This window comes from Pseudomonas sp. GM60 (assembly GCF_000282415.1).
In the GTDB taxonomy this organism is placed as follows: domain Bacteria; phylum Pseudomonadota; class Gammaproteobacteria; order Pseudomonadales; family Pseudomonadaceae; genus Aquipseudomonas; species Aquipseudomonas migulae.
The window spans coordinates 1-51,154 of the sequence record NZ_AKJI01000022.1; the positions used below are offsets into that span (position 1 = coordinate 1).

A 51,154-nucleotide genomic window follows, 5' to 3' on the forward strand; every position below is an offset into this window, starting at 1 on the left:
AGGGGCAAGAGCCCTTGGTTACTTGGGGCTCTTCCAAGTGACTCGCCGTAAGGGCGAAACCATTAGCAGCCGTTACCGCAGCAACGGATATGCCCCCCTCAAAAAACCAGCGCACAAAAAAAACGGCCAACCCGCAAAGCGGATCAGCCGTCATCTCAACCAATCAAGCAAACAACAGCAATCAAGCGCTCAGCGAATAAATCAACGCCGAAATAGCCACCAAACCAACCGCCGTCACAAACACATTGGACGCTTGACCACGGAAACGGGCCATCGCCGGCACCTTGCGGATCGCATACATCGGCATCAGGAACAGAATTGCCGCAATGATCGGGCCACCGAGGGTCTCGATCATCCTCAGGATGCTCGGATTCAGCGTCGCCACAATCCAGCACACCACCAGCATGAACGCCGCGGTCATACGGTCCAGCGTCTTCGGTGCCGGACGCTTGCCACTCTTCACGATCAGGCCTTTCAGACCTTCACTGGCACCGATGTAATGCCCGAGGAACGACTTGGAAATCGCCACAAACGCAATCAACGGCGCCGCAAACTCGATGGTCGGGTTGCTGAAATGGTTGGCCAGGTACGACAGGATCGACAGGTTCTGCGCCTTCGCTTCCGCCAGTTGCGCCGGCGACAGGGTCAGCACGCAGCTGAACACGAAGAACAGCACCATCACCACCATCAACACATGGGCGCGGGACAGGATCTGCGAGCTGCGCTCTTCGGCGTGCTCGCCGTAGCGACGCTTCTGGTCCACCGCGAACGCCGAGATGATCGGCGAGTGGTTGAACGAGAAGACCATCACCGGAATCGCCAGCCACAAGGTGTGCAGAAGCGCCGACGGCTCAGGCAGCGTCGATGCCGTGGTGAGGATGCCACCGTTCCAGTGCGGAATCAGGAACACCGCCAGAAACAGCAACGCCACGATAAACGGATACACCATCAGGCTCATCGCCTTGACGATCACCTGCTCGCCGCAACGCACCACCGCCAGCAGGCCGAGGATCAGCACGAACGACAGCACGGCGCGCGGTGGCGGCATGATGTGCAGTTGATGCTCAAGGAAACTGCCCACCGTGTTGGTCAGGGCCACGCTGTAGATCAGCAGGATCGGGAAGATCGCGAAGAAGTACAGCAAGGTGATCAGCGCACCGGCCTTGATGCCGAAATGCTCTTCCACCACTTCTGTGATGTCCGCGCCTTCGCGACCGGACAACACGAAGCGGGTCAGGCCACGGTGCGCGTAAAACGTCATGGGGAACGCCAGCAGCGCCAGGACCACCAACGGCCAGAAACCGCCCAGACCCGCGTTGATCGGCAAAAACAGGGTACCGGCCCCGATGGCCGTGCCAAAAAGGCCGAGCATCCAGGTGGTGTCATGACGATTCCAGCCCTCAAGGCTGACAGGGTTCGCCGCTACATAGCGTTCGTTGACGCTATTGGCCTGATCATTCATCCGGTGGGATCTCCACATTCCGGTCAGTTGCTACCCGGCCAGGACGAGTCGGAAAAATCCGACAGGCAGCGCCCTGGCCGAAACAGGGGCGCGATTCTCCGGGATTAATGAACAGAAGCAAAGACTTAGCTGAGGAATGGTTGTGCGGATCAGATAAAAAGTGGGCAACACCTCCCCTGTAGGAGCGAGCCTGCTCGCGATGGTCTATCCGGCACCGCTTCGCGAGCAAGCTCGCTCCTACAGAGACATGCGGTCTTCTGGAGACTTGCGGGATGTGCGCTTCATCGCCAAAAGTACCTTCAGCTTGATAAAGGTCATTCATCATGTATTTTAAGTAAACCTGCATTCCTTCCGGAGACCTTCCATGCCACTGGTTCGCATCGACATCAAAAAGCATCAGGACCCCACCCACGCCAAACGCATCGGGCAGTTGATCTACGCCGCCATGCACAGCGCCATCGGCGTGCCGGAAAACGATAATTTCCAGATCCTCGCCGAACACGACGAGCAGCACTTCATCTTTGACCCGCAATACCTGGGGATCAATCGCAGCGACAAGCTGGTGGTGATTCAGATCACCCTGAGCGAAGGCCGCACCGTCGAGCAGAAAAAACTGCTCTATAAAACCATCGCCGAGAGCCTTAACGCTGAACTGGCGGTGCGCCTCGAGGACGTTTTCATTAATCTGGTCGAAGTGAAAAAAGAGAACTGGTCGTTCGGCAACGGAATTGCCCAGTACGCCCTCTGATTGCCATCCTTTATCTTTGTGAGCCGCCAATGCCCCGTGTTTCCCGCAAACAAGCCGAACTCAACCGCGAGATTATCGTCGAGGCCGCCACGCGGCTGTTTCGCGAACGGGGCGTGCATGGCATCAGCGTCATCGACGTCATGGCGGCAGCGGGTCTGACCCATGGCGGTTTCTATGGGCATTTCGAGTCCAAGGAAGCCCTGGCCCAGGAGGCCAGTAGCCGCGCATTCCAGCAATCGGCAGACCGCTGGAAAGACTGGATCGCCGCCAATGAAGACAAGAACGCCGCCCGTCAGGCCTTGATCAAACCCTACCTGTCAGCAGCCAGCCGCGATAATCCGGGCGACAGCTGCCCGGTGACGGCGTTTGCCGGTGACATGTGCCACGAAGCCGCCGAAAGCGGCCTGCGCCAAACGTTCATGGACGGTCTCGACTCGTTGCTCGGCACGTTCGCCCCCCTGATGGATACCGGCGATGACGCCCGCGATCGACAGCAGGCGCTGATGCAGTTCTCCTTGATGGTCGGCGCCCTGACGCTGGCCCGTGCTACCCGTGGCGAACCGTTGTCCGATGAGATTCTGGACGCGGCGCGCAGCTTTTTGACGGCGCCATAACCTCTCCCTCCTGTTCCGCTATGATCTTCTGGTAGCGCTGCGACCTTGATCGTTGCCAATGCACGTTGAAGCCAGCAATCTCTAGGGATTTTCAAGTCACAGGAGCCCAGCATGCCCGCAACCGTTCTGGTACTGGTTGAAACAATCAATGATTACTTGCCGATTCTGGAGCATCAGGGGTTTCACCTGATTCTGGCACCGACCCCCGCCGAGCGCGCCGAGGCCATTGCCACCCACGGCGCCCGGATCGATGCGGTCCTGACCCGCGGCCCGTTAGGTTTGTACGCTGACGAAATAGCCGCGCTGCCGGCGCTGAAGATCATCTGCGTGATCGGTGCCGGCTACGAACACGTCGACCTGCAAGCCGCCGCCGACCGGGGCCTGACCGTCACCAACGGCGCTGGCGTCAACGCTTCTTCGGTCGCCGACCATGCGATGGCGATGCTGCTCTCGCTGGTCCGTGATATCCCGCGCTGCGACGCCGCCGTAAGACGGGGCGAGTGGCCGAAGATCATGCGCCCTTCCCTCGCCGGCAAACGCCTGGGCATCCTCGGCCTCGGCGCGGTCGGCATGGCCATCTCCAGGCGCGCGGCCAACGGTTTCGACATGACGGTCAGCTACCACAACCGCCAACATCGCAGCGATGTGCCGTACAGCTTCTGTTCGACGCCGACCGAACTGGCCCGCGTCTCGGACTTCCTGGTGGTGGCCACGCCCGGCGGAATCGGCACCAGAAACCTGATCAATCGCCCGGTGCTGGACGCGTTGGGGCCCAACGGTTTTCTCGTCAACATCGCTCGGGCCAGTGTCGTGGTAACCGCCGATCTGATCGGCGCACTGGAACAGCGACGCATTGCCGGCGCGGCACTGGATGTCTTCGACCACGAACCTCAGGTGCCGGAGGCCTTGAAAGCCTTGAGCAACGTCATCCTCACGCCGCACGTCGCGGGACTGTCTCCGGAAGCGACCCAGGGCACGGTCGAACTGGTCGGGCGCAACCTGATGGCGTTCTTTTCCGGCGAACCGGTGCTCACCCCCATCGCCCTGCCGACCAATGCGAATCAGGCAGCGCTGTGACAAAATTCAAACAGGTGTATCAAAAGCAATGATTGCCCGGCAACACGCTCACCTATAAGGGCTGATCGTGGTTGTCGGTGCCGGGTGTGCACATTAGATTAGCCAATAGTCTCAGGCCTCCAGAATAAGCAGAAGGGATAAGCATGGCGCTTACTGACCAGTCCACCCGTATCCGCTCCGGCGAAGAACTCGATGCCAGCCTGATCGATCCGTACCTCAAGGCCCACATTCCGGGCCTCAGCGGTTTGCCGCAAATCAGCCAGTTTCCCGGCGGTGCGTCGAACCTCACCTACCTGCTGGAATACCCCGAGCAGGAATTTGTCCTGCGCCGGCCACCGTTTGGCCACAAAGCCAAATCCGCCCATGACATGGGTCGCGAATTTCGCATCCTCAATCAACTGCGCGACGGTTTTCCGTACTGCCCCAAAGCCTACGTGCACTGCACCGACGAATCGGTGATCGGTGCCGAGTTCTATGTGATGGAACGGGTCAACGGGATCATCCTGCGCTCCGAACTGCCGCCGGAACTGGGCCTGGATTCGGCGAAAACCGAAGCCCTGTGCAAGAGCTTCATCGACAAGTTCGTTGAACTGCACCAGGTCGACTACAAGGCCTATGGCCTCGGTGATCTGGGCAAACCCGAAGGTTATGTGGCGCGGCAGATCAAAGGCTGGAGCGACCGCTACGAAAAAGCCCTGACCCCGGACGCCCCGCAATGGGACGTGGTCAAAGCCTGGCTCAACGACAAAATGCCGGCCGATCACCCGACCTCAAGCATCGTGCACAACGACTACCGCTTCGACAATGTGATCCTCGACCCGAACAATCCGATGCAGATCATCGGCGTGCTCGATTGGGAGCTCACCACCCTCGGCGATCCGCTGATGGATTTGGGCAACACCCTCGCCTACTGGATCGAAGCCGGCGACCCGGCCCCGGTGCAAATGATGCGCCGCCAGCCAAGCCACGCACCGGGCATGCTGACCCGCCGCGAATTCGTCGATTACTACGCCCAGCGTTCGGGCATCCAGATCGACAACTTCGACTTCTACTACACCTACGGCCTGTTCCGTCTTGCCGGCATCGTGCAGCAGATCTACTACCGCTTCTTCCATGGTCAGACCCAGGACAAACGCTTCGCGCAGTTCATTCACATGAACAAACTGCTGGAGCAGATGAGTTTGCAGGTCATCCAGAAATCCAGCCTCTGATACAACACACCACTTGTAGGAGCCAGCGATGCGGCGACCCGACTTGCCGGCGAATTGGACACTGCGGTGTATCTGTAATACCGCGTAATCGTTCTTCGTCGGCAAGTCGGGTCGCCGCATCGCTGGCTCCCACGGTACAAATGTCAGGCCTATAACAAGGAACTCCCATGTCCAAGACTCAATTGTTCGACCTCGACGGCAAGATCGCTTTCGTCTCCGGCGCCAGCCGCGGTATCGGTGAAGCCATCGCCAAACTCCTGGCCCAGCAAGGCGCCCACGTTATCGTCTCGAGTCGCAAACTCGAAGGCTGCCAGCACGTCGCCGATGCCATCATCGCTGCGGGCGGCAAAGCCACCGCCGTCGCGTGCCACATTGGTGAAATGGAACAGATCAGCCAAGTCTTCGCCGGCATCCGCGAACAGTTCGGCCGCCTGGACATCCTGGTCAACAACGCCGCGACCAACCCGCAATTCTGCAACGTGCTGGACACCGACCTCAGCGCCTTCCAGAAAACCGTCGACGTCAACATCCGCGGTTACTTCTTCATGTCCGTGGAAGCCGGCAAACTGATGCGCGACAACGGTGGTGGCAGCATCATCAACGTGGCATCGATCAACGGCATCTCGCCGGGGATTTTCCAGGGCATCTACTCGGTGACCAAGGCAGCCGTGATCAACATGACCAAGGTGTTTGCCAAGGAATGTGCGCAGTTCGGGATTCGCTGCAACGCCCTGCTGCCGGGCCTGACCGACACCAAGTTTGCATCGGCGCTGGTGAAGAACGAGGCCATCTTGAACACCGCTCTGCAGCAGATTCCGCTCAAGCGTGTGGCGGACCCAAGCGAAATGGCCGGTGCGGTGCTTTATCTGGCCAGTGATGCATCGAGCTACACCACCGGCGTTTCGCTGAACGTGGATGGTGGCTTCCTGTCCTGATCCCGCGCTGACCCCCGCTCGCTCAGGATCCCCCCTTGTAGGAGCGAGCCTGCTCGCGATGGACTGAAGAACACCGCGTTTTCCAGTAAATACGCGTATTCGTCACGTCCATCGCGAGCAGGCTCGCTCCTACAAGTATTTACTGCGTGACGCACTGGGTGGTGGTAGTGACCCGAGTCACCTCCCCTTCAGCCCTCACGTCACCCATGACGTCGGTTTTATCCATGGTCTGACAGGTGCGTACAGGCGGTGGAGGTGGTGCGGCAGGTGGAGGTGGCGGCGGACTGGCACAGCCACCGAGAATGACGACACAGAATGCAAACGGTGTGAAAACGCGTTTCCCAAGACTTTTCATAGGATGACCCGCGGAAAGTGATCGACAAGTTTGTGACAACAAAACCTTGCCAAAAAGTTCATGGGGCGATCATGGAAAAGCCGATTTTGTGGGTTTTCACCTTCAGTCAGTAGTCAAAACCGACAAGAATTAGCTCACGGGATCGGGTCGATGCAGTGTGTTGCTTTCCAGTTCGTAGCGCAGCTCCTCAATGAGCGCTGCAACCGCTTCGCGGGTATTGAGGGTTGTCACGTTTAACCCGCTGACCACCAGGTCCACCTGCCCCGACACCGGATGGTAAAGCTTCACCGTCAACGAATGATCGCCGGTGATCGTGCACTCACAGGCCAGGGGAGAAAAGCTGCGTTCCAGTTGCAGCCGCAGTTGCGCCAGGTGAATCATTGCGATTGACCCTCGTGGCAAGGTACTGCAAGGGGGATGCGCTTGTGCGGCATGACTGATCCTTAGGCGACTTGAAAAGGCGCGTGCGGATATTTCTCGGACCCCGCTCGCACACTCTCAGCCTAAGAGCCGTGACACCCTGTCAAAACATGAATTTGCACTACCTCAACTAGTGCATTTGCACCTTAACGTTGCCCCCTGGACCGCCCCGAGCCAGAGAACAATCCACGCTCTCGCGCCCAGACGATCGCCTCGCTGCGACTGTGCACATCAAGCTTGGAATACACGGTAGAAACGTGATTACGCACTGTATTGGGCGCAAGCTTCAGGCGTGCGGCGATTTCCTTGTCGGCCAGGCCTTCGCAGATCAGCTCCAGCACATCGCGCTCCCGAGCCGTCAGGTCGGTAAACGACACACTGGACAATTTCGGCGAATTGACGCTTTTCACATTGGCGAGTTTTTCGATCAGAGTGCGGCTGAACCAGGACGCGTCTTGCATCACTTCTTCGATGGCCGCCACCAACTCCAGTTCGGTGCGTTTGCGCTCGGTAATGTCCATCAACACCAGCAGATAACAAGGGTTGTCCTGAATGTTCACGGTGTCGGCGCAAATCGCGCAATCGATCAGTTGAGCGTCTTTTTTACGGATACGCACATCGATGCGATCCAGGCGACCGGTTTTCTCCAGCGCCGCAAACAGCCGAGTACGGGCGCCTTGGTCGTGGATGAAATCGATTTGCGCGAGGGTCTTGCCCAATACGTCTTCGCTGGGGTACGCGAGCGTATCGAGGAAGGCTTCGTTGACGTCGATCACCACCTGATCGTCAACGCCGCACACGAGGGTGGGCACCGGGGTCAATCGAAAGGCCTTGGCGAAACGTTCCTCGCTCTGGCGCAGGGCAACTTCAGCCTTGTGCCGTGGCTCCATGTCGACGAAAGAAAACAGCATGCAGTCTTCGTCGTTCAGCTCCAGCGGCTGGCCTGCGACGATGACCTGTTTGCTGCTGCCATCAGCCAACTTCAGCTCGGCCTGCATTTGGGGAATGGTGGTGTGTTCGCGCAAACGCTCGATCGCCAGGTCTTTCTTCTCGGCGCCTTCAAGGATGTCCAGCTCATAGGTCGAAACACCGATGACTTGATCGCGGGCATACCCGGTCATTTCCAGAAAGCCCGAATTGACCTTGATGTAGCGCAAATCGCTGAGGCGGCAGATCACCGCCGGGGCCGGGTTGGCGTTGAAGGTCTTTTCAAAACGCTGCTCGGCGCTGGCCCACTCGGTGACATCGTCCATGATCAGCACCAGCGACTCCGGCTCCCCGGCACTGTCGGCCAGGACCATGCTGCGCACGTTGTGGACCCAGGTGCGCTCCTCGTCGGCGGTCGGCGTCACCTCCACCAACACATCGCTGAAGGTCTCGCCCCGGGCAACCCGGTTGATCGGGTAATTGTCGACCGCCACCGGGTGGTTATTGCGATAGCGCAACGCGAAACGCCGGGCATACTCCCTGGCGTTCGCGCCCAGCTCGCTGATCCGGCTGACGCCGTGCATGGCCAGCGCAGCATCATTGGCCCACACAATGGTCTGGTCGAGCTCCAGCAGAATCACCCCGTCGGACAAACCGGCAATGATCTGCTGCAACTGGCGGCGATTGGTTTCGGTGGTCAGGACGTCCTGGCTCATTGGATCTCCACAATGGCGGCCGCGCCAACGTGTGGCGCTCTGTGAAGATTACGACCGCGAGGGGTGGGGATCGTGCGGCAAACATCCGAATCTGTAGGAGCGAAGCTTGCTCGCGAAGGGGCCATCGACTTCACTATCACAGTCGATTGAACGGGCGCCTTCGCGAGCAAGCTTCGCTCCTACATGGGCTTACGCGAATTTCTGACGTTTATGCCGCGAGCTGCCCCCCTGCAATCGCCGCCGAAGCCGCCAGCATCGCCCGCAACAACACCGCACACCCGGCCGCCAGGTCATCCGGTGCGGCGTTTTCGATTTCGTTGTGGCTGATGCCGCCTTCGCACGGGACGAAGATCATCCCGGCCGGGCCGAGCTCCGCGAGGAAGATTGCGTCGTGCCCTGCTCCGCTGACGATGTCCATGTGCGACAAGCCGAGACCTTGCGCGGCACCGCGTACCGCTTCGACGCAGCCCTTGTCGAAGTACAGCGGCGGGAAGTCGGCGGTGGGGGTCAGTTCGAACGTCAGGCCGTGTTCTTCGCAGGTGGTTTCGATCACTTCACGGACTTCAGCGATCATCGAGTCCAGCCTCGCCGGTTCCAGGTGACGGAAATCGAGGGTCATGCGCACTTCACCAGGGATGACGTTGCGTGAGCCGGGATAGGCTTGCAGACAACCGACAGTGCCACACGCGTGGGGTTGATGGCCGAGGGCGGCGCGGTTGACCGCACCGACGATCACGGCGGCGCCGACCAGTGCATCCTTGCGCAGGTGCATCGGAGTCGGGCCGGCGTGGGCTTCGACGCCGCGCAGTTTCAGGTCGAACCATTTCTGCCCGAGTGCGCCCATCACCACGCCGATGGTTTTGTGTTCGTCCTCGAGGATCGGGCCTTGCTCGATGTGGGCTTCGAAATACGCGCCGACTGCGTGACCGCTGACTTTGCGTGGCCCGGCATAGCCGATGGCGTTCAGCGCTTCACCGACGGTAATGCCTTCGGCGTCGACCTTGGCGAGGGTTTCTTCGAGGGTGAATTTTTCCGCAAACACGCCAGAGCCCATCATGCACGGGGCGAAACGCGAGCCTTCTTCGTTGGTCCAGACCACCACTTCCAGCGGCGCTTCGGTTTCCACGCCCAGGTCGTTGAGGGTTCGCAGCACTTCGACCCCGGCCAGTACGCCGAAGCAGCCGTCGAACTTGCCGCCGGTGGGTTGGGTATCGATGTGACTGCCGGTCATCACTGGCGGCAGGTTCGGGTTGCGGCCGGGGCGGCGGGCGAAGATGTTGCCGACGGCATCGATGCTGACGGTGCACCCCGCCTCCTCGCACCACCTGACGAAAATGTCCCGGGCCTGGCGATCGAGGTCGGTCAGGGCCAGGCGACACACGCCGCCCTTGACCGTGGCGCCGAGTTTGGCCAGGTCCATGAGCGACTGCCACAGGCGGTCGCGGTTGATGTGCTGATGGGTGGATTGCAGAACGTCTGTGGCCGCGTTCATGGTGATCTCCTCAGGCAGTTGTTATAGGTTTTTCAGGCAATTCTTTGGTGTTTGTGGCGCCGCCTTCGCGGGCAAGCCTCGCTCCTACAGGTTTGCGTATTCCTTGTAGGAGCGAAGCTTGCTCGCGAAGAGGCCAGTGTTCACACCGTAGATTTCGCGATGGACGGGCTTGGCCGCATCGAGCACAACCCGTAATAAATCAACCCGCCCAGCGCCGAGCCAGTGAACCAGCCATAACTGTAAAACCAGCTGAACGCATCGCTGCCCAACGACAGCAGCGTCAGCACCACCGGCACGCCGAACGCGATAAATCCATACCAGTTCCACGCCGGGTACACGTCATCGCGATACAACCCGGCCAGGTCCAGTTGCTGTTTCTTGATCAGGAAATAGTCCACCACCATGATCCCGGCGATGGGCCCAAGCAGGCTCGAATAACCCAGCAGCCAGTTCGAATAGACCGTTTCCAGGCTCAAGTCCGAGACAATCAGCCCAAGCTTCTTCAGCAGCTCATGGCCCATCAGCAACAATCCCACCAGACCGGTCAGCAACACCGCTTTGGTGCGGTTGATCACCTTCGGCGCGATGTTCTGGAAGTCGTTGGTCGGCGACACGATGTTGGCCGCGGTGTTGGTGGACAGCGTGGCAATGATGATCAACGCCATGGCCAGCGCGACCCAGACCGGGCTCTGGATATGGCCGATCAACGTCACGGGATCGGAGACGGTCACGCCCACCAGTTTCACCGACGCGGCAGTCATCACCACGCCCAGCGAGGCGAACAGGAACATGGTCAGCGGCAAGCCGATGATCTGCCCGACAATCTGGTCTTTCTGGCTCTTCGCATAGCGGCTGAAGTCGGGAATATTCAGCGATAACGTCGCCCAGAACCCGACCATCGCGGTCAGCCCGGCGGCGAAATAGCTGACCACACTGGCGCCTTCCGGACGCTTGGCCGGGATCGCCAGCAACTCGGTCATCGACACGTTCGGCATCGCCCACACCAGCAGACCGACACCCACCAGCACCAGCAGCGGCGCGGACAGCGTTTCAAGCCATTTGATCGAGTCGGCGCCGCGAATCACCACCCACAGGTTCAGCGCCCAGAAGACCATGAAACCGATGACTTCGCCGGTGCCACCGAGGGACTTCCAGCCCTCGAACACCGAGCCCAGAAACAGGTGAATCGCCAGCCCGCCAAACATCGTCTGGATGCCGAACCAGCCACACGCCACCAGCGCACGGATCAGGCAGGGAATATTGGAACCGAGGATGCCGAAGGACGAACGCAACAACACCGGAAACGGAATGCCGTACTTAGTGCCGGGAAACGCATTCAGGGTCAGCGGGATCAACACGATGATGTTGGCGAGCAGAATCGCCACCAGCGCCTCGCCCACCGTCAGGCCGAAATACGCGGTCAGCACACCGCCAAGGGTGTAGGTCGGCACGCAGATCGCCATGCCGACCCACAGCGCGGTGATGTGCCATTTGTTCCAGGTTCGTTCGCGCACCTTGGTCGGTGCCATGTCGTGGTTGTATCGGGGACTGTCGAGGACATCGCTGCCGGCTTCGAGCTCGAACAAGCCGTCGCGTTCGGTCACTTGCGATCTGATCTGTTGCATGGCCGCTCCACTGTTCTTTGAATTATTTTTTGCTCATCGGGGGCTGGCGGCATCAATAAACGTGCCGGGCACTCCGAATGCGCATCGGGCAGTTCCATAAAAACTTTGCAACTAACTGATGTTGATCAGTTTTATATCTATCCCCAGTGAGTACTCGGCGACGTGTCTGTTCTCTCAGGCTAAAGGCCAGGCAAGTTGTCCGAACCGTCAGGACTCAATCTGGTGCGTCGATCTTTTTTTCAAAGTTGCGCATCAACCATAGACCATTCTCAAGCGGCTGATTTCACATAAGAAATCTCGTCTATTTTTGGAACCTGTCAAGTGCGTCAAAATGGTGAGATGCCTCACCATTTTGGTGATTAATCGTTTTAGTTATTATTTATCAATAACTTAAAACGGTTATATGCTTATAAAAAATATTCTTGCTCAATCCTTGAACTCATACTAGCTTCTAATCCTGACAGCGTTGACAGGAATACGACCGTTGACGCCAGCTGCATATAAAACAGTTAGAACTGACACCAGTCAGTCATTGCCTGCGAGGAACTCGGAATGTCTCTGTTGATCCGTGGCGCCACCGTTATTACCCATGATGAAAGTTATCGCGCCGACGTCTATTGCGCCGACGGCGTGATCAAAGCCATCGGTGACAATCTTGATGTTCCGGCGGGCGCCGAAGTGCTCGACGGCAGCGGCCAATACCTGATGCCCGGCGGCATCGACCCACACACGCACATGCAACTGCCCTTCATGGGCACCGTGGCCAGTGAAGACTTTTTCAGTGGCACGGCGGCGGGACTTGCCGGTGGCACCACGTCGATCATCGACTTCGTGATTCCCAACCCGCAGCAGTCGTTGATGGAAGCGTTTCATCAGTGGCGCGGCTGGGCGGAAAAATCAGCGTCGGACTATGGCTTCCACGTGGCGATCACCTGGTGGAGCGAGCAGGTCCGTGAGGAAATGGCCGAGCTGGTCAGCCATCACGGGGTCAACAGCTTCAAGCATTTCATGGCCTACAAGAACGCGATCATGGCGGCCGATGACACCCTCGTGGCGAGTTTCGAGCGCTGCCTGGAATTGGGCGCCGTGCCGACCGTGCATGCGGAAAACGGCGAACTGGTTTATCACCTGCAACGCAAGTTGATGGCCCAAGGCATTACCGGCCCTGAAGCGCATCCGCTGTCGCGCCCTTCGCAAGTCGAAGGTGAAGCGGCGAGCCGGGCGATTCGTATCGCCGAAACCCTTGGCACGCCGCTGTACCTGGTTCACGTGTCGACCAAGGAAGCCCTCGACGAAATCACCTACGCCCGCAGCAAGGGCCAGCCAGTCTACGGTGAAGTGCTGGCCGGGCATTTGCTGCTGGATGACAGCGTCTACCAGCATCCGGACTGGCAGACCGCCGCCGGTTATGTGATGAGCCCGCCCTTCCGTCCTCGCGGCCATCAGGAAGCGCTTTGGCATGGCTTGCAGTCCGGCAACCTGCACACCACCGCCACCGACCACTGCTGTTTCTGCGCCGAGCAAAAAGCCGCGGGACGTGACGACTTCAGCAAGATCCCGAATGGCACCGCCGGTATCGAAGACCGCATGGCCGTGCTGTGGGATGAAGGGGTGAACACCGGGCGTTTTTCGATGCAGCACTTTGTGGCGCTCACCTCCACCAACACCGCGAAGATCTTCAACCTCTACCCGCGTAAAGGTGCGATTCGCGTGGGTGCCGATGCGGATCTGGTGCTGTGGGATCCCGAGGGCACGCGCACGATTTCGGCGAAGACGCATCACCAGCAGGTCGACTTCAACATCTTCGAAGGCAAGACCGTGCGCGGTGTGCCGAGCCATACGATCAGCCAGGGTCGGGTGGTCTGGGCGGACGGAGATTTGCGCGCCGAGCGTGGAGCCGGGCGTTATGTCGAACGGCCGGCGTATCCGGCGGTGTTTGATTTGCTGAGCAAGCGGGCGGAGTTGAATCAGCCTGTAGCAGTGAAACGCTGAGATCGAGGCCTTCGGCCTTCGCGGGCAAGCCTCGCTCCTACGGTGGATCGCATTTCAAACTGTAGGAGCGAGGCTTGCCCGCGAAGAGGCCCGCCCAGGCGACAAAAAACCAATGCCCATCAGAGGCAGTTACCTCAAATAACCGTGAGGCCAACACCGTGATCAAGACCCTGACCCACCTCCCGCATCCCGTTGAGAATGCGGCCGCCCTCGCCGGCCACTTCACTGATCTGGCGCCGCCGCTCAACGACCGCCAGGCGCACCTGGAAGCCTCGCGCTGCCTGTATTGCTACGACGCGCCGTGCGTGAACGCCTGTCCGAGCGACATCGACATTCCCTCGTTCATCCGCAATATCCATCAGGACAACGTGCAAGGCGCGGCGCAGAAAATCCTCTCGGCGAACATCCTCGGCGGCAGTTGCGCCCGGGTCTGTCCGACCGAAATCCTCTGCCAGCAAGCGTGTGTGCGCAACAACGACCATGAATGCGCGCCCGTCTTGATCGGCCTGTTGCAACGCTACGCCGTGGACAATGCGCACTTTAGCGAACACCCCTTCCCGCGCGCCGCCGCAACCGGTAAACGCATCGCGGTGGTAGGGGCCGGTCCGGCGGGTTTGTCCTGCGCTCATCGCAGTGCCATGCACGGGCATGACGTGGTGATTTTCGAAGCACGGGAAAAGGCTGGTGGCCTCAACGAATACGGAATCGCCAAGTACAAACTGGTGGACGATTACGCACAGAAGGAGCTCGATTTCCTGTTGCAGATCGGTGGCATCGAAATCCGTCACGGGCAGAAACTCGGTGAAAACCTGACCTTGAGCGACCTGCATCAGCAATTCGACGCGGTGTTCCTCGGCCTCGGTCTCAATGCCAGCAAACAGCTTGGACTGAATCACGAGGACGCACCCGGCCTGCTCGCCGCCACCGAATACATCCGCGAGTTACGCCAGGCCGATGACCTGACACAACTGCCTTTGGCCGACCATTGCATCGTCCTCGGCGCAGGCAACACCGCCATCGACATGGCCGTGCAAATGGCCCGCCTCGGCGCGCATGACGTGAATCTGGTGTATCGCCGCGGTGTCGAGGACATGGGTGCCACCCACCATGAACAGGACATCGCCAAAGCCAATCAGGTGCGCTTGCTGACGTGGGCGCAACCCGAAGAAGTGTTGCTCGATGATCAGGGCCACGTGCGCGGCATGCGCTTCGCCCGCACACAGTTGGTGGAAGGTCGCCTGCAAACCACCGGCGAAACCTTCGAACTGGTCGCCGATGCGATCTTCAAAGCCATCGGCCAGGCCTTCGACTCAAGCGCCCTCAGCGACCCGCTGGCCCGTGAACTCAAGCGTCAGGGCGATCGGATTGCCGTCGATGAACAGCTGCGCACCAGCATCCCCGGCGTGTATGCCGGCGGCGACTGCACCAGCCTCGATCAGGACCTCACCGTGCAAGCCGTGCAGCACGGCAAGCTGGCTGCCGAGGCGATCAACGCTCAATTGATGCTCAACGTGGAGGCTGCGTAAATGGCCGATCTTTCGATTGTCTTCGCCGGCATCAAATCCCCCAACCCGTTCTGGCTGGCCTCTGCGCCGCCGACTGACAAGGCCTACAACGTGGTCCGCGCCTTTGAGGCCGGCTGGGGTGGCGTGGTCTGGAAAACCCTGGGTGAAGACCCGGCGGCGGTCAACGTGTCGTCGCGCTACTCGGCGCATTTCGGCGCCAACCGTGAAGTGCTGGGCTTCAATAACATCGAGCTGATCACCGACCGCTCGCTGGAGATCAACCTGCGGGAAATCACCCAGGTGAAAAAGGATTGGCCGGACCGCGCCTTGATCGTGTCGCTGATGGTGCCCTGCGTCGAAGAATCCTGGAAACACATCCTGCCGCTGGTGGAAGCCACCGGCGCCGACGGCATCGAGCTGAACTTCGGCTGCCCTCACGGCATGCCGGAACGGGGCATGGGCGCGGCCGTCGGTCAGGTGCCGGAGTATGTCGAGCAGGTCACCCGCTGGTGCAAGACGTATTGCTCGCTGCCGGTAATCGTCAAGCTCACGCCGAACATCACCGACATCCGCGTCGCCGCCCGCGCGGCCCATCGCGGCGGTGCCGATGCGGTGTCGCTGATCAACACGATCAACTCGATCACCAGCGTTAACCTGGAACGCATGGTCGCCAATCCCATCGTCGGCAGCCAAAGCACTCACGGCGGTTATTGCGGCTCGGCGGTGAAGCCGATTGCGTTGAACATGGTCGCCGAAATTGCACGCGACCCGCAGACTAAAGGCTTGCCGATCTCCGGTATTGGCGGCATCGGCAACTGGCGCGACGCGGCGGAATTCATCGCGCTGGGCAGCGGCTCGGTGCAGGTGTGCACGGCGGCGATGCTGCATGGTTTCCGGATTGTCGAGGACATGAAGGACGGTTTGTCACGCTGGATGGACAGTCAGGGTTACGCCAGCGTGTCGGAATTTTCCGGGCGCGCGGTGGGCAATACCACGGACTGGAAGTACCTGGACATCAACTATCAGGTGATCGCGAAAATTGACCAGGAGGCGTGTATCGGTTGCGGTCGCTGCCATATCGCTTGCGAAGACACCTCGCACCAGGCGGTGGCCAGCCTCAGGCAGGCGGATGGGACGCACAAATATGAAGTGATCGATGACGAGTGTGTGGGCTGCAATTTGTGCCAGATCACTTGCCCGGTGCAGGACTGCATCGAGATGGTGCCGATGGAGAACGGCAAGCCGTTTCTGGATTGGAATCATGATCCGAGGAATCCGTACCATGTAGCCGTCTGAAATCTGCTGCGCCTGATCTGACGCCTTCGCGGGCAAGCCTCGCTCCTACAGGTACCGCGCGGTACCTGTAGGAGCGAGGCTTGCCCGCGAAGAGGCCATCAGCAACACCCGAGATATCAGGGCTCCAACCCGATCCCCCGCAAAATCACACTCGTCACCGTCTGCACCGCCCGCTCGAACTGCATGTCCGACAGCGGCTGGTGATCGTTCAGAATATTCACCTGATGATCAAAGTCGGCGTAATGCTGAGTCGACGCCCAGATCATGTACAGCAGGCTGGAAGGCTCCACCGGCAGGATACGTTTGTCGTCCACCCACTGGCGAATTTTCGCTTCTTTCATCTTGGCCCAGTCGTACAGGCTGGCGTCGAGTTTCTCACCCAGCGTCGGCGCGCCGTGGATGATTTCGTTGGCCCAGACTTTCGAACCGTAAGGCCGGCTGCGCGAGTGGTTCATCTTGGCGCGGATGTAGCTGCTGAGCACCACGCGCGGGTCATCGAACATCTCGAAGCACAGCGCATCCTGCTTCCACACTTCCAGCAAATCGAACAGCACGGCGCTGTAGAGCTCGGTCTTGGTGCTGAAGTAGTAATGCAGATTGGAGCGCGGCAGTTGCACTTCAGCGGCGATGTCGGCCATGGCGGTGCCGCCGAAACCTTTTTCGGCAAAGACCTTTTCGGCCCCGAGCAGAATTTTTTCGACGTTACTGCGGCGAATCTCGATCTTGTGATTGCCCATGAGGGCTCCCTGACAACAGCGTTGCTCAAGACTAGCATCCGCTCTACATCGCGGCGACAGCGGAAAACGAAACTTCGTACACCCACCCGCCGACGCTCACAGTTAAACTGTCGCCCTTCTTCGAACCTGCCTCTGAGGTATCCACGATGCTTTTCAAGAAAACCCTGACCGCCGCCGCCCTGCTCGGCTCACTGCTCGCCGCTTCGTCGGTGTTTGCCCATGCCCATCTGAAAAGCCAGACGCCGGCTGCCGACAGCACCGTCAGTGCACCGTCGGATTTGCGCCTGGTGTTCTCCGAAGGTGTCGAAGCGGCATTCACCAAAGTCACGATCAGCAAGGACGGCGCCAATGTTGAGGTGAAAAGCCTGGCCACCGAAGGCAGCGATAAAAAGACCCTGGTCGTGACCCCGGCTGCGCCACTGGCGGCGGGCGCCTACAAAGTCGAATGGCATGCGGTGTCGGTCGATACCCACAAAAGCGAAGGCGCCTACAGCTTCAAGGTTGGCCAGTAATTCATGACGAGCGCGATGGTGCTGTGCCGCTTCCTGCATTTCACCGTGGTGCTGATGCTGTTCGGGGTCTGGGTATTCAGGCCGCTGCTGTTGGGTCATGAGGCGTTGCTGGACAAAACGCTGGCGCGAGTCAGCCGCTGGCTCGCCTCGGTCGCATTGGTCAGCGGCATCGCCTGGCTGCTGCTGATCACCGTCAGCATGGCCGGTGCGTGGGAGGCGGCGTTCGATCCATCGACCTTGCGCCTGGTGCTGGGCAATACGTTTTTCGGCCAGGTCTGGCGCTGGCATCTGCTGCTCAATGGTTTGCTGATGGTTGTGCTGCTGACACCGCTTCACGCCAGCCTGCCCTTGCGCCTGGTCCTCGGCGGCCTGCTGCTGGCGACGTTGGCGCCGGTCGGTCACGGCGCGATGCTCGATGGCCTCAGCGGCCAGTTGCTGATCCTCAATCAAATCATTCACCTGACCTGCGTCGGCGCCTGGCTCGGTGGGTTGTTGCTGCTGGTGATGATCCTGCTGCAACCGGCTGGCCATGCTGTCCGCGAAATACTGCAACGCTTCAGCGGTGTCGGTTATGCGCTGGTGGCGGGATTGGTGATCACCGGGCTGATCAATGTGCGGGTGTTGAGCGGGCAGTTCTGGCCGACCCCGTTGCTGTCCGGGTTTGCGTTGATTCTGCTGATCAAGGTGCTGCTGGTAGGTGCGATGCTGGGGTTGGCGCTGTTCAATCGGCAGCGGATCAAGGAGTGCGAGCAGCGCATGGCGACGCTCAAAACCAGCGTGATTATGGAGTGGCTGCTGGGCATTGGCGCGGTGGCGGCAGTCTCCCTCCTGGGCACCATGCCCCCGATGATTACCGGATAAAACACGCCCCCTGTAGGAGCCGGCTTGCCGGCGATGGCGTACTTGAAATCGCCATCGCCGGCAAGCCGGCTCCTACAGGGATCGTGTAAAGCCATTCAAGTCATCGTATAACTTCTGATTGACATACCCTGAAACACTCGCAAATAATCGCCCTGATGTTGTACGACGACGTATGACAAAAATAAAAACAACAAATACCCAGGGAACGTCACAGTGAGCAAACTCGCCCGCAATTCCTCCATCCGCACCTCTCGCCCTGTCTTCGCACGCCGGCATACCCTGAGCCTGATCGGTTGCAGCAGCCTGGCCGTACTCGCCATGCCTGTGATCGGCCACGCCGAAGGTTTCGTCGATGACGCCAAGGCCACGCTGAACCTGCGCAACTTCTACATCAACCGCAACTTCACCAACCCGACCTACCCACAAGGCAAGGCCGAAGAGTGGACGCAAAACTTCATCCTCGACGCCAAGTCAGGATTCACCCCAGGCCCGGTCGGTTTTGGTGTGGATGTGCTGGGCCTGTACTCGCAGAAGCTCGATGGCGGCAAAGGCACCGGCGGTACGCAACTGCTGCCGATCCACGATGACGGCCGCCCTGCCGACAACTTCGGCCGGATGGGGGTGGCGCTCAAAGGCAAAATCTCGAAAACCGAATTGAAGGTCGGCGAATGGATGCCGATACTGCCAATCCTGCGCTCGGATGACGGCCGCTCCCTGCCGCAAACCTTCCGCGGTGGCCAGGTGACCTCTACCGAGATCAGCGGTCTGACGCTCTACGGCGGCCAGTTCCGCCAGAACAGCCCGCGCAACGATGCGAGCATGGAAGACATGTCCATGAACGGCAAAGCGGCGTTCACCTCGGACCGTTTCAACTTCGGTGGTGGTGAATACCTGTTCAACGAGAAGCGCACGCAGGTCGGCGTCTGGTACGCAGAACTCAGCGACATTTATCAGCAGCAGTATTTCAACCTGAGCCACAGCCAACCCATCGGCGACTGGACCCTCGGCGCCAACCTCGGCTTCTTCAACGGCAAGGAAGATGGCAGTGCCCTGGCCGGTGACCTGGACAACAAAACCACGTTCGCCATGCTGTCTGCCAAATACGGCGGCAACACCTTTTACGTCGGCCTGCAAAAGCTCACCGGCGACAATGCCTGGATGCGCGTCAACGGCACCAGCGGCGGCACCCTGGCCAACGACAGCTACAACTCCAGCTACGACAACGCCAGGGAAAAATCCTGGCAACTGCGTCATGACTACAACTTCGTCGCCTTGGGCATTCCCGGCCTGACGATGATGAACCGCTACATCAGCGGCGATAACGTGCACACCGGCGCTATCACCGACGGCAAGGAATGGGGCCGCGAATCGGAACTGGCCTACACCATACAGAGCGGCGTGCTGAAGAACCTCAACGTAAAATGGCGCAACGCGAGCATTCGCAAAGACTTCAGCAACAACGAGTTCGATGAAAACCGCATTATCATCAATTACCCGATTTCGTTGCTGTAATACGCGTCCCGACTGATCCATACCCTGTAGGAGCCAGCTTGCTGGCGATGGGTTCACAAGCGACGCGATTATCCAGTTATTACGCGTGATCGTTAACGTCCATCGCCGGCAAGCCGGCTCCTACAGGGGATAGTGGTTAACCCTCCGTCTTTTTTGACCAAAGTTGCGTTGACAAGACCCGGAAACCCTAACGATACTTCGGCACAGTCGTACGACAACCTACAACGAACTCAACAACAATAATTTCGCGCCCAGGAACTTCCATGACCACCACTTCCCAAGCCCCTTTCAATCGCCTGCTGCTGACCGGTGCCGCCGGTGGCCTCGGTAAAGTGCTGCGCGAACGCCTGCGCCCTTACGCCAAAGTCATTCGCCTGTCGGACATCGCCGACATCGCCCCCGCCATTGATGACCGCGAAGAAGTCGTGACCTGCGACCTCGCGGACAAGCAAGCCGTGCATCACCTGGTCGAAGGCGTGGACGCGATCCTGCACTTCGGCGGCGTGTCGACAGAGCATTCGTTCGAAGACATCCTCGGCGCCAACATTTGCGGCGTGTTCCACATCTACGAAGCGGCGCGCCGTCATGGCGTCAAGCGGGTGATTTTCGCCAGTTCCAACCACGTCATCGGTTTCTACAAACAGGATGAAGTGATTGACGGCCGATCCCCTCGCCGCCCGGACAGCTACTACGGTTTGTCCAAGTCCTACGGCGAAGACATGGCCAGCTTCTACTTCGATCGCTACGGCATCGAGACCGTCAGCATCCGTATCGGCTCCTCGTTCCCGGAACCGCTAAACCGTCGAATGATGAGCACCTGGCTGAGCTTCGGCGACCTGACCCAACTGATCGAACGCTCCCTGTACGCGCCGAACGTCGGCCACACCGTGGTCTATGGCGCTTCCGACAACAAGAATCTCTGGTGGGACAACCGCTACGCCACCGCGCTGGGTTATGCACCGCAGGACACCTCTGAAGTGTTCCGTGCAAAAATCGACGCCCAGCCGATGCCGGCCGCTGATGACCCGGCGATGGTTTACCAGGGTGGCGCGTTTGTCGCGTCCGGTCCGTTCGGCGATTGAGTCAGCGCTGTTCACTTGATCCCCACAACAAAAACCCAGGGAATGAGTTGCCATGCAAGCCGAATTGATTGTCGATGCCCGCAACACGGTCGGTGAAAGCCCGGTCTGGGTCCCGGAAGAAAACGCCCTGTACTGGGTCGATATTCCCGCCGGGGGCCTGCAACGCTGGAGCGCCGAAACCGGGCATGTCGAGGCCTGGACGGCGCCGGAGATGCTCGCCTGCATCGCGCGTCACCGCGATGGCAGCTGGGTCGCCGGGATGGAAAGCGGATTCTTCCGCCTCCAGCCGCACAATGACGGCAGCCTCGACAGCGAACTGCTGGCCCACGTCGATCACCCGCGCACCGACATGCGCCTCAACGATGGTCGCTGCGACCGTCAGGGGCGTTTCTGGGCCGGCAGCATGGTGTTGAACATGGGCGCCAACGCGGCCGACGGAGCGCTGTATCGCTACGCCGACGGCCAGCGCGGGCCGCTCGACGCGCTACTTTCAGGATTCATCGTCCCCAACGGCCTGGGCTTCAGCCCGGACGGGCGCACGATGTACCTGTCTGACTCGCATCCCCTGGCCCAGCAAATCTGGGCCTTCGATTACGACATTGACAGCGGCACACCGACAAACCGTCGGCTGTTCGTCGACATGAATCACTTCTGCGGTCGCCCCGATGGCGCTGCCGTGGATGCCGAAGGCTGCTATTGGATTTGTGCCAACGATGCCGGGCTGATTCACCGTTTCACCCCCGACGGACGCCTGGACCGCTCCCTCACCGTACCGGTGAAAAAACCGACCATGTGCGCCTTTGGTGGCAGTCGACTGGACACCCTGTTCGTGACCTCGATCCGCCCCGGCGACGACCATGACGAACAGTCACTGGCGGGCGGTGTGTTTGCCCTTGATCCCGGGGTAAAAGGCTTGCCCGAACCCCTTTTCAGCCACTGACCGAATTCGCCAGACAACGCTGTACCTGTAGGAGCCAGGCTTGCCGGCGAAGGCGATCTCAAACACGCCTTCGCCGGCAAGCCTGGCTCCTACGGATAGTCCACGCATTCATTGATTTCGCGGGTCACCATGACGCCAACACTGCTCGAACTCGAAGACGAATTCACCCACCTTACCCTCGCCCCCGAAACTGGTGGCAGCATCGTCAACTGGACCGTCAACAGTTCGGGTCAGCCGCTGTTGCGCCACAGTGACGCGCACGCGCTGAACACCGGTCTGCCGGGCAAGCTCGGCTGTTTTCCGCTGGTGCCATGGTCCAACCGAATTTCCGACGGTGGTTTCGATCGCCCGGACGGCTGGCTCGCGCTCGAGCCCAACAGCCTCACCGATCCCCTGCCGATTCACGGCAGCGCCTGGCAACAACCGTGGCAGGTGGTTTCGCAGACCCGCGATGAAGTCGTCCTGCAACTCGACAGCACCAGGCCGTTCGCCTATCGCGCCCGGCAGCGTTTTCATTTGAGCCAGGGCAAACTGAGCATTGAGTTGCACGTCACGCATCTGGCCGAACGCGCCGCGTGGCATGGTTTGGGGCTGCATCCGTACTTGCCGCGTACCGCCGGCACTCGGTTACAGGCCAAGGCTGAGCAGGTGTGGTGGTGCGACGCCTCGAAACTGCCGACCCGACTCGGTCCTTTGCCTGCCGAGTGGGATTTTCGCCAGCTCAAGGACCTGCCCGACACGCTGGTCGACAACGGTTTCTGCCAATGGGATGGCCATTGCCTGATCCAGCAACCCGACCTCGGTTATGAACTGGAATGCCAGGCCAGCGGCAGCGATTACTACCTGCTCTACTGCCCGGTGGACCTGGGGTTTTTCTGCATCGAACCGGTGAGCCATCCAGTCAATGCGCACCACTTGCCCGGTCGGCCGGGACTGGTGTTGCTCGAACAAGGTCAATCCGCCGAGCTGGGTTTCAGCCTGCAATACCGCGCCTACCCCAACAGCTGACTCAGCACCGCACGTAACTTGCCGGGTTTCACCGGCTTGTTCAGCAACGGCGCATCCAGTCGCTGCAAGGAGCGGCGGCACTGATCGGTGCGGTCGGCGGTGATGATCACCGCCGGAATCGTCTGGCTGAAATGCTCGCGCAAATGCCGGACCACCTCACACCCCACCACCCCATGATCGAGGTGGTAATCCGCCAGAATCAGCTCCGGCGCGTGACCCTGCAACGCGGCCAGCGCCGAGGCTTCGTCGGTGGCGGTGACCACTTCGCAACCCCATTGGCCGAGCAGCGCGCTCATGCTTTGCAGAATGCTGACCTCGTTGTCCAGCACCAGCAAACGCCGGCCTGGCAGCGGATTGCCCGTGCCCGGCTGCGGCGCCGCGAGGCTGATGGGTAACGGAACCTCACGGGAAATCGGCACCTCAATGCTGAACATCGAGCCGCGTCCCGGCAGCGAATGCACCTGGACCCGGTAGTCGAGAATCTTGGCGATGCGCTCGACGATCGCCAACCCCAGCCCCACACCTTTGCGGTCGGCGGCGCGGCCGACGTCCAGTTGATTGAACTCAAGGAAGATCGAGTCGAGGCGATCCGCCGGGATCCCGCGCCCGGTGTCCCAGACTTCCAGACGCAGCCTGTCACCACGACGCCGGGCACCGAGCAGGATGCTGCCCTCGTCGGTATAGCGACAGGCGTTGCTGAGGAAATTGCGCAGGATGCGCGTCATCAGGCGCAGGTCGGTGCGAATGGCGTAATCGCCCATGTGCACACGCAAGCGCAGCCCGGCCGCGTCGGCCACTGACTGGAATTCCGACACCAGCGGCCCGAGCAATTCATCGAGGCGGTACAACGCGACATCCGGTTTGACTGCCGCTTGATCGAGCCGGGAGATGTCCAGCAAATCGGTGAGCAAATCCTCCGCCCCTTCCAGGGCCTGATGCGTGCGTTCGACCAGCACCTGCTCGACGTCCGGCAGTTTGCGCTCACGCAGGGTCGAAATCAGCAAACGCGCGGCGTTGAGCGGTTGCAGCAGGTCATGACTGGCGGCGGCGAGGTATTTGTCCTTGCTGCGATTGGCGGCCTCGGCGGCATCACGGGCATCGCGCAAGGCTTCGGCGATCTGTTTACGCTGGGTGATCTGTTGCTGCAGGTTGCGGTTGGCTTCGAGCAATTCGTCGGTGCGCGCGGTGACGCGTTGCTCCAGTTCGTCATTGAGCTGTTGCAACCGTTGCTGGGCCTGTTTGCGCTCGGTGATGTCGGCGACAAACCCCTCCACCAGTTGTTCCTTATCGGGCCTGAGCAACAGGTTCATCAGCACATCGACGCTGCTGCCGTCCTGGCGACGCAACTGGGTTTCGTAGCCATGCAGGCTGCCTTGATGCCGAAGGATCTCGCCGATGTTTTCCAGCTCCTGCTCACCGCCGACGAACAGCTGGCTGGCCAGGTCTGCCTTGGAAAACATCACGTCTTGCGGGCCCTGATAGCCGAGCATGCGTGCCAGCGCCGTGTTGGCTGCCCGCATGCCGCCGTCGAGGCTGGCCTGGAAAATCCCGTAGACCGCGTGCTCGAACAGCCACTTGTAGCGATTGCGCTCGGTTTCCAGGTCCTCCAGGCGGGCGGCCAGTTCCGGGTAATGGCTCTTGCGCGCCGAATGGCTGCCCAATCCGAGCAAGCCGGCCAGCGCCGCCTGTTGCTCGTCAGAGGGCTTCGCCATAGACGACCTCGACATCACGCTGACTGGATTCACGCGGGTTGGTCAGGATGCACGGGTCGTGCATGGCATGTTGCGACAGGAACGGGATGTCCGCCGTGCTGACGCCGTGCAAGCCGAGGGTTTCGTGGAAGCCGATGGCGTGTTTCAACGCGATCAGATGTTCAACCAGCCGCCCGCAAATTTGCCGGTGATTGAGGCCACGGCAATCGATGCCGAACGTCTCGGCAATTACCTTGAAGCGTTCCGGCGCAGAGCTGTAATTGAAGGCCACCACGTGCTCCACCAACACCGCGTTGCACAGGCCATGGGGCAAATCGAGGAAGCCACCGAGGCTGTGAGACATGGCGTGCACCGCGCCGAGGATCGCGTTGGAGAACGCCAGCCCGGCCTGCATGCTGCCGAGCATGATTTTCTCGCGCAGGGCGATGTCCGTCGGGTTGGCGATCATCTGCACCAGGTTGCCGTTGATCAGGCGCATGGCTTCCAGCGCGTGGGGGTCGGTCAGTGGCCCGTGGCCCGTGGAGACGAAGGCTTCGATGGCATGCACCAACGCGTCGATGCCGGTACAGGCCGACAGGAACGGGTCCATGCTCAGGGTGGTTTCCGGGTCGATCAGAGACACGTCCGGCACCACCGCTTTACTGACGATGGAGAATTTCATGCGTTCTTGCTGGTTGGAGATGATCACGAATTGCGAGACGTCCGCCGAGGTGCCGGCGGTGGTCGGGATCAGGATCAGTGGCGGGCTGGGCACGCTGATGGTGTCCACCCCTTCGAACTCGAGAATGCTGCGCCCGTGAGCGACGACAATGCCGATGCCCTTGCCGCAATCCATCGGGCTGCCGCCACCGACGGCGACGATCACGTCGCAATGGTTTTCCCGGTACAACTCGGCACCGAGCATGACTTCCTCGACACGCGGGTTGGGCGAAACGTCGCTATACAAAAAGTAATCGATGCCCTGGGCCTGCAGGCTGGCCTCGACATCGGCGACCCACCCGGCGGCAATGACGCCGGGATCGCTGACCACCAGGACCTTGCGCGCGCCAAAGGTCTTGGCATAGTTGCCGACGTTGTGCCGGCAACCGGCACCGAAGATGATTTCAGGCGAAACGAATTTACGCAGCTGGCTGAGACTCTGGCTCATTGGAAAGCCTGTTTTTATTGTTTTGGAAGGTAGGAACCACACTAACCCATCCGGCTGTGAATGCAATCAGACCAAAGATCAACGTTGATTCCCCTGTGGGAGCGAGCCTGCTCGCGATGGTGTGTCAGTCGACACTTATTTTGCTGACACACCATCGCGAGCAGGCTCGCTCCTACAGGGGATTTGCGGTGTTTGATCTATCCGCGATAGATCAAGCGGGAGGCCTTCTCATTGCGCAAGGTCAAATGTTCCATGCCCTGCCCCGGCGCATCGGCCTCCTCGCGAGCCTTGAGGATCACGCCATGGTGCGGTGACTTGCTGCACACCGGGTCGGCATTGGCGGCATCGCCGGTCAGCATGAACGCCTGGCAGCGGCAGCCACCCAGGTCCTTGTGTTTTTCATCGCAGGAACGGCACGGCTCCTTCATCCAGTCGTCGCCACGGAAGCGGTTGAAACCGAAGGAGTCGGTCCAGATGTGCTCGATGCTGTGTTCGCGCACATTGGGGAATGTCACCGGCAATTGCCGGGCGCTATGACAGGGCAACGCCGTGCCGTCCGGGGTGATGTCGAGAAACAGGTTGGCCCAGCCGTTCATGCAGGTCTTGGGGCGTTCTTCGTAGTAATCCGGGGTGACGAAGATCAACTTGCACGGATGCCCCTGCGCTTCAAGCCGTTCGCGGTATTCATTAGTGATGCGTTCGGCGCGCTGCAATTGCTCGCGGGTCGGCAACAGGCCCACGCGATTGAGCTCGGCCCACCCATAAAACTGACACGTGGCCAGCTCGACAAAATCCGCTTCCAGCTCCAGGCACAAGTCGATGATGCGGTCGATGCGGTCGATGTTGTGCCGATGGGTGACGAAATTCAGCACCATCGGATAACCCTGGGCTTTCACCGCGCGGGCCATGGCGAGTTTCTGCGCGAACGCCTTGCGCGAACCGGCGAGCATGTTGTTGACCGCCTCGTCGGCGGCCTGGAAGCTGATCTGGATATGGTCGAGCCCGGCGACCTTGAAATCATGGACTTTCTGTTCGGTCAGGCCGATGCCCGAGGTGATCAGGTTGGTGTAGTAACCCATGTCCCGTGCGGCTTTTATCAGCTCCGCCAGGTCCTGGCGCACCAACGGCTCACCGCCGGAAAACCCCAGTTGCGCAGCGCCCATCGCACGCGCTTCGCGGAACACGCGAATCCATTCGTCAGTGCTCAGCTCTGCGCCTTGCTGGGCGAAATCCAATGGATTTGAGCAATAGGGGCATTGCAACGGGCAGCGATAAGTCAGCTCCGCCAGCAGCCACAGCGGTGGCCCCGGCGGCGCATCATTCGATCCAGAATTGAGCATGGGCCACCTCCAGAAACGCCAGCACATCCTCGTCGATCCCCGGCACACCGGGAAAACTCGCGGAGAGCAAATCAATGATCGCCGCCACACTGCGTTGACCGTCCAGCAGATCGAGAATCTGCCCGGCACTGGCGTTGAGTTTGATCATGCCTTCGGGGTACAGCAGCACGTGGCAGTCCTGACGAGGTTCCCACTGCAGCCGAAAACCCCGGCGCAATGCCGGTGACTGCGCACGATTGATCGGGCTCACAAGGCGATCCCCCGATGCCAGACGCGTTCGCTGGTCACCGTGTGATACGGCGGGCGTTCCAGCTCATAGGCCATGCTCATGGCGTCGAGCATGCTCCACAGCACGTCGAGCTTGAACTGGAGGATTTCCAGCATGCGCTGCTGGGCTTCGACGGTGACGTAGTGCGCCAGGGTAATGCGCAAACCGTGCTCGACATCGCGCCGCGCCTGACTCAGGCGCGTGCGGAAATAGTCGTAACCGGCGACGTCGATCCACGGGTAATGCGCGGGCCAGGCGTCCAGCCGCGACTGGTGGATCTGCGGGGCGAACAGCTCGGTCAGCGAGCTGCTGGCCGCTTCCTGCCAGCAGGCGCGCCGGGCGAAATTGACGTAGGCGTCCACGGCGAAACGTACACCGGGCAATACCAGCTCCTGGGACAGAATCTGCTCACGATCCAGGCCCACCGCTTCGCCCAACCGCAGCCAGGCTTCGATACCGCCTTCGCTGCCAGGCACGCCGTCGTGGTCGAGAATCCGTTGCAGCCATTCGCGACGCACGTCGCGGTCCGGGCAGTTGGCGAGGATGGCGGCGTCCTTGAGCGGAATGTTGATCTGGTAGTAGAAGCGGTTGGCGACCCAGCCTTGAATCTGCTCACGACTGGCACGACCGGCGTACATGGCTTGGTGGAACGGGTGATGGATGTGGTAGTACGCGCCTTTGGCGCGCAGGGCCTGTTCGAATTCGGTGGGGGTCATCGCTGTATCAGTCATTGCAGGTCTCCTGGAGGATTTGCGGTGTCTGGTCTGGCGCCTTCGCGGGCAAGCCTCGCTCCTACAAGGACCACGCTGTACCTGTAGGAGCGAGCGGTGCGGCGATCCGACTTGCCCGCGAAGGCGTCATCCGCTACAGCACAATATCCATGCCGTCATAAGCCACCTCGATCCCCCGCCGCTCCAGCAACGCCCGCTCAGCCGAGTCTTCGTCGAGGATCGGGTTGGTGTTGTTAATGTGGATCAGCACCTTGCGCTGACGAGTAAAACCCTCCAACACCTCCAGCATCCCGCCTGCCCCACTCTGCGGCAGATGCCCCATCTCGCTGCCCAGGCTCTGGCCGACTTCACAGACGCGCATTTCGTCATCGCGCCACAACGTGCCATCCAGCAACAGGCAATCGGCACGCTGCATCCAGCTCAACACCTCGTCATCGATTTGCCCGAGGCCCGGCGCATAGAACAACGAAGCGCCCGTGCGCCGGTCTTCGATAAACAAGCCAATGGTGTCACCCGGCTGTGGGTTGCCTCGGTTCGGTGAATACGGCGGTGCATTGCTGACCAGTGGAATGGCCCGAAACTGCAAATGCTCGCAGGCCGCGATGCTGAACGGCTGTCGGTCGAGTCCGATCGGTTGCCACTGCAAACCGCCGTTCCAGTGCTTGAGCATGGTGAATAACGGAAAGCCGCTGCTCAGGTCTTCATGAACCCGCTCGGTGCACCACACCGAATGCGGGCAGCCCTCGCGCAGGCTCAACAGGCCGGTGCAATGGTCGATCTGGCTGTCCATCAGGACCACGCCGGCAATGGCCGTGTCGCGCAAACGACGTGCCGGTTGCAGCGGCGCGAAACTCTCGAGTTGCGCGCGGATATCCGGGGAGGCATTGCACAGCACCCAGTCCACACCGTTGTCGCTCAGGGCAATGGAGGATTGCGTGCGACGTTGCGCACGCAGGCTGCCATCGCGCATACCGGCGCACTGGCGACAGTTGCAGTTCCACTGCGGAAAACCACCGCCAGCGGCGGAACCGAGAACGCGAATGTGCATGGGCGATGCTCCAGAAGGCAGGCCCGGCCAACGCAGCGGCTGGCCGGGTGGACGATCAGCGGTTGGCGAAATACATCGTCACTTCGAAGCCAATGCGCAGATCGGTAAACGCGGGTTTAGTCCACATGGGTCATTCCTCTTCTTGTGCCGGACGATTCCGGTAGCACCATTAATGCACGGTGCGCCGGGCGCCCGAATGCTACTTTCGAAGGAGGTTGTGGGGTGCGTTGGTAGGGGGTATGGCGCGGTCGTCAGGCACACAAAAATCCAATGTGGGAGCGAGACCGGCTTGCCGGCGATGAGGCCATTACATTCAACATTGATGTTGACTGTCACGCCGCCATCGCGAGCAGGCTCGCTCCCACAGGGGGATTGTGGTGATTTTGCGGGGGTTAGAAGAACCCCAGCGGGTTGATGTCGTAGCTCACCAGCAGGTTTTTGGTCTGCTGATAATGGTCGAGCATCATCTTGTGGTTCTCACGGCCGACACCGGATTTCTTGTAGCCACCGAACGCGGCATGCGCCGGGTACAGGTGGTAGCAGTTGGTCCAGACGCGCCCGGCCTTGATCGCCCGGCCCATGCGGTAGGCACGGTTGATGTCGCGGGTCCACAGGCCGGCACCGAGGCCGAACTCGCTGTCGTTGGCAATCGCCAGGGCTTCGGCTTCGTCCTTGAACGTGGTGATGCCCACCACCGGGCCGAAGATTTCTTCCTGGAACACGCGCATCTTGTTGTGGCCCTTGAGCAGGGTCGGCTGGATGTAATAGCCGCTCGACAAGTCGCCTTCAAGCCGTTCCGCCGCGCCACCGGTGAGTAGCTCGGCGCCCTCCTCCTGGGCAATTTTCAGGTACGAGAGAATCTTGTCGTATTGCTGCTCGGACGCCTGGGCGCCGACCATGGTGTCGGTGTCCAGCGGGTTGCCGCGTTTGATCTTGACGATCTTCTTCATCACCTCGGCCATGAACGGTTCGTAGATCGACTCTTGCACCAGCGCACGCGACGGGCAGGTGCAGACTTCGCCCTGGTTGAAGAAGGCGAGCACCAGACCTTCGGCGGCTTTCTCGATGAACTGTGGCTCGGCGTTCATGATGTCTTCGAAGAAGATGTTCGGCGACTTGCCGCCCAGTTCGACGGTGCTCGGAATAATGTTCTCGGCGGCGCAATGCATGATGTGCGCGCCCACCGGAGTGGAGCCGGTGAAGGCGATCTTGGCGATACGTTTGCTGGTGGCCAGTGCCTCACCGGCTTCGCGGCCGAAACCTTGCACGATGTTGAGCACGCCGGCCGGCAGCAAGTCGGCGATCAGTTCGGCGAAGACCATGATCGACAGCGGTGTCTGCTCGGCAGGCTTGAGCACGATGCAGTTGCCGGCCGCCAGGGCCGGGGCGAGTTTCCACGCGGCCATCAGCAGCGGGAAGTTCCACGGGATGATCTGCCCGACCACGCCCAATGGCTCGTGAAAATGATAGGCGGTGGTCAGCTCGTTGATTTCGGCGGCGCCACCTTCCTGTGCACGGATGCAACCGGCGAAGTAACGGAAGTGGTCGGCGGCCAGCGGCACGTCGGCGTTGAGGGTTTCGCGCACGGCCTTGCCGTTGTCCCAGGTTTCGGTGACGGCAAGGATTTCGAGGTTTTGTTCGATGCGATCGGCGATTTTCAGCAGCACCAGCGAGCGGTCCTGCGCCGAGGTTTTGCCCCAGGCATCGGCAGCGGCGTGGGCGGCGTCGAGCGCCCTTTCGATGTCGGCGGCGCTGGAGCGCGGGAACTCGGCGATCACTTCACCGGTTACCGGCGAGGTGTTGGTGAAGTACTCGCCATTGACCGGTGCGACGAACTCGCCGCCGATGAAGTTGCCGTAGCGCGGTTTGAAGGAAACGACGGCGCCGGGTGTTCCGGGTTGTGCGTAGATCATGATGGGCCTCTGTCTGGGTCGATGCCTGTCGGGCAAACAGGCGATGAACCGATAGTAGAGAGCCCCGCGTGCCAGACGAATGCGCCGTTGGCAGGGGGGGCTCTCGTTATTTGGTAGTAGGTTTCACGCATTCCCCTGTAGGAGCGAGCTTGCTCGCGATGGTCGTCAACGATAACGCGGGGTGTCTGGTGCCCCGCGTCGGCCTCAGGTTCATCGCGAGCAAGCTCGCTCCTACAGGGGTGTGGCGGAGTTAGTGCTTGGCCACCAGGTCTTTCGGCAACTTGAAGGTCCAGAGCATGCCGCCCTGGTTGAAGTCCTTCACGCGCTTGGCCACTTCACCGCCCCACAGCGGAACCGCGCCGCCCCATCCGGACAGAACCGAAACGTACTGCTCGCCGTCCATTTCCCAGGTCACGGGCGAGCCGAGTACGCCGGAGCCGGTCTGGAATTCCCAGACTTTCTCGCCGGTCTTGGCATTGAACGCCTGGAGGAAACCTTCCGGCGTGCCGGTGAACACCAGGTTGCCTTTAGTGGTCAGCACCCCGCCCCACAGCGGCGCGAAGTTCTTGTGACGCCAGACTTCCTTGCCGGTTTTCGGGTCGATGGCGCGCAGTACGCCGATGTAGTCTTCGTTCAAGGGCTTGATGGTGAAACCGGCACCGAGGAATGCTGCGCCTTTCTTGTAGGCGATGCCTTCGTTCCAGATGTCCATGCCCCACTCGTTGGACGGTACGTAGAACAACCCGGTGTCCTTGTTGTAGGCCATCGGCATCCAGTTTTTTGCGCCGAGGAACGCCGGGGCGACGAACACCGAACTGCCCTTGGCTTCGGTGCCCGGTGCGCCCGGACGGCTGGCTTCGTTGTAGATCGGCCGGCCTTGTTTATCGAGGCCAGTGGCCCAGGTGATCTTGTCGACGAAGGGGAAGCCGCGAATGAACTTGCCGTTGGTGCGATCCAGTACGTAGAAGAAACCGTTGCGGTCCGCAGTCGCGGCGGCTTTGATTTCTTTGCCGCCTTCGCTGTAGTTGAACGACACCAGTTCGTTCACGCCGTCATAGTCCCAGCCGTCGTGGGGCGTGCTCTGGAAATGCCATTTGATGGTGCCGTCGTCCGGGTTCAGCGCCAGGCGTGACGACGAGTAAAGGTTGTCGCCAGGGCGCAGGTGCGAGTTCCACGGCGCCGGGTTGCCGGTGCCGAACAGCAGCAGATTGGTTTCTGGGTCGTAGTAGCCGCCGAGCCAAGGTGCGGCGCCGCCGGTTTTCCACAGATCGCCGGGCCAGGTCTTGCCTGCTTCGCCACCGGAGATGCCGTTCTCTACTGCTTTGCCGTCCTTGTAGACGTAGCCCATGTGGCCCTCGACGGTTGGCCGGGTCCACAACAGATCACCGTTTTTCGGGTCGTAGGCTTCGATCTTGCCCACCACGCCGAACTCGCCACCGGCCACGCCGGTAATCAGTTTGCCGTTGATCACCAGCGGCGCGGCGCTGATCGAATAGCCTTCCTTGTGGTCGGCGACTTTCTTGCTCCACACCACTTTGCCGGTGTCTTTGTTCAGGGCCACGAGCTTGGCGTCGAGGGTACCGAAAATCACCAGGTCGCCATACAGCGCCACGCCCCGGTTGATCACGTCACAGCACGGGCGGATGTCATCGGGCAGACGCGCATCGTATTGCCAGAGTTTCTTGCCGGTGCGCGCATCCACCGCAAACACCCGCGAGTAGGAGCCGGTCATGTACATCACGCCGTCCTTGATCATCGGTTGTGCTTGCTGACCGCGTTGTTTTTCGCCACCGAAGGAGAAGGCCCAGACCGGCCGCAAGTCCTTCACGTTGTTGACGTTGAGGGTGTCGAGCGGGCTGTAGCGTTGACCCTGGACGCCCAGACCGTTGGTGACGACCTGCTCCGGGTTCTTGGGGTCCTGGAGAATGTCCTGGTCGGTGACGGCGGCCAATGCAGTGCCGGACAACAGCATGGCACTGAGCAACAGGCTCAAGACGAAGGGTTGGCGACGTGCGGGTTGGGTCATGACGGCTGCCTCTGCGGTTATTGTTATACCCGGGAAATTTTCCCGGTCTGGTGCAGATTCTTGGGCGCCGCCGCCCTTGCAACAATTGCCCGCAGTGCTGAGATTGCTAGTTCCTTAGTACAGGGTCTGACATCGGTTTTTTGAACGCCCCAACCCTGTAGGAGCCAGCTTGCTGGCGATCCAGGCGACGCGGTGTATCAGGCAGACCGCGGCGTCCCGATCGCCAGCAAGCTGGCTCCTACAGGTTTGAGTCAACGCGTTTCATTTGCGTGCGCTCGTAGCGCGGATAGAGATGGCTGACGCTGCGGATCAGTTCGTAGCGACTCAGGCTGATCCCGGCGAAGCGTTCGGGAATCGGGCTGCGGATCATCTCGGCCATGTCGCTGCCGTCGGCCGCACCCTCGCGCATCAACTGGTCGAGCCAGCCAAGGTAGTCGCGCATTTGTTCGAACGGTTTTGCATCCGTGGAGATCGGGCCGTGACCGGGGACGATGAGCGTCCACGCCAACCCCTGAAGCGTGGCGATGTCCGCCAGCCACACCGACAACCCCGGGCTGTTGGGCGTGGTCAGCGCCCGCTGGTAAAACACCAGATCCCCGGCAAACAGCACGCCGGTTTGCTGGTCGAGAATAGCCAGATCCGCGCCGGTATGCCCACCCAGGCTCAGCAGGCGCAGATCGTGATCCCCAAAATTTCGCACGCCGGGCGTCAGCGTCTCGGTCGGCAACACCACTTCGGTGCCCCGCATCCAGTCGCCCACCAGCCGATACATGTTCTCGGCCATGGCGTCACCCTGCTGCTTCAACAACTCGCAGGTGCCCGCGAGCGCGCCGATCGGCACATCGCTGAAGGCCTGATTGCCCAGCACATGATCGGGATGATGATGCGTCAGCAGCACCTGGATCACCGGTTTGTCGGTGGTCGCGGCAATGGCTTTGCGCATCGCTTCGCCGTATCGCCGGGACGGCCCGGTGTCGATCACCACCACCCCGCGTTCGGTGACGATGAAGGCGGTGTTGACGATGTTGCCGCCGTTGGCCTTGGCAAAATTGTCGGTGCTGCCTTCCAGCAGCCAGGTGTCGGCGGCGATCTGTCGGGGTTTGAGTGAATAGTCGAGTTCGGCCAACGCCGGAAGGCTCAGGCAGATGAACAACAGCAGCATCCAGCGCATCACGCGCTCCTTTGAGTCAGGGTATGGCCGCATCAAATTCGTTGCCGCTGTTGTCGCGCAGCAACAGGCGCGTCTGCCCTGCCCCTTCGATGTCGAAGGCCAGGTTGGGGTTTTCGCTGACGGCGGGAAACAGTTCGAGGCGGGCCAGTAATTGATCGTTCTGATCCCGCAGCTCGGCATGGTTGATGAAGAATTCCGGGATACCGCCGACCATGCCGTTATCCATCGGGTGCGCCACCTGCAAACGCAAGCGGCTGAACTCGCCACGGGGATAACGTCCGCCAAGCACTTCGCCGATGTGCTCTTCCCAACCCGGCTGGGTGCGCACCACGCTCGGCGCCGTGCATCCGCCGCCCGCCGCATCGATCAGGGTCGAACCGACATGCCACACACCGTCGCGAGTCAGGACGGCCGCGCGCAGCGGCGTGGCTTGCTCGACACGAATACGGATCGACAGCCAGGGCAACACCCGATCCAGCGGCTGGAAATCGACAATTTTCGGCAAAGGATTGAGCTCGGCCCAGGCGAGGATTTTCACCACCTCGCCCTTGAACGCTCGGGCGTCGATTTCCAGTGGCACTTGCCGGGCGTCTTCGGCGAACGGCGGCGCCAGCAGCCTGACCCGCTCATCAAACACGAACGGCGCGTCGCCGAGCATCTGCTTGTGATAGAAGGCCCACATCACCGACGGCACCGGGTCTTTGCCCGGCGCGATGTCTGCCGCGTGCGCGGCCAAGGGTAGCCAACAGGCCAACAGACAACACGCGCGCCAGTTCACTGTTGATACATCTCCGGGACGTCATAGCGCAGGCCATAACGGGCATAAATGGCTTTCACCGAACCCTCGCGGATCAAGGCTTCCAGCGCCTCTTCCACGGCATAGGCCAGTTGCCGGTTGCTCTCGTGCACGGCCATGCCGATTTCCCAGAGTTGCTTGCCCATGTTCGGGTAGGCGTTTTCCGCCAGCGCCACTTGCGGGTCGGCGGCTTCATGAACCTGCCAGTCGATCTCGCCGCGCATGGCCATGACCGCGTCGACTTCGCCCGCCTTCATCGCCGCGAATGCCTGAGGCACGCCGGGGTAGTGATGGGTTTTGCCGGCGAGCATGCCGTTGAACACCGAGGTCAGGTAGAACGACGGCACACTGTCGACCTCGACGCCGATCGGGTGATGCTCGAACACGGCGACGCTGGCCACCGATTCCAGTCGACGACGGTCATAGGCGACTTGCCATTGTTCGTTCTGATACGGACCGAACATCACCACATGGCTGTTTTCCAGCTCACCCAGTTCGTTGCGCTTGCGTGCGTAATCCTGGTCATAGGGCACGCGCATCATCAGGTCGGCCAGTTGCAGATCGTGCAACGGACTGGCGCGCCAGATGTAGTCGCGCAGGTCGTCGTCGAGCTTCTCGCCGGCGGGCGCCCAGATCAGCGTCAGGCGCACACCAAGCGCTTTGGCCAGCGCCTCGGCGAGGTCGACATCGACGCCACGGGGTTGGCCGGCGTTGTCGAAACTGTAGGGGGCGAAGTCTTTGTAGACCGCCACCTTCAGCTCCCCGGCGGCGATCATTTCGTCATAGCTGCGGACCTGCGCCTGCACCGTCTGGCAGCACAGCAACACAGCGCTGATCAACACCGCGAGCAGGCGCATGCATTACTCCTCGACGCGGACGCTGTCCAGGTAAGTGCGCACCGCCCACAGGGCTTCCTGGCTCAGGTAATCCGCCATTTTCGGCATGTACACCCGGCCGTCACGCACCGCGCCATGGCGCACCCGTTCGACGAACCATTCATCACCGGCCTCGCCGACATCGAGCATGCGCAAATCAGGCGCGATGCCGCCGGACTTCGCTTCCAGACCATGACAGGCCGCGCAGTTCTGGTTGTAGGCCGATGAACCGATCTCGACGGCCTTATCGTGTTCCGGGGAAGTGCGGTAAGGGTTCACCGCCGCCCATCCATCGCCATCGAGTTGCACGCCGGCGTCCTTGATCGGGGTCAGTCCCTGGGTTTCGACGGCTTGTGGCACGACATTGCCGTGAGCCCAGACCGAACCTGCACTGATGAAGCCGGCCAGCAGGCCGGCAACGAGCAAGGCGTTGCGTTTTGTTGTCATTGTTATGCCCTCAGGATTGCACGCAAAACCTCTTTACAGAGGCTATGGCAGCCATCTTAGGAAGCGCTTCGCGCAAGCCCCATGCTGCTTTGGTGGCCGCCACCCAGTACCTTGGTAGTAGGGCTTGCGACGCACACCCAAATCAGGTGCCGCCTGGGAAATCTTCCCGGCAACAGCGGGACTTTTTCCGTATTCGCCACCCCGTCGGACGCACCACCCTGTGCAGGCCAAAACCTCCACTGGGAACTGCAACCATGACAATAAGATCGATACCCGCCCTTTCCCCTTTGACCCTCGCCGTGCACGCCTTTTTGCTGGTGAGCAGCCTGCCCCTGAGCGCTGCCAGCCAAGCTGCAACCGCGCCTGCCACACCGACGCACAACGTGAGCTGGGAAGACATTGCCAACGATCACCTGACCACCAAGGACGTTCTGCAATACGGCATGGGCACCAACGCCCAGCGCTGGAGCCCTTTGGCCCAGGTCAATGACAAGAACGTGTTCAAGCTGACACCGGCCTGGTCCTACTCCTTCGGCGACGAGAAGCAGCGCGGCCAGGAATCGCAAGCCATCGTCAGTGACGGCGTGGTGTACGTCACCGGTTCGTACTCACGGGTATTTGCCCTCGACGCCAAGACCGGCAAGCGCCTGTGGACCTACAACCATCGCCTGCCGGACAACATTCGTCCGTGCTGCGATGTGGTCAACCGTGGCGCGGCGATTTATGGCGACAAAATCTACTTCGGCACCCTCGACGCGCGACTGATCGCGCTGGACAAGAACACCGGCAAAGTGGTCTGGAACAAAAAATTCGGCGACCACGCCGCCGGTTACACCATGACCGGCGCCCCGGTGCTGATCAAAGACAAGATCAGCGGCAAGGTGCTGTTGATCCATGGCAGTTCCGGTGATGAGTTCGGTGTGGTCGGGCAACTCTATGCGCGCGACCCGGACACTGGCGAAGAAGTGTGGATGCGACCTTTCGTCGAAGGCCACATGGGCCGCTTGAACGGCAAGGACAGTACGCCGACCGGCGACGTCAAGGCGCCGTCCTGGCCGAACGATCCAACCACTGAAACCGGCAAGGTCGAAGCCTGGAGCCACGGCGGCGGCGCCCCTTGGCAGAGCGCCAGTTTCGATGCGGAGACCAATACGATCATCGTCGGCGCCGGCAACCCTGGCCCGTGGAACACCTGGGCGCGCACCTCCAAGGACGGCAACCCGCACGATTACGACAGCCTCTACACCTCGGGCCAGGTCGGCGTCGATCCGAGCACGGGCGAGGTGAAATGGTTCTACCAACACACCCCGAACGATGCCTGGGATTTCTCCGGCAACAACGAGCTGGTGCTGTTCGACTACAAGGACAAGGACGGCAAAACGGTCAAGGCCACCGGCCATGCGGACCGCAACGGTTTCTTCTACGTGGTCGACCGCAACAACGGCAAATTGCAGAACGCCTTCCCCTTCGTCGACAACATCACCTGGGCCAGCCACATCGACCTGAAGACCGGGCGGCCAGTCGAGAATGAAGGCCAGCGTCCGGCCAAGCCGCTGCCGGGCGAAACCAAAGGCAAACCGGTGGAAGTTTCGCCGCCGTTCCTCGGTGGCAAGAACTGGAACCCGATGGCCTACAGCCAGGACACCGGCCTGTTCTACATTCCGGGCAACCAATGGAAAGAGGAATACTGGACCGAAGAGGTCAACTACAAGAAAGGTTCGGCCTACCTGGGCATGGGTTTCCGCATCAAGCGCATGTACGACGATCACGTCGGCACCTTGCGGGCGATGAACCCGACCACGGGCAAAGTGGTGTGGGAGCACAAGGAACACTTGCCGTTGTGGGCCGGCGTGCTGGCGACCAAGGGCAACCTGGTGTTCACCGGCACCGGTGACGGTTTCTTCAAGGCCTTCGACGCAAAAACCGGCAAAGAGCTGTGGAAGTTCCAGACCGGCAGCGGCATCGTCTCGCCGCCGATCACCTGGGAACAGGACGGCGAGCAGTACATCGGCGTGACCGTCGGCTATGGCGGTGCGGTGCCGTTGTGGGGCGGCGACATGGCCGAGCTGACCAAACCGGTGGCTCAGGGCGGGTCGTTCTGGGTGTTCAAGATTCCGAGCTGGGATAACCAGACCGCGCAGAAGTAATTCTCCCCACCCACCTCTGTGGGAGCGAGCCTGCTCGCGATTAACCTGAGACCGCCGCGGGGCACCAGACACCCCGCGTCATCGTTGACGACCATCGCGAGCAGGCTCGCTCCCACAAGGGAAGCCAGAGACCTTGCCATGAAATACCTGCCTCTAATGCTATTGCTCGCCGCGCTTCCGGTTTTCGCGGATGACGGCGACGACGCCCCGTTGATCATCAACGGCTGCACCCTCGCCGAACACAGCCAGTGCCCCGGTGCCAACCTCAAAGGCGCCAACCTGAGCAATCAGGACCTGCGCAACATGAACCTCAGCGGCGCCGACCTGCGCGACGCCGACTTGCGTCACGCCCGCCTCGACCTCGCCAACCTGGAAAAAGCCCAACTGCAAGGCGCCAACCTGACCCGCGCCAGCCTGCAACAAAGCAACCTGCGCCTGGCCGACTTCAGCGGTGCTAAGTTGATGGCGGTCCAGGGCTGGGGCTTGTTTGCCCAGGGTGCGCAGTTTCAAGACGCCAACCTCAGCGGCGCCTACCTGCAATTCGCCCGCCTCTCCGGCGCCAAACTGCACAACGCCAACCTGCGGGCGGCCGACCTGGAAATGACCTGGCTGAGCAAAGCCGACCTCAAAGGCGCGAATCTCAGCGATGCCAATCTGCAGGAAGCCAAGTTCGGTGAAAGCAATCTGGAACAGGCAAACCTCAGCGGCTCGCGCCAGCATTATGCGAATTTCCAGGATGCGAATATGGAGGGCTGCACAGGTTGCCCGACGACGTGGAACAAATAACCTCAAACCAACACCGCGCCCCCCCTGTAGGAGCGAGCCTGCTCGCGATAAACCTGAGACCACCGCGGGGCATCTGACTACCCGCGTAATCGTTGACGACCATCGCGAGCAGGCTCGCTCCTACAGGGGGATTTGTGCTAGCCGCACGGGCGCGTCATCCCGCCTTTCGCACCACCCCCATATCAATCCCCAGATGCACCAGCTCGGCATGGGAGCTCACCTGCAATTTGCTCTTGAGCAACGTCAGGTGATTGGAGACGGTCTTGCTGCTGATGCTCAGCTGTTCGGCAATCACACGGGCCGGGGTGCCTTTGGCGAGCATCACGAAAACCTCCAGTTCGCGCTGGGTCATGCTCTGCAAACGCGGGTCGCTGGCGTCCTGTTGCGGGTGACACGCCAGTTGAGTGGCCAGGGGCTGTTCGATGTAGGCGTGGCCCGCGAGAATCCGCCGCACCGCCTCGATCAGCACTTCGGGCGCCGAGCTTTTGGTCAGGTAACCCGAAGCGCCCGCCTCCAGTGCCTGGCGCACCAGCGGCAGCTCATCGTGCATGCTGAAAAACAGCACGCGCAGTTGTGGCAGACGCTGTCGCAACCGGCGCGTGGTTTCCAGCCCGCTGATCCCCGGCAGGCCGAAATCCATGATTACCAGATTCGGCACGGCCTCCTGAACCCTGATCAGCGCTTCTTCACCCGTCGCGGCTTCACGCACTTCCATCGCCGGCAGCAACGCGCGCAACAAACTCGCGTAGCCCTGACGGACCACCGCATGGTCATCCACCAGCAGAATATTCATGACGCCTCCAAAGGCATGCTCAAGGCCAGCGCCCAACCGGCGCCGGGGTGGCTGATGATGCGTAACTCTCCGCCCAGACTGCGGGCGCGCTCGAACATCGAATACAAACCGACACCCGGCCGCTGTGGCTGGCGGGCGCCGCATCCGTTGTCACGAATCAATAAGCGCAAGTGGCCGCCGCAGTGTTGCAGGCGAACCCGCACCTGGCTTGCATCGGCGTGGCGAGCGACGTTGGTCAAGGCTTCCTGCAACAGGCGGTAGAGATGGGTTTTGGCCGGCGCAGACAATGGCGGCAACGAAGCGCTGACGCGCAACTGACAATCGACACCCTGTCGGCCTTGCCACTGTGCCACCAACAACGCGAAAGCCTCGGCCAACGGCAGGTGTTGCAACACCACCGGATAGAGGTCGTGCACCAGCGCTCTGAATCCTTGTTGCAGGTGCTCGCAGTTGTGTTCCAGCTCACGCACCGTGCGCTCCACGGTGTCCGGTTGGTCGGCGACCAGGCGCAACAGACAGGCCTGCGCGCGAATCCCCGCCAGGTATTGACCGAGGTCGTCGTGCAGGGTCTGCGCCAGATGAGTGCGTTCCTGTTCCTGCACCGCCAGCAAGGTCTGGGTCAGTTGCGTGTTGTCGGCGCGCGCCTGTTCCAGTGCGTCGGTCATGCGATTGAAGTGCACCGCCAGTTGCCGCGCTTCCGGCAGCCCTTGCGCGCGCAGTCGCACCTTGAGCTGGCCGCCGGAAACCTGCCGCAATGCGCGCAGCAACTCATCGAGCAGGCCCATGCCCCGGCGCACGGCCCAGCGAATGGTCAACAAACTCAACAACAACGCCAGGCCACACAGGCTCAGTAATTGCTGGAGGGAATCCCAGACTTCATCGATTTCATCCCGTGGGTCGACCGCAATCAGCACACGCCGGCCATCCTGTAGATCCAGCTCCCGCACGCTGTGGCGGGCCTCGGCAAACAACAATCGCCCGAGCCAGGCGTCAAGCCCGTCCTGCATTGGCGGTTGTGCCGCTTCGCCCGGTTCGAGCCAGCGCACCCGCACGTGACGCAGACTTTGCGTCAACCGTGGTTGCAGGCTGGCGGGATCGCGCGCGGCGGTTTCGCTCAAGTACTCGACCACCGCCTCGGCGGATTGCAGCTCTCGCTCCACATCCGCCAGCGCCTGGTGCACCAGCAAGCCCATGCACGCCAAAGTGACCAGCGCGAAAAATCCGCAGACCCACAGATTGATCCGCCACAGGGCTGACACGCCTAGCGCCCCGGTGTCGCAGGCATCACCAGCAGCGACGCGGGGCGCGGGCCGTGGAGCTTGTCGACGCCGATCAGACTCAGAATCAGCAACAACGGCAGGAGCAGCGCCTTGAGAATACGCATGGTCGATCTCCTTCAGAGTGATGGCCGTTGTTGCCCATGCTAAAACCGCGCCGCCCTCGGCGAGTTACTACCTTGGTACTGCCTCACTGGTACTTTCTGCATATTTCATCCCGTCCTCAGGCTTCCTATGCTGGCGCTACCCGTGATGGAGTGCCTTATGCGCCAGCTTGCCCCTTACGCCCTGATCTACCTGTTGGCGATTGCCTGCGCCGCCGGGCTGGCGACGCAAAGTCAGGCGGCCGATGCACCGCTGCAAGTGCAGATCGGTTACCTGGGTTATCTCCCCGACCCGGGGCCCTTGCTGTCGAACATCATTCCCGAGCCTGTCGATGCCGGCCTGCGTGGCGCTGAACTGGCGATCACCGACAGCAACAGCACCGGGCGCTTTCTCAATCACAGTTACAGCCTGGCCAACGCCAACGTCGACAACCCGCAGGCCTTGCTCGATGCGGCCAAGGCGCAACACGCACAAGGTCTGCGCCTGTTTGTGGTGAACGCGCCGGTGGCCAGCCTGCGGCAACTCAGCGCCGCCCTGCCCGACAGTTTGCTGATCAACGCCGGCAGCCCGGATGACAGCCTGCGCACCACCGATTGCCTGCCAAACGTGCTGCACACGTTGCCAAGCCGGGCGATGCTCGCTGATGCCTTGGCGCAGTTTCTGGTGGTACGCAAATGGCAGCGGGCGCTGCTGATTGTCGGCCCGACCGCCGACGATCAAGCCTATGCCGCCGCCCTGCGCCGCGCGGCGAAACGCTTCGGCGTGCAACTGGTGGCGGAAAAAGCCTGGAGTTTCGATAACGATCAACGCCGCAGCGCCCAGGCCGACATGCCGCTGTTCACCCAGACCGCCGAGTACGACGTGGTACTGGTGGCCGATGAACGCGGTGACTTCGGCGAATACGTGCCCTACCAGACCTGGTATCCGCGTCCGGTGGCCGGCACTCAAGGCCTGACCCCGGTGGGCTGGCACAAGACCGTGGAAACCTACGGCGCCGCCCAATTGCAGAAACGCTTCGAAGCCACGGCCGGGCGCTGGATGAACGACCGCGACTTTGCCGCGTGGATGGCCGTGCGCAGCATCGCCAGCGCGGTGAGCAAACTGCGTCAGACCGATCCGATGGCGATCCGCAACCTGGAAGTCAGCGACCAATTGCCGCTCGATGGCTTCAAGGGTCGCAAGCTCAGTTATCGCCCGTGGAACGGCCAGTTGCGCCAGCCGATTCCCATCGTGCAGCCGCGGGCGCTGGTCAGCACCTCGCCACAGGACGGCTTTCTGCACCCCTTCAACGAAATGGACAGCCTCGGTTACGACAAACCCGAGGTCAGCTGCCGCTTTCCCTGATCTTCCACAACAACAATAAGGAATCCGCCATGCGCCGCACCCTGCTTTCATGCGCCCTGTTGCTCGCTGCCGGGCACGCCGCGGCCAGCACCGCCTGGGTCTCCAACGAAAAAGACAACAGCCTCAGCCTGATCGACATGCAGACCCTGCAAGTCACCGACACCCTGCCCGTCGGCCAGCGTCCGCGCGGTCTGTTGCTGTCCCACGACAACAAGCTGCTGTACATCTGCGCCAGCGATTCGGACCGGGTGCAGGTGATGGACGTGGCCACGCGCAAGATCATCAAGGAACTGCCTTCGGGCAAGGACCCCGAGCAATTCGCCCTGCACCCGAACAATCGCTGGCTCTACGTTTCCAACGAGGACGATGCGCTGGTGACGGTGATCGACACCGAAACCTCCAAGGTGCTGAGCCAGATCAACGTCGGCGTCGAGCCCGAAGGCATGGCCGTCAGCCCGGACGGCAAATGGGCGGTGAACACCAGCGAAACCACTAACATGCTGCACTGGATCGACACCAGCACCCAGACCCTGGCCGACAGCACGCTGGTGGATCAGCGCCCGCGTTTCGTCGAGTTCGCGCCCGATGGCAAACAGTTGTGGGCCTCAGCGGAAATCGGCGGCACCGTGACCATTCTTGACACCGCCACCCGGCAGGTCCTCAAGACCCTGACCTTCCAGATCAAGGGCGTGCACCCGGACAAGGTGCAACCGGTGGGCATCAAACTCAGCGCCGATGGCAAGTACGGTTTCGTCGCGCTGGGCCCGGCCAACCACGTCGCGGTGATCGATGCCAAAACCTTCGAAATCCTCGATTACCTGCTGGTCGGCCGCCGCGTGTGGCAGATGGCATTCACCCCGGATCAGAAGCAATTGCTGGCCACCAATGGCGTCAGCGGCGATGTGTCGGTGATTGATATCGACAGCCTCAAAGTGAGTAAATCGGTGAAGGTCGGGCGCTATCCGTGGGGCGTGGTGGTGACGCCATGAACGCACTGGAAGTCAGCGACCTGAGTTTCGCCTACGGCGCGCGGGAGGCGTTGCGCCAAGTGAGTTTCAGCCTGGAGCCCGGTCGTTTTGCGGCGCTGCTGGGGCCGAACGGCGCCGGCAAATCGACGCTGATTGCCTTGCTGACCCGGCTGTACGATGTGCAACGCGGTGATATCCGTGTCGGTGCTTGTTCGTTGCGGAATGCGCCGCGCCCGGCGCTCAAGCAGTTGGGTGTGGTGTTTCAGCAAAGTACGCTGGACCTGGACCTCAGCGTCGAGCAGAACCTGCGTTATCACGCCGCGCTGCACGGAATGTCGCGGCGTGAAACAGCGATTCGGGTCGATGCCGAACTGGCCCGTCAGTCCCTGACCGAACGCCGTCGCGAGCGGGTACGCGAGCTGAATGGCGGTCATCGTCGCCGGGTGGAAATCGCTCGCGCGCTGCTGCATGAGCCACGCCTGTTGCTGCTCGACGAGGCCAGTGTCGGCCTCGATCCGGCCAGTCGCCTGGCGCTCAATCAACACATCCGCAGCTTGTGCCGCGAGCACCGCCTCAGCGTGCTCTGGACCACGCACTTGCTGGATGAAGTGCAGCCCAGCGATGACTTGCTGATTCTCCATCAGGGTCGTTTAGTCGCCAGTGGCCAGGCCGATGCGTTGAGCCTGGAACACGGCGGCGACCTCGGTTCGGCCTTCGCTCGCTTGACCACCTCGGGAGCCGTGCGATGAATGCTTATTGGCAATGTTTCAGCGGCATCGTGCTGCGTGAATGGCTGCGGTTTGTGTTGCAGCGCACGCGGTTTCTCAGTGCACTGGTGCGCCCGCTGCTGTGGCTGCTGGTGTTCGCCGCCGGTTTTCGCGCGGCACTCGGCATCGCGATCATCGAGCCCTACGACACCTACATTCCGTATGAGGTCTACATCATTCCGGGGCTGGCCTGCATGATCCTGTTGTTCAACGGCATGCAAGGTTCGCTGTCGATGGTCTACGACCGGGAGATGGGCAGCATGCGCGTACTGCTTACCAGTCCCTTGCCCCGCACGTTTCTGCTGTGCAGCAAACTGTTGGCCACGTCGCTGATTTCGCTGTTGCAGGTGTATGCCTTTCTGGCGATTGCCTGGGTGTACGGCGTGCAGCCGCCGGCCATGGGCCTGTTGATCGCCTTGCCGGCGTTGCTGCTGGTGGCGTTGATGCTCAGTGCACTGGGATTGTTGCTGTCGAACGCGATCCGCCAACTGGAGAACTTCGCCGGGGTGATGAATTTCGTGATCTTCCCGCTGTTTTTCCTGTCGTCGGCGCTGTACCCGCTGTGGAAGATGCGCGAGTCGAGCGAGTGGTTGTATTGGTTGTGCGCCGTGAATCCGTTTACGCATGCAGTGGAACTGGTACGGTTTGCCTTGTACGAGCGCTTCAACCCGTTGGCATTGGCGGTATGCATCGGCCTGACACTGCTGTTTTCGCTACTGGCGGTACTCACCTTCAACCCCCAACACGCCGCCCTGCGCAAATCCAGCTGATCCCACGGATTGCGGTGTACCAATCACACCGCCATCGCCGGCAAGCCGGCTCCTACACGGGATGTGACCTGTCGTTATCGCGCGGACAACCTCAAACTGTAGGAGCCGGCTTGCCGGCGATCAATGCAACGCGGTGCATCAGGCAAGCCGGCTCCTACAGCCCATCACACCAAAATTACTACTTTAGTACTGGTTTTCCTGTCTATCGTCGCATTCCCAACGCACCGCGACTGGCATGTAATGGGCTCATAACTATAAGGACTGAACCCATGCCGCGTGCCCGACGTGTTCTGCTGCGCCCTTCCCTCGCTGTGTTATCGCTGAGCCTGTTGCTGGGCGTCGCACACGCCAAAACACCGCTGTTCTCTGCTGATGGCTACCGCATCGGCCTGTACCGCAGCCCCACGCCGAATCAAGCCGAGGGGGCCACCATCATCGACACCGCCGCCCTGCAAACCCTGCTCACCCAGACGCCTCGCCCGGTGTTGATCGATGTCTATCGCCGCCAATGGCTGCAAGGGCGTTTCATCGAAGACCAACCCCACGAAAACCTGCCCGGCAGCCACTGGCTGGCCAACACCGGCGATGGCGACCTGACACCCGACTGGCAGGATTACTTCACGCGCAATCTGCAAAAATTCACCGCCGGCGATCCCCGGCAACCGCTGGTCTTTTACTGCCGGTCCGATTGCTGGTTGAGCTGGAATGCGGTCAAACGTGCCGCCGCCATGGGCTATAAGACTCTGTATTGGTATCGCGATGGCCTGGATGCCTGGCAAGCGGCGAACCTGCCCGTGACACCCGCCCTGCCCGAACCTTTTCCCTGACCTTTACGCGTGCGTGTTGTTGCCACACCATAATCAAAATAATGAGGTGAAAGGCTATGTACAAAATTCTGATTGCCGACGATCACCCGCTGTTTCGCGAAGCCATTCATAACGTCATCAGCGATGGATTCCCGGGCAGCGAGGTCATGGAAACCGCCGACCTCGACAGCGCCCTGGCGCTGACTCAGGACCACGACGACCTGGACCTGATCCTGCTCGACCTGAACATGCCCGGCATGCACGGCCTCAATGGCCTGATCAACCTGCGCAACGAGGCACCGACCATTCCAGTGGTGATCGTCTCGGCGGAACAGGACAAGCAGATCGTGCTGCAAGCCATCACCTATGGCGCAGTAGGTTTCATCACCAAGTCCTCGCCACGGGTGCAGATGACCGACGCGATCCAGCAGATTCTCAATGGCAACGTCTACCTGCCGCCGGACATCATCCGCACGCAGAAAAGCGGCACCCACCGCCGGATGAACGACACCCCGAGCTTCCCGCCGGAACTGCTTCAGGCCCTGACCCGCAAACAGTTGCTGGTTCTGGAGCGCATGACCAAAGGCGAGTCGAACAAACAGATCGCCTACACCCTGGAAATCGCTGAAACCACGGTCAAGGCCCACGTTTCGGCGATCTTGCGCAAACTCAACGTGCACAATCGGGTGCAGGCGATCCTGAGCGCCGGGGATATTGATTTCGGCTCTTATCTAAGACGTTGAGACCGCGTCGCGCCCATCGCCAGCAAGCTGGCTCCTACAGGAACAACACAATCCCCTGTAGGAGCCGGCTTGCCGGCGATGAGGCCATCAGCCCCCGCACAAATTTCAGGGCCTGCCGAACAAATCGCCAGCAAGCTGGCTCCTACAGGAACAACGTAATCCCCTGTAGGAGCCGGCTTGCTGGCGATGAGGCCCTCAACATCAACAAATATCTCAAGGCCGGCCGAGCAAATGACTCATCGCCGTCTTCAGCTTCATCGGCCGCACCGGCTTATGCATCAAGGTGTGCCCCAGCTCTCGAATCTGCAATTTGAGCTCATTGCTGTAATTGGCGGTGATCATCATCGCGGGAATGGCTGAGCCGCGCCGGGCGTTGATCCGCGCCACGGCATCCACGCCGTTCTGATCGTCATCCAGGTGGTAATCGGCAATCAGCAAATCTGCCTCGGCGTGATAATTGTCCACTTGCCGCGCAAGGTCCTGCTCCGACAGCGCCGTCACCACCAGACAACCCCACCCTTCGAGCAAGGTGCGCATGCCGGCGCAAATCGCCGCATCGTTATCCAGCACCCATACCCGTGCACCGCGCAGACGCTCAAGCATCGGCTCACTCATCAACAGACTCGGCAGTGCCTTGGGTGCCGTCGCGCTCAAAGGCACTTCGACGGAAAACACCGAGCCCTTGCCCGGCCACGAACGCACGTGAATGCGGTGCCCGAGAATCCCGGCAATTTTCTCGACGATTGCCAGCCCCAGCCCCAACCCGCGATCCTGATCCGGACGTTGCACATCACCGCGTTTGAACTCCTGGAAAATCTCTTCCAGACGGTTTTCGGCGATGCCCATGCCGCTGTCCCAGACCTCGATCGACAGCCGCTGATGATGCCGCCGGCAACCGAGCACCACGCGGCCGCTGTAGGTGTAGCGAATCGCGTTACTCAACAGGTTGCGCAGGATCCGCGCAAGCAACTGAATGTCGCTGCGCACCAGCGCCGAACACCCGATGAAATGCAGCTCAAGCCCTTCACTGCGCGCGACCTGGGTGTACTCGGCGGCGAGGTTTTCCAGCAACTCGCTCAAGGCGAACGGCGCGATGTCGGCCTTGATCACCCCGGCATCTAGTTTGGAAATGTCGACCAGCGTACCGAGCAGATTCTCCACGTCTTCCAGGGAATTGCTGACGTTGCGCACCAGAATCTCGTTGGCCAGCGGCTCCCGGCGTTCGAGCAAGGCGCTGGTAAACAGGCGCGCGGCATTCAGCGGTTGCAGCAAGTCATGGCTGACGGCGGCAAGAAACTTGGTCTTCGACAGGTTGGCCTGCTCGGCTTCGAGCTTGGCCTCGCGCAGGCGTGATTCAACCCGCCGACGTTCGTCGATCTCGCGCAGCAACTGGTCATTGAGGGTCGTCAGTTCCGCCGTACGTTCGCGCACCCGCAGTTCAAGGTTCTGATAGGCCTGGTGCAACGCCTCTGCCGTGCGGCGGCGCTCGGTGATGTCGCGGATCAACACGAAAATCCCCACCACTTCGCCGGTTACCAGCCGATTGGGCACGTAGGAGCGCAGCATGTAGCGCTCCTGGTTGTTGATGTTGGTTTCGGCGAACTCGAACGTCACGCTCTCACCGGCCAACGCCCGCGCCACGTAGGCTTCCAGGCGCTGGTAATGCTGCTCGCTGTGCACTTCGCGCAGGCTCTGCCCGAGCATCACGCCACGTGGCCAGCAGTACCATTCTTCGTAGACCTTGTTGGTGAATTCGTAGACCAGATCGGCATTGAGGTAGGCGATCAGCGCCGGTACGTGGTCAGTGATCAGGCGAATCCAGCGCTCGCTTTCGCTCAGCGCTTCGGCGTGCTGGTAGCGTTCGGTGATGTCGGTAAAGGTGTTGACGAAGCCGCCGGTGGGCAACGGATGCGTGCGGATTTCCAGGACCCGGCCATCGTACAGTCGCTGCTCGCATTCCTGCACCGGGCGCCCGTTGCCGTCGCGGCTGGCCGGGGTCAGCAGGTTCAACTCGCTGTCGGCGATCACTTCGGCGAACGGTCGATGCGCGGCCACTGGCGCCAGGCCGCTGAGTTCAAGGAAGCGCCGGTTCCACAACTCCAGAATGCCCTCGGCGTTGACCATCGCCACGCCTTGGGACAGGTTGTCCACGGCCCGTTGCAACAAATGCGATTTCTGCGCCACGGCCTGCTCGCGGCGCACGGTTTCACTGAGTTTGACGTCGGTGATGTCGGTGAACAGGATCACCCGCCCGCCTTCCTGGGTCGGCCGTTCGCTGACTTGCAGCCAGCGACCGTCCTGCAAGCGGAACAGCAGGTTCTCGTCGGCCTGCCCACGCGGTTCTTCGGTGAACAGACCGGTGGACAGCATCAGCCGCTTGACCTCGGCCAGGCGCATGCCGGCGTTGATTCGCACCCGGCTGTTACCCCAGAACGCCTTGAAGCGGCTGTTGAACAGCACGATCCGCTGCTCCGCGTCGAACAATACAAAGGCGTCGGAAATGCTCTCGATGGCATCGATCAAGTGTTGATGCGCAGTTTCCGCGCGCAGACGCGCTTCGCTGAGCAAGTGATTGCCTGACTTCAGTTCAGCCATGGCCTGGTTCAAGGCATCGGTGCGCTCACGCACCTGTTCGGCCAGCACCACCGAATGCTGGAACGCCGCGTACGGGTCGTTGCCGCGGGTGATGCCGGACTCGATCCGTTCGATCAGCGCAGCATTGATGCGCTGCAATTTGTGGTTTTCGTGCCGCAGGCTGGCGACTTGAGCCGCAAGCTCAGCGATGTCCAGGGGAGCGGCCTCGGGCAATGGCAACCCCGGTGAAGGTCTGGTTGATGTGCATGCCATTGAACTGTTCTCCGTAGGTGTTGAAACCCATCACCCGCTGGTCGCGCAAAAACCTGCCGATCTGCTCCAGATTGCCGCCGTCTTCCAGTTCCAGGCGCCTGAGAAAGCAGTCGCAGCCGATGGTCAACAACAGGTCACCGAGGCGTTCCTGCAAACCGTCGAACAGGGTTTGCAGATTGGGCAGCATCGGCCCTGGAGTCATGACGGTGAGGACGATGCCGTTTTCCACGGCGCAGTAGAAACTCAGGCTCAAGTCCGGGTGCACCTGCTGGATGGCCCGCACGTAATACTGATCGTTGATCCGCACCGCCAGCGGGTGGGCGGCGAAGATCCGATGATCGAGTTCAGCCACAGGCACGCCGATGTGCCGGGCGTACTCCTCGGCGGCGGGTTCGGCATTCAGTTCGAAGACCCGGCGCGAGGCGCTGTCGGCGCCAGTGACCACCAGTTTTTCCGCCCTCGGCAGGATGTGGTGGGTGGTGAAGACTTCGAAGTCGAGCCAGGTGTTGACCAGCACCACCACTGCCGCGCCGCTGTGGAACTCGCCGCCGAAGTAAACGTGGGTGTGGGTCAGGTAATTGTCGTCGCCGGCCGAGCCACCGAAATGCGGAATGTCGCCCAACGCAGCGCTCAACGCCGCGAGCACCATTTCTTCACGGCTGGACAAACCATCGAGCAAGGTCAGGGCGAAGCTGTTGCCCTTGATCGGCGCCAGGGTGTTGCTGCGACAACCACTGACCAGACGCTCGACCATTTGCTGGGCGTCGATCAGGCTGAAGCGTTCCATCTCGTCGATCAATTCGGCATCGATGGAAAAATGCCGATGGTCGAAACCCACGGCCGTCACGCAGTTGCGCCCGTAACCCAGCGGGGTGATTTCACCGGCGCTGGTGCAACCGACCAGACGGATACCGCCGAAGCTCTGCTGCAAGGCCTGGCCCAGCGCCTGCAAGTCGTACTCGGCGGAGCAGAAAAACAGCACAAAGCCCAAATGCGGATGCAGCAACTGCCGCGCCAGCTCCTGGGCCACCTGCTGGGCATCGGTCGCCTGGGACATCGCACTGACGACCCCGTCGCTCTGAACCTGCTGCATCGTCGCCTCCCGCAGGTGCGCATGTGTGAGGTTGGAGTGTACGAAGGCAGCGGTCGGCTACGTATGCTACTTGGGTAGCGGTCAGGCGCTTCGATGGGATGAGAGTTCCAGCAGACACCACAAAACCTGTAGGAGCCGGCTTGCTGGCGATGGCGGTGGGTCAGGCAACAATGATGGTGACTGACAGTCCGTCATCGCCGGCAAGCC

General features: G+C 61.0%; 46 protein-coding genes. 22 read left to right on the top strand and 24 right to left on the bottom strand.

Annotated features, from left to right (window positions below):
• Positions 1 to 181: 181 nt before the first annotated feature.
• Positions 182 to 1,462, bottom strand: a complete 1,281-nt coding sequence (locus PMI32_RS26430) for a serine/threonine transporter (protein ID WP_008024817.1) — start codon at positions 1,460 to 1,462, stop codon at positions 182 to 184.
• Positions 1,463 to 1,826: 364 nt separating this feature from the next.
• On the opposite strand from PMI32_RS26430, the gene PMI32_RS26425 reads away from it, so the two are divergent.
• From PMI32_RS26425 to PMI32_RS26405, 5 genes are all read left to right on the top strand, one after another.
• The gene (locus PMI32_RS26425) at positions 1,827 to 2,210 is read left to right on the top strand and encodes a tautomerase family protein (protein WP_008024819.1); all 384 of its coding nucleotides are present in this window, start codon (positions 1,827 to 1,829) and stop codon (positions 2,208 to 2,210) included.
• Positions 2,211 to 2,239: 29 nt separating this feature from the next.
• The gene (locus PMI32_RS26420; RefSeq protein WP_008024821.1) at positions 2,240 to 2,824 is read left to right on the top strand and encodes a TetR/AcrR family transcriptional regulator; all 585 of its coding nucleotides are present in this window, start codon (positions 2,240 to 2,242) and stop codon (positions 2,822 to 2,824) included.
• A gap of 111 nt (positions 2,825 to 2,935) precedes the next feature.
• A complete protein-coding gene (locus tag PMI32_RS26415) occupies positions 2,936 to 3,901 on the top strand; it encodes a 2-hydroxyacid dehydrogenase (RefSeq protein ID WP_008024823.1) in 966 nt (321 codons plus the stop codon).
• Between the two features lie 143 nt (positions 3,902 to 4,044).
• The gene (locus PMI32_RS26410) at positions 4,045 to 5,112 is read left to right on the top strand and encodes a phosphotransferase family protein (RefSeq protein WP_008024825.1); all 1,068 of its coding nucleotides are present in this window, start codon (positions 4,045 to 4,047) and stop codon (positions 5,110 to 5,112) included.
• Positions 5,113 to 5,279: 167 nt separating this feature from the next.
• Positions 5,280 to 6,047, top strand: a complete 768-nt coding sequence (locus PMI32_RS26405) for an SDR family oxidoreductase (protein WP_008024827.1) — start codon at positions 5,280 to 5,282, stop codon at positions 6,045 to 6,047.
• Between the two features lie 484 nt (positions 6,048 to 6,531).
• Here PMI32_RS26405 and PMI32_RS26400 read toward each other — a convergent pair whose 3' ends face one another.
• The 4 genes from PMI32_RS26400 to PMI32_RS26385 all read right to left on the bottom strand — a co-directional run bounded on the left by PMI32_RS26400 (position 6,532) and on the right by PMI32_RS26385 (position 11,582).
• Positions 6,532 to 6,783, bottom strand: a complete 252-nt coding sequence (locus PMI32_RS26400; protein WP_008024829.1) for a DUF1652 domain-containing protein — start codon at positions 6,781 to 6,783, stop codon at positions 6,532 to 6,534.
• 185 nt (positions 6,784 to 6,968) lie between these two features.
• A complete protein-coding gene (locus PMI32_RS26395) occupies positions 6,969 to 8,465 on the bottom strand; it encodes a helix-turn-helix transcriptional regulator (RefSeq protein WP_008024831.1) in 1,497 nt (498 codons plus the stop codon).
• A gap of 208 nt (positions 8,466 to 8,673) precedes the next feature.
• Positions 8,674 to 9,957, bottom strand: coding sequence for a Zn-dependent hydrolase (locus PMI32_RS26390; RefSeq protein WP_008024832.1), 1,284 nt, complete (start codon positions 9,955 to 9,957; stop codon positions 8,674 to 8,676).
• Between the two features lie 140 nt (positions 9,958 to 10,097).
• The gene (locus tag PMI32_RS26385) at positions 10,098 to 11,582 is read right to left on the bottom strand and encodes an NCS1 family nucleobase:cation symporter-1 (protein WP_008024834.1); all 1,485 of its coding nucleotides are present in this window, start codon (positions 11,580 to 11,582) and stop codon (positions 10,098 to 10,100) included.
• Between the two features lie 552 nt (positions 11,583 to 12,134).
• On the opposite strand from PMI32_RS26385, the gene hydA reads away from it, so the two are divergent.
• The 3 genes from hydA to preA all read left to right on the top strand — a co-directional run bounded on the left by hydA (position 12,135) and on the right by preA (position 16,375).
• Complete coding sequence (hydA, locus tag PMI32_RS26380) at positions 12,135 to 13,574, top strand: dihydropyrimidinase (protein ID WP_008024835.1); 1,440 nt, start codon at positions 12,135 to 12,137, stop codon at positions 13,572 to 13,574.
• A 158-nt stretch (positions 13,575 to 13,732) separates the two neighbouring features.
• The gene (locus PMI32_RS26375) at positions 13,733 to 15,100 is read left to right on the top strand and encodes an NAD(P)-dependent oxidoreductase (RefSeq protein ID WP_008024837.1); all 1,368 of its coding nucleotides are present in this window, start codon (positions 13,733 to 13,735) and stop codon (positions 15,098 to 15,100) included.
• Positions 15,101 to 16,375, top strand: a complete 1,275-nt coding sequence (preA, locus tag PMI32_RS26370) for an NAD-dependent dihydropyrimidine dehydrogenase subunit PreA (protein WP_008024838.1) — start codon at positions 15,101 to 15,103, stop codon at positions 16,373 to 16,375.
• Positions 16,376 to 16,491: 116 nt separating this feature from the next.
• On the opposite strand, the gene PMI32_RS26365 is transcribed toward preA, so the two are convergent.
• A complete protein-coding gene (locus tag PMI32_RS26365) occupies positions 16,492 to 17,112 on the bottom strand; it encodes a TetR/AcrR family transcriptional regulator (RefSeq protein WP_008024841.1) in 621 nt (206 codons plus the stop codon).
• Between the two features lie 146 nt (positions 17,113 to 17,258).
• Between PMI32_RS26365 and copC the strand changes: the two genes are divergently transcribed.
• The 6 genes from copC to PMI32_RS26335 all read left to right on the top strand — a co-directional run bounded on the left by copC (position 17,259) and on the right by PMI32_RS26335 (position 23,027).
• Positions 17,259 to 17,624 (top strand): copper homeostasis periplasmic binding protein CopC, encoded by a 366-nt coding sequence (gene copC / locus PMI32_RS26360; RefSeq protein ID WP_008024843.1) that lies wholly within the window; start codon positions 17,259 to 17,261, stop codon positions 17,622 to 17,624.
• Positions 17,625 to 17,627: 3 nt separating this feature from the next.
• On the top strand, positions 17,628 to 18,485 hold the full coding sequence (gene copD, locus PMI32_RS26355) for a copper homeostasis membrane protein CopD (protein WP_008024844.1): 858 nt from the start codon (positions 17,628 to 17,630) through the stop codon (positions 18,483 to 18,485).
• Positions 18,486 to 18,698: 213 nt separating this feature from the next.
• Positions 18,699 to 19,997 (top strand): OprD family porin, encoded by a 1,299-nt coding sequence (locus PMI32_RS26350; RefSeq protein WP_008024846.1) that lies wholly within the window; start codon positions 18,699 to 18,701, stop codon positions 19,995 to 19,997.
• Positions 19,998 to 20,260: 263 nt separating this feature from the next.
• Entirely contained in the window at positions 20,261 to 21,079 is an 819-nt protein-coding gene (locus PMI32_RS26345) for an NAD-dependent epimerase/dehydratase family protein (protein ID WP_008024848.1), read from the top strand.
• 52 nt (positions 21,080 to 21,131) lie between these two features.
• Positions 21,132 to 22,019 (top strand): SMP-30/gluconolactonase/LRE family protein, encoded by an 888-nt coding sequence (locus PMI32_RS26340; RefSeq protein ID WP_008024851.1) that lies wholly within the window; start codon positions 21,132 to 21,134, stop codon positions 22,017 to 22,019.
• A gap of 129 nt (positions 22,020 to 22,148) precedes the next feature.
• Positions 22,149 to 23,027, top strand: a complete 879-nt coding sequence (locus tag PMI32_RS26335; RefSeq protein ID WP_008024854.1) for an aldose 1-epimerase — start codon at positions 22,149 to 22,151, stop codon at positions 23,025 to 23,027.
• Here PMI32_RS26335 and PMI32_RS26330 read toward each other — a convergent pair.
• From PMI32_RS26330 to pedF, 13 genes are all read right to left on the bottom strand, one after another.
• A complete protein-coding gene (locus tag PMI32_RS26330; protein WP_008024857.1) occupies positions 23,012 to 24,739 on the bottom strand; it encodes a hybrid sensor histidine kinase/response regulator in 1,728 nt (575 codons plus the stop codon). The genes PMI32_RS26335 and PMI32_RS26330 overlap by 16 nt on opposite strands.
• Positions 24,723 to 25,886, bottom strand: a complete 1,164-nt coding sequence (gene ercA, locus PMI32_RS26325) for an alcohol dehydrogenase-like regulatory protein ErcA (protein WP_008024858.1) — start codon at positions 25,884 to 25,886, stop codon at positions 24,723 to 24,725. The genes PMI32_RS26330 and ercA overlap by 17 nt, the downstream gene beginning before the upstream one ends.
• A gap of 197 nt (positions 25,887 to 26,083) precedes the next feature.
• Positions 26,084 to 27,226 carry a pyrroloquinoline quinone biosynthesis protein PqqE gene (gene pqqE, locus PMI32_RS26320; RefSeq protein WP_008024860.1) on the bottom strand — a complete coding sequence of 381 codons (1,143 nt, stop codon included), beginning with the start codon at positions 27,224 to 27,226 and terminating at the stop codon, positions 26,084 to 26,086.
• A complete protein-coding gene (pqqD, locus tag PMI32_RS26315) occupies positions 27,204 to 27,476 on the bottom strand; it encodes a pyrroloquinoline quinone biosynthesis peptide chaperone PqqD (RefSeq protein ID WP_008024861.1) in 273 nt (90 codons plus the stop codon). Before pqqD ends, pqqE begins: the two co-directional genes overlap by 23 nt.
• Positions 27,473 to 28,225, bottom strand: coding sequence for a pyrroloquinoline-quinone synthase PqqC (pqqC, locus tag PMI32_RS26310; RefSeq protein ID WP_008024864.1), 753 nt, complete (start codon positions 28,223 to 28,225; stop codon positions 27,473 to 27,475). The genes pqqD and pqqC overlap by 4 nt, the downstream gene beginning before the upstream one ends.
• Positions 28,226 to 28,358: 133 nt before the next feature.
• Positions 28,359 to 29,273 carry a pyrroloquinoline quinone biosynthesis protein PqqB gene (pqqB, locus tag PMI32_RS26305; RefSeq protein ID WP_008024865.1) on the bottom strand — a complete coding sequence of 305 codons (915 nt, stop codon included), beginning with the start codon at positions 29,271 to 29,273 and terminating at the stop codon, positions 28,359 to 28,361.
• Positions 29,274 to 29,328: 55 nt separating this feature from the next.
• On the bottom strand, positions 29,329 to 29,400 hold the full coding sequence (gene pqqA, locus PMI32_RS29475; RefSeq protein WP_003253598.1) for a pyrroloquinoline quinone precursor peptide PqqA: 72 nt from the start codon (positions 29,398 to 29,400) through the stop codon (positions 29,329 to 29,331).
• Between the two features lie 265 nt (positions 29,401 to 29,665).
• Positions 29,666 to 31,186, bottom strand: coding sequence for an acetaldehyde dehydrogenase ExaC (gene exaC, locus PMI32_RS26300; protein WP_008024867.1), 1,521 nt, complete (start codon positions 31,184 to 31,186; stop codon positions 29,666 to 29,668).
• Between the two features lie 250 nt (positions 31,187 to 31,436).
• Positions 31,437 to 33,212: a PQQ-dependent methanol/ethanol family dehydrogenase gene (locus PMI32_RS26295; RefSeq protein WP_008024869.1), complete on the bottom strand. Its 1,776-nt coding sequence runs from the start codon at positions 33,210 to 33,212 to the stop codon at positions 31,437 to 31,439.
• 238 nt (positions 33,213 to 33,450) lie between these two features.
• Entirely contained in the window at positions 33,451 to 34,383 is a 933-nt protein-coding gene (locus PMI32_RS26290; protein WP_008024870.1) for a quinoprotein relay system zinc metallohydrolase 1, read from the bottom strand.
• 16 nt (positions 34,384 to 34,399) lie between these two features.
• Entirely contained in the window at positions 34,400 to 35,161 is a 762-nt protein-coding gene (locus PMI32_RS26285) for a quinoprotein dehydrogenase-associated SoxYZ-like carrier (RefSeq protein WP_008024873.1), read from the bottom strand.
• Positions 35,158 to 36,036 (bottom strand): substrate-binding periplasmic protein, encoded by an 879-nt coding sequence (locus PMI32_RS26280; RefSeq protein ID WP_008024876.1) that lies wholly within the window; start codon positions 36,034 to 36,036, stop codon positions 35,158 to 35,160. The genes PMI32_RS26285 and PMI32_RS26280 overlap by 4 nt, the downstream gene beginning before the upstream one ends.
• A gap of 3 nt (positions 36,037 to 36,039) precedes the next feature.
• Entirely contained in the window at positions 36,040 to 36,501 is a 462-nt protein-coding gene (pedF, locus tag PMI32_RS26275; RefSeq protein WP_008024878.1) for a cytochrome c-550 PedF, read from the bottom strand.
• A 254-nt stretch (positions 36,502 to 36,755) separates the two neighbouring features.
• On the opposite strand from pedF, the gene exaA reads away from it, so the two are divergent.
• Both exaA and PMI32_RS26265 read left to right on the top strand, forming a co-directional pair.
• Positions 36,756 to 38,648, top strand: coding sequence for a quinoprotein ethanol dehydrogenase (gene exaA, locus PMI32_RS26270; protein WP_008024881.1), 1,893 nt, complete (start codon positions 36,756 to 36,758; stop codon positions 38,646 to 38,648).
• Between the two features lie 138 nt (positions 38,649 to 38,786).
• Complete coding sequence (locus PMI32_RS26265) at positions 38,787 to 39,434, top strand: pentapeptide repeat-containing protein (RefSeq protein WP_008024882.1); 648 nt, start codon at positions 38,787 to 38,789, stop codon at positions 39,432 to 39,434.
• Between the two features lie 154 nt (positions 39,435 to 39,588).
• Here the strand turns inward: PMI32_RS26265 and PMI32_RS26260 are convergent, their stop codons facing one another.
• The 3 genes from PMI32_RS26260 to PMI32_RS30860 are packed head-to-tail and all read right to left on the bottom strand — an operon-like array spanning position 39,589 to position 41,611.
• Positions 39,589 to 40,227 carry a response regulator gene (locus PMI32_RS26260; protein ID WP_008024884.1) on the bottom strand — a complete coding sequence of 213 codons (639 nt, stop codon included), beginning with the start codon at positions 40,225 to 40,227 and terminating at the stop codon, positions 39,589 to 39,591.
• Positions 40,224 to 41,486, bottom strand: coding sequence for a HAMP domain-containing sensor histidine kinase (locus PMI32_RS26255; protein WP_032828572.1), 1,263 nt, complete (start codon positions 41,484 to 41,486; stop codon positions 40,224 to 40,226). The genes PMI32_RS26260 and PMI32_RS26255 overlap by 4 nt, the downstream gene beginning before the upstream one ends.
• Before the next feature lie 2 nt (positions 41,487 to 41,488).
• Positions 41,489 to 41,611 carry a hypothetical protein gene (locus PMI32_RS30860; protein WP_008024888.1) on the bottom strand — a complete coding sequence of 41 codons (123 nt, stop codon included), beginning with the start codon at positions 41,609 to 41,611 and terminating at the stop codon, positions 41,489 to 41,491.
• A gap of 157 nt (positions 41,612 to 41,768) precedes the next feature.
• On the opposite strand from PMI32_RS30860, the gene pedA1 reads away from it, so the two are divergent.
• The 6 genes from pedA1 (at position 41,769) to PMI32_RS26225 (ending at position 47,007) form a co-directional block, all read left to right on the top strand.
• On the top strand, positions 41,769 to 42,953 hold the full coding sequence (gene pedA1, locus PMI32_RS26250) for a lanthanide ABC transporter ABC transporter substrate-binding protein PedA1 (RefSeq protein WP_008024890.1): 1,185 nt from the start codon (positions 41,769 to 41,771) through the stop codon (positions 42,951 to 42,953).
• Positions 42,954 to 42,982: 29 nt separating this feature from the next.
• Entirely contained in the window at positions 42,983 to 43,942 is a 960-nt protein-coding gene (locus PMI32_RS26245) for a YVTN family beta-propeller repeat protein (protein ID WP_008024891.1), read from the top strand.
• Positions 43,939 to 44,670, top strand: a complete 732-nt coding sequence (gene pedB / locus PMI32_RS26240) for a lanthanide ABC transporter ATP-binding protein PedB/LutE (RefSeq protein ID WP_008024893.1) — start codon at positions 43,939 to 43,941, stop codon at positions 44,668 to 44,670. The genes PMI32_RS26245 and pedB overlap by 4 nt, the downstream gene beginning before the upstream one ends.
• Positions 44,667 to 45,458 carry a lanthanide ABC transporter permease protein PedC gene (gene pedC, locus PMI32_RS26235; protein ID WP_008024895.1) on the top strand — a complete coding sequence of 264 codons (792 nt, stop codon included), beginning with the start codon at positions 44,667 to 44,669 and terminating at the stop codon, positions 45,456 to 45,458. The genes pedB and pedC overlap by 4 nt, the downstream gene beginning before the upstream one ends.
• A 269-nt stretch (positions 45,459 to 45,727) precedes the next feature.
• Positions 45,728 to 46,285: a PQQ-dependent catabolism-associated CXXCW motif protein gene (locus PMI32_RS26230; RefSeq protein ID WP_008024896.1), complete on the top strand. Its 558-nt coding sequence runs from the start codon at positions 45,728 to 45,730 to the stop codon at positions 46,283 to 46,285.
• A 56-nt stretch (positions 46,286 to 46,341) separates the two neighbouring features.
• On the top strand, positions 46,342 to 47,007 hold the full coding sequence (locus tag PMI32_RS26225) for a response regulator transcription factor (protein ID WP_008024898.1): 666 nt from the start codon (positions 46,342 to 46,344) through the stop codon (positions 47,005 to 47,007).
• 213 nt (positions 47,008 to 47,220) lie between these two features.
• On the opposite strand, the gene nahK is transcribed toward PMI32_RS26225, so the two are convergent.
• Positions 47,221 to 49,854: a hybrid sensor histidine kinase/response regulator NahK/ErcS' gene (nahK, locus tag PMI32_RS26220; RefSeq protein ID WP_162130703.1), complete on the bottom strand. Its 2,634-nt coding sequence runs from the start codon at positions 49,852 to 49,854 to the stop codon at positions 47,221 to 47,223.
• The gene (nosP, locus tag PMI32_RS26215; RefSeq protein ID WP_008024902.1) at positions 49,784 to 50,947 is read right to left on the bottom strand and encodes a nitric oxide-sensing protein NosP; all 1,164 of its coding nucleotides are present in this window, start codon (positions 50,945 to 50,947) and stop codon (positions 49,784 to 49,786) included. Before nosP ends, nahK begins: the two co-directional genes overlap by 71 nt.
• Positions 50,948 to 51,154: the final 207 nt, after the last annotated feature.

Excerpts from the sequence above, each read along its gene's own strand:
- PMI32_RS26410 (WP_008024825.1), top strand. The coding sequence starts at position 4,045 with ATGGCGCTTACTGACCAGTCCACCCGTATCCGCTCCGGCGAAGAACTC.
- PMI32_RS26280 (WP_008024876.1), bottom strand. The coding sequence starts at position 36,036 with ATGCGCCTGCTCGCGGTGTTGATCAGCGCTGTGTTGCTGTGCTGCCAG.
- PMI32_RS26365 (WP_008024841.1), bottom strand. The coding sequence starts at position 17,112 with ATGGGCAATCACAAGATCGAGATTCGCCGCAGTAACGTCGAAAAAATT.
- copC (WP_008024843.1), top strand. The coding sequence starts at position 17,259 with ATGCTTTTCAAGAAAACCCTGACCGCCGCCGCCCTGCTCGGCTCACTG.
- PMI32_RS26405 (WP_008024827.1), top strand. The coding sequence starts at position 5,280 with ATGTCCAAGACTCAATTGTTCGACCTCGACGGCAAGATCGCTTTCGTC.
- PMI32_RS26295 (WP_008024869.1), bottom strand. The coding sequence starts at position 33,212 with ATGACCCAACCCGCACGTCGCCAACCCTTCGTCTTGAGCCTGTTGCTC.
- PMI32_RS26395 (WP_008024831.1), bottom strand. The coding sequence starts at position 8,465 with ATGAGCCAGGACGTCCTGACCACCGAAACCAATCGCCGCCAGTTGCAG.
- hydA (WP_008024835.1), top strand. The coding sequence starts at position 12,135 with ATGTCTCTGTTGATCCGTGGCGCCACCGTTATTACCCATGATGAAAGT.
- PMI32_RS26340 (WP_008024851.1), top strand. The coding sequence starts at position 21,132 with ATGCAAGCCGAATTGATTGTCGATGCCCGCAACACGGTCGGTGAAAGC.
- exaC (WP_008024867.1), bottom strand. The coding sequence starts at position 31,186 with ATGATCTACGCACAACCCGGAACACCCGGCGCCGTCGTTTCCTTCAAA.
- PMI32_RS26420 (WP_008024821.1), top strand. The coding sequence starts at position 2,240 with ATGCCCCGTGTTTCCCGCAAACAAGCCGAACTCAACCGCGAGATTATC.
- PMI32_RS26430 (WP_008024817.1), bottom strand. The coding sequence starts at position 1,462 with ATGAATGATCAGGCCAATAGCGTCAACGAACGCTATGTAGCGGCGAAC.
- PMI32_RS26345 (WP_008024848.1), top strand. The coding sequence starts at position 20,261 with ATGACCACCACTTCCCAAGCCCCTTTCAATCGCCTGCTGCTGACCGGT.
- PMI32_RS26385 (WP_008024834.1), bottom strand. The coding sequence starts at position 11,582 with ATGCAACAGATCAGATCGCAAGTGACCGAACGCGACGGCTTGTTCGAG.
- PMI32_RS26415 (WP_008024823.1), top strand. The coding sequence starts at position 2,936 with ATGCCCGCAACCGTTCTGGTACTGGTTGAAACAATCAATGATTACTTG.
- PMI32_RS30860 (WP_008024888.1), bottom strand. The coding sequence starts at position 41,611 with ATGCGTATTCTCAAGGCGCTGCTCCTGCCGTTGTTGCTGATTCTGAGT.
- preA (WP_008024838.1), top strand. The coding sequence starts at position 15,101 with ATGGCCGATCTTTCGATTGTCTTCGCCGGCATCAAATCCCCCAACCCG.
- PMI32_RS26335 (WP_008024854.1), top strand. The coding sequence starts at position 22,149 with ATGACGCCAACACTGCTCGAACTCGAAGACGAATTCACCCACCTTACC.
- PMI32_RS26265 (WP_008024882.1), top strand. The coding sequence starts at position 38,787 with ATGAAATACCTGCCTCTAATGCTATTGCTCGCCGCGCTTCCGGTTTTC.
- PMI32_RS26245 (WP_008024891.1), top strand. The coding sequence starts at position 42,983 with ATGCGCCGCACCCTGCTTTCATGCGCCCTGTTGCTCGCTGCCGGGCAC.
- pqqC (WP_008024864.1), bottom strand. The coding sequence starts at position 28,225 with ATGACTGATACAGCGATGACCCCCACCGAATTCGAACAGGCCCTGCGC.
- pedB (WP_008024893.1), top strand. The coding sequence starts at position 43,939 with ATGAACGCACTGGAAGTCAGCGACCTGAGTTTCGCCTACGGCGCGCGG.
- PMI32_RS26330 (WP_008024857.1), bottom strand. The coding sequence starts at position 24,739 with ATGGCGAAGCCCTCTGACGAGCAACAGGCGGCGCTGGCCGGCTTGCTC.
- PMI32_RS26400 (WP_008024829.1), bottom strand. The coding sequence starts at position 6,783 with ATGATTCACCTGGCGCAACTGCGGCTGCAACTGGAACGCAGCTTTTCT.
- PMI32_RS26425 (WP_008024819.1), top strand. The coding sequence starts at position 1,827 with ATGCCACTGGTTCGCATCGACATCAAAAAGCATCAGGACCCCACCCAC.
- PMI32_RS26230 (WP_008024896.1), top strand. The coding sequence starts at position 45,728 with ATGCCGCGTGCCCGACGTGTTCTGCTGCGCCCTTCCCTCGCTGTGTTA.
- PMI32_RS26225 (WP_008024898.1), top strand. The coding sequence starts at position 46,342 with ATGTACAAAATTCTGATTGCCGACGATCACCCGCTGTTTCGCGAAGCC.
- PMI32_RS26390 (WP_008024832.1), bottom strand. The coding sequence starts at position 9,957 with ATGAACGCGGCCACAGACGTTCTGCAATCCACCCATCAGCACATCAAC.
- exaA (WP_008024881.1), top strand. The coding sequence starts at position 36,756 with ATGACAATAAGATCGATACCCGCCCTTTCCCCTTTGACCCTCGCCGTG.
- pqqB (WP_008024865.1), bottom strand. The coding sequence starts at position 29,273 with ATGCACATTCGCGTTCTCGGTTCCGCCGCTGGCGGTGGTTTTCCGCAG.
- nahK (WP_162130703.1), bottom strand. The coding sequence starts at position 49,854 with ATGGCATGCACATCAACCAGACCTTCACCGGGGTTGCCATTGCCCGAG.
- pedC (WP_008024895.1), top strand. The coding sequence starts at position 44,667 with ATGAATGCTTATTGGCAATGTTTCAGCGGCATCGTGCTGCGTGAATGG.
- ercA (WP_008024858.1), bottom strand. The coding sequence starts at position 25,886 with ATGAGCCAGAGTCTCAGCCAGCTGCGTAAATTCGTTTCGCCTGAAATC.
- pedF (WP_008024878.1), bottom strand. The coding sequence starts at position 36,501 with ATGACAACAAAACGCAACGCCTTGCTCGTTGCCGGCCTGCTGGCCGGC.
- pqqE (WP_008024860.1), bottom strand. The coding sequence starts at position 27,226 with ATGCTCAATTCTGGATCGAATGATGCGCCGCCGGGGCCACCGCTGTGG.
- copD (WP_008024844.1), top strand. The coding sequence starts at position 17,628 with ATGACGAGCGCGATGGTGCTGTGCCGCTTCCTGCATTTCACCGTGGTG.
- nosP (WP_008024902.1), bottom strand. The coding sequence starts at position 50,947 with ATGCAGCAGGTTCAGAGCGACGGGGTCGTCAGTGCGATGTCCCAGGCG.
- PMI32_RS26290 (WP_008024870.1), bottom strand. The coding sequence starts at position 34,383 with ATGCGCTGGATGCTGCTGTTGTTCATCTGCCTGAGCCTTCCGGCGTTG.
- pedA1 (WP_008024890.1), top strand. The coding sequence starts at position 41,769 with ATGCGCCAGCTTGCCCCTTACGCCCTGATCTACCTGTTGGCGATTGCC.
- PMI32_RS26260 (WP_008024884.1), bottom strand. The coding sequence starts at position 40,227 with ATGAATATTCTGCTGGTGGATGACCATGCGGTGGTCCGTCAGGGCTAC.